Genomic DNA, 56791 nt, shown 5'->3' with positions numbered 1-56791 from the left:
TCGTCACGACCTTCCAGCGGACCATGTAACCCTTCTCACCTGCCACCGTGACCGCCTTCGAGGCGAGCTCGGTGTGCGAGGTGATCGAGCCGTAGCCCTTGCCGTACGACTCGGTCGCGTTCTTGGAGATGTCCTCCTTGGCCGCCGCCTCCGCCGTCGTGGACTTCAGTTTCTGGGCCGCCGCGGGGGCCGAGTAGGCGCCGCCGCGCTGGCAGTCCTTGGAGGTGTCGCCGGGGCATTTGTAGGTGTCCTTGGTGGCCACCGAGGCCGTGCCCGCGCCGCTCCGGCCGGTCCAGCCGTCCGGGACCGGGATGCTGATGCCGTTGTAGAGGTCCGTCGCGAAGCCCGGATCGGTCTCGGGCCGGCCGGACTCGTCCGGCGCCGGATTCTGCCCCCCGGAGCCGCCGGACCCGCCCGAGCCATCGGAGCCTCCGTCACCGTCCGAACCCCCGGAGCCGCCGGGTGCCCCGTTCGGGCCGCCCTCCTGGCCGCCCCCGGGCCCGCCCGGCACGCCCTGGCCGTTCGGGCCGCCGGGGCTCGCCGAGGCCGCGTCGCCGCCGCGCCCGTCGTCCCTGGTCAGCGCGTACACGCCACCGCCGATGCCGGCGAGGACGGCCACGGCCGCCGCGACGGCTATGCCGGTCCGCAGCCCGCGCCGCGGCGCGGAGGGGGCGTACGCGGGATAGGGACCGGCCGCCGCCGGGTACCCCGGGGGACCCCATGCGGCCGCCGACCCGACGGGGCGGACCTGGTCGGTCCATGTCGTACCGTCCCACCAGCGCTCGGTGGCGGGAGCGTCATCTGTCTGCCCGGGGTCGGGGTACCAGCCGGGGGGAGTCACCTGCGTCATGGACCCACCGTATGAGTCGAGGGTGAAAGGCGGATGAGAGGGCTCCCCCTCCGACGATTCTTGACGCGAGCATGCGCAGCCTGGGGACGGCCGGGTCCGGGCGGACACGGAGGCCCACCGGACGGATGAAGAACGCCAGTACCAGGAGTGCGCCGGGCGTGCGCGGCGCACGGCGCGGGCGTCGGCTCGCGGGCGTGAAGCGGCGGAACCCGGCGGGCGCTGGCCGACGCCCCGGCACGCCGGACGCGACCGGCCCGACCGGACCTCCGCGGCACCCGTGCGCCACGTCCCGGAGGAGCGCTCCCGGAGAGGGCGTGCAGGTCACGGTTGCGCGCGGGGGCGCTCGTGCCGGTACTCCCCGCGGTCACCCGCGGTCCGGCCGGGCGCGGTCCGGGGTTGCCTGTGAAGGAGGAAAATTACCTTCATTTTTCTAGCAGTTGACTATCCGTCATTTCCACCTGGGAAGACGGGACATGGACCGGCGTGCGCTCCGCGCGGTCGCCGTCGTCCGTCCCGGCAACTGGTGCCGGGTCCCGCCTCCGCCACGGCTCCCGTGAGGCTAGGCTCATGAGAGTTACGTCGTACGGGCGACCTGGGGAGGTAACGGGATGACGGAGGCACGGCCCGGAGCGGTCGCCTCGGCCTCCCTGTGGGAGCGCGACGGGGAAGTCGCCACCCTCGGAGAGGCGATCACCGCGCTGCGCGCGGACTCGGCCACCTCGGGCACCGTGCTGGTGCTCACCGGAGAGGCCGGACTCGGCAAGACCGCCCTCCTGGCCGAGGCGCGCAGGATCGCGGAGAGCAACGGCTGCGCCGTGTGGTCGGCGCGCGGCGGCGAGACCGTCACGTCCGTCCCCTTCAACGTCGTACGGCAGCTGCTCCAGCCGGCCCTGCTCTCGCTGCTCCCGGAAGAGGCCCGCGAGTACCTGGGGGACTGGTACGACATCGCCGGGCCCGCCCTCGGCATCGCCGAACCGGGCGACCGGCAGCCCGACCCGCAGGGCGTCTGCGACGGTCTGGTCGCCGCGGTGCGCCGGCTCGCGAAGCGCGAATGGCCGCTCGTGCTGCTCATCGACGACGCGCACTGGGCCGACCAGGAGACCCTGCGCTGGCTGGCCTCGTTCGCCGAGCGCCTGGACGACCTGTCCGTCCTCGTCGTGATGGCCCGCAGGCCCGGCGGGGTCGGCGGCGAGAGCGCCCGGCTGCTCGACGCGGTCGCCGCGGTGGCCCGCCCGGTCTCCACGCTGACCGCGCTGACCCCGGCAGCCACCGAGGGACTCACCCGGGCCACGCTCGGCGAGCACGCCGACGCGCCCTTCTGCCGCGAGGTCTGGGCGGTCACCGGCGGCAACCCGTACGAGACCGTCGAGCTGCTCGCCAAGGTCCAGGACAGCGACCTGGAACCGGTCGAGGGCTCGGCCGCCGAGCTGCGCGACCTGAACCGCTCCGCCCGCGGCCGCGGACTCGTCGCCCGCCTCGAAGGACTCGGCATCGACGCCACCCGGTTCGCCTGGGCCGCCGCGATCCTCGGCACCGGGATCTCCCTCGACCTCGCCGCCCAGCTCGCCGGAATGCCGGACGACGACGCCTCCCGCTGCGCCGAACTGCTGGGCGCCGCCCGCATCCTGACCGCCGTCGGATCAGCGGGCGGCCGGTCGGGGTCCGAGGAGCTGGAGTTCGTCCACCCGCTCATCGCCTCGGCGGTCTACCGCTCCATCCCGGACGCCCTGCGCACCGCGATGCACGGCCAGGCGGCCTGGGCGGTCACCGAGTCCGGACGCGGTGCCGCCGCGGCCTCCCGCCATCTGCTCGAAGTCCATCCGGACGACGATCCCGAGCTCGTCGAGCAGATGCGCGAAGCCGCCCGCGAACACCTCGCCGTCGGCGCCCCGGACGCGGCCCGGCGCTGCCTGGAGCGCGCCCTGAAGGAGCCGCCGCTGCCCGAGGTGCACGCACGGGTCCTGTACGAACTGGGCTGCGCCACGCTGCTGACCGCGCCGGCCACGACCATCGGCCACCTCCGGGCCGCGCTGGAACGCCCCGGTCTCGAGGAGACCGAGCGGGTCGACGCCGTCTTCCGGCTCTCCCAGGCACTCCTGCACAACAACCAGCTGGACGAGGCCGTCCGCACGGTCGACGCCGAGGTCGAGCAGCTGGAACCGGGACCCGCGCGGATGCGCCTCCAGGCCGTGCACTACATGTGGGAGGGAATCCACGCCGGCGAGGAGCGCGCCGGACAGTCCAGCGGCCTCGCCGAGCTCGTCACGACCTGCACGGGTCGCGACAACTCCGAGCGCGCGCTGCTGATACTGCGCGGCTTCGACGCCATGCCCCGCGGCGAGAACGCCGAGGTGGTCGTGGAACTCTGCGACCGCGCACTCGTCAACGGCCGCCTGGCACCCGGACTCGCCTGGACCGACACGGAGTGGGGCGTCGAACTCCTGCTGATGCTGGGCAGCGCGTACGCCTACACCGACCGGCTGGACCGCGCCGAGAGCCTGTTCAGCGAGGCCCTGCACGCCTATGTGAAGGCGGGCTGGAGCGGCGGCCACCTCTCGCTGGCCAACGCCTACCTCGGACTGGCCCTGCGCAGGCGGGGCCGTCTGGCCGACGCCGAGCACTACCAGCGCGCGTCGCTGCGGCTCGCGGAGCGGGTCGGTCGCGGACTGCCCTGTACTGGTCGGCGACCTGCGGGCTCATCGACACCCTGCTGGCCCGCGGGCACGTCGGGGAGGCGGCGGAGATCGCCGAGCGCTACGGCTTCGCACCTCCGTACCCCGCCACGATCGTCCTGCCCGACACCCGTTCGGTGCGCGGCCGGCTCCTGCTCGCCACCGGCCGCGCCAAGGAGGGCATCAACGAACTGGAGGCGGCGGAGAAGGCCGCCGCCGCGCGCGGCCACCACAACACGGTGCTCGCGCCCTGGGCCGTCGACCTCGCGCGGGCACTCGCCAACGAGGACCCGGCCCGCGCCGCCTCCCTCGCCGCGGACGCCCGCCGCCAGGCCGAGCGGTTCGGCACCGACACGGCGATCGGCGAGGCCCTGCGGTGCGCCGCCGCCCTCGAGACCGGTCAGCGCGCGGTCCGGCTGGCGGCCCAGGCCGTCACCTATCTGGAAGCCTCGCCCTGCCAGTACGAACACGCGGCGGCCCGCATCGAGTACGGCATCGCGTCCCGCTCGGTGCCGGAACTGAACAAGGGCCTCACCCTGGCCCGCAGTTCAGGCGCCGACGGCCTGGCGGCGAAGGCGGAGGCGGCCCTGGCGGGTCTGTGACGAGCCCCCGGCCGCCTCGCGATCGGGGTCAGTCCGGCGGGCTCGACGGAGAGTCCCCGGCCTCCTCGGTGTCCTCCGCCAGCACCCGTTGTGCCACCGCGAACGCCGAATTGGCGGCCGGGACGCCGCAGTAGACCGCGCTCTGGAGCAGCACCGCGCCGATCTCGTCCTCGGTGAGTCCGTTGCGGCGGGCCGCCCGGACGTGCAGGGCAAGCTCGTCGAGGTGGCCGTGCGCCACCAGCGCGGTCAGTGTGACCAGGCTGCGTTCGCGGCGGCTGAGCGTCGGGTCGGTCCAGATCTCGCCCCAGGCGTAGCGCGAGATGAACTCCTGGTACCGGGCCGTGAAGGGGGTCTGCCGGGCCTGCGCGCGGTCCACGTGCGCGTTGCCGAGGACCTGGCGGCGCACCCGCATACCGGGCCCGGCGTCGCCGGAGAGGTGCGCACGCAGGGCCGTCAGCACGGCCTCGGGACACTGGGCGGGCGCCAGATGCGAGGCGCCGGGGATCTCCACGAGCGCCGCGCCCGGCACGGCGTCCGCGATCTCCCGCAGGTGCGCGGGCGGTGTCGCGGGGTCCTCGCGCCCGGCGATCAGCAGCGTCGGCACGGTGATCGACGCCAGCCGGTCGCGGAGGTCGAACGCGGCCAGGGCGTCGCAGCAGGCGGCGTACGCCTCCGGGTCGGCGTCCCGGTGGTCCTGGACCAGTGCCGGCACGGTGAAGCCGGCGGTGAACCAGCGGGAGTCGGCGGTCGCCGCGACGGGCCCGAGCCCCTCGCGGCGCACCAGTTCGGCCCGTTCCTCCCACGGCTTCGACCCGTTGAAGTGGGCCGAGGAACAGATGGCGGCGAGGGAGGTGAGCCGCTCGGGGTGGTGCACCGCCAGATGCAGGCCCACCGCGCCGCCCAACGAGACACCGGCGTAGGCGAATCGGCCGATGCCGAGGGAGTCGGCCAGCTCCAGCACCAGCGCGGCCAGGTCCGCGACCGTCGCCCCGGGGCCGATCGCCCCGGCCGGCGCACCGCCGTGTCCGGGCAGGTTCCAGCGCACCACCCGGTGACCGGCGGACAGTTCGGGCGCGACCTTGTCCCACAGGGCGTACGACGTCCCGAGCGAGGGCCCGAGGAGCAGCGGGGGAGCGGAGGGGGACCCCTCCGTGTAGTGGGTGAGCAGGTTCGCGGTCAACGTCGCTCCAGAGCGCGGTCGGTGAGGACTCCGGCGGAGCCCGTGTAACGGGTCGGGTCGGTCAGGTCGGCGAGGTCGACCCCGGACAGCCCCTGGAGGGCGGGCTCCTCGCCGAGCAGCTCCGCGAGGGGGCGGCGCTCACCGGCGGCCCGTTCGGCGGCCCGGGTCAGCAGCTCCTTGGCGCGGGCCCGGCCGAGGACGGGGGCGAGTTCGGCGGCCAGCCGCTCGGAGACGATCAGCCCATGGGTGATGCCGAGGTGTTCGCGCATCGCGTCGGCGTCGACCACCAGCCCCTCGGCGAGTTCGGCCGTGTCCCGGGCCGCCCCGCCGACCAGCCGCAGCAGATCGCGCAGGGGTTCCCACTCGGCGTGCCAGGCCCCGGCCGGCCGCTCGTCCTCGGCCGCCATCGCGCCGTACAGCGTCGCCGCCAGCAGGGGCGCGCGCCGGGCGGCGGAGGCGACGAGGGTCGCCCTGACCGGGTTCGCCTTGTGCGGCATCGCGGACGAGCCGCCGCCGGAACCCTCGGCCAGTTCGGCGATCTCCGTGCGCGAGAGGGTGAGCACGTCGACGGCGGTCTTGCCGAGCGCACCGGCCGTGAACGCCAGCACCCCGGCCAGGTCCCCGATCGGGGTGCGCAGGGTGTGCCAGGGCAACACCGGCTCGGCGAGGCCCAGTTCGCGGGCGTACGCGGCGACGAGGGCCCGGGTGTCGTCCGCGCCGAAAGCGGTGAAAGCCGCCAAGGTGCCTGCTGCGCCTGCCAGTTGGGCAGGCAGGGAGACCCGCACGGTGCGCAGCCGGTCCCGGGCGTCGAGCACGAGCGACCGCCACCCCGCCGCCTTCAGTCCGAACGTCGTCGGCACGGCGTGCTGGGTGAGCGTGCGGCCGGGCATGACGGTGTCCCGGTGCTCCGCCGCCAGTCGGGCGAGCCGGGCGTCCGTCCGCTCCAGGTCGGCCAGGACGAGGTCCAGGGTGCGGGCCGCGACGAGCATCGCGGCCGAGTCCAGGACGTCCTGGCTGGTGGCGCCCCGGTGGACGTAGGCGCCGAACTCGGCGGGGACGGCCGCCGTCAGGTCCGTGACCAGGGGGATCACCGGGTTCCCGCCGCCGCGGGCGCGCAGCGCGATCGAGGCGAGGTCGAAGTCGGCGGCCTCGGCGGCGCGGGTCACCGCAGCCGCGGCCTCGGCCGGGGCCAGCCCCAGGGACGCCTGGGCCCGGGTCAGCGCGGCCTCCGCGTCGAGCATGGCTCGCAGATAGGCGCGGTCGCTCGTCGCGGCCGACGCCGGGGAGCCGGCCCGGCCGGGGGCGAGCAGACCGGTGTCGGCCGCGAGGGGGTCGGCAGGTGTCACGGGAACTCCAGGAAGACCGTCTCGCCTTCGCCCTGAAGGCGGATGTCGAAACGGTACGTCCGCGGCGCGCCCTCGGCCGCGATCAGCGTGGCGCGCCGCTCGTCGGACAGCGCGTCGAGCAGCGGGTCCGGGCCGTCGGCCAGATAGGCGCGGGTGAACAGATGGTGCGTCAGCCCCCGGGCGAACACGCACACCGCGATGTACGGCACCCCGGCGTTCCCCGGCGGCAGCGTGCGCAGCGCGTACCGGCCGTCGGCGTCGGTGGGGACCCGGCCGAAGCCGGTGAAGTCGACCCCGTCGCGGCCGAGGAAGCCGCCCGTGGACGGGTCGCGGCGCAGGGAGCCCGGGGCGCCCTTCAGGGAGCCGTCGGGCGCGGCCTGCCAGAAGTCGAGCAGGGCGTCAGGGACCGGCGCGCCCGCCCCGTCGTACACCTGGCCGTGCAGGGTGATCGTGTCGGGGTGGCCCGGGGGCGCGATCTCGCCCCCGCCGGGGAAGGGCAGGGCGTGGCCGTAGAAGGGGCCGATGGTGTGGGCGGGGGTGGGCAGGGGCCGCTCGGTCATGCTCATCGGCCTTCCTCGATCCAGGTGGCGGAGGGGCCGTCGAGGACGATGTCCCAGGCGTAGCCCAGGGAGAACTCGGGCCGCGACAGCTCGTGGTCGTAGGCGGCGACCAGCCGGGCGCGGGCGGCCTCGTCGGTCACCGACCGCAGGATCGGGTCGTAGGGGAAGAGCGGGTCGCCGGGGAAGTACATCTGGGTGACCAGCCGCTGGGTGAACGCGGTGCCGAAGACCGAGAAGTGGATGTGCGCGGGCCGCCAGGCGTTGGTGTGATTGCCCCAGGGATACGGTCCCGGTCTGACCGTGGTGAAGGAGTACCGTCCCTGATCGTCCGTCAGGGTCCGCCCCACGCCGGTGAAGTTGGGGTCCAGCGGGGCGGGGTGCTGCTCGCGCAGATGGGCGTACCGGCCGGCGGCGTTGGCCTGCCAGATCTCGACGAGCTGCCCGCGCACCGGGCGGCCGGCACGGTCGAGCAGCCGGCCCGAGACGGTGATCCGCTCGCCGATCGGCTCGCCCCGGTGCTGCAGGGTGAGGTCGTTGTCGATCTCGGTGATGTCGGTGACCCCGAAGACCGGGCCCGACAGCTCGACCGTCTCCGGGTCGCCGCCGCTCACGGCCACGAGCGGCTGCTTCGGGTGGCGCAGCCGTGAGCTGCGGTACGGGGGGTAGTCGCGCGCGGGGTGGTGCCGTACGGGCGAGCCGCCGGCCACCGCCTTGTCGTACGCGTCCTGGTGGTCCTTGATCTCGGCGTCGATCTCCGCCTGAGTGAGAGCCATGGTCGGGTTCCTAGCGTTCGAGGACGAGGGCGAGGCCCTGGCCCACGCCGATGCAGAGGGTGGCGACGCCGGTTCCGCCTCCCTTGCGGGCGAGTTGGTGGGCGACGGTTCCGGCGAGCCGGGCTCCGGAGGCGCCGAGTGGATGGCCGAGGGCGATGGCGCCGCCCTGCGGGTTGAGGATCGCGGGGTCGAGGTCGGGCCATTCGGCGAGGCAGCCGAGGACCTGGGCGGCGAAGGCCTCGTTCAGCTCCAGCACCGACAGGTCGTCGAATCCCTTGCCCGCCTTGGCCAGGGCGCGGTTGACGGCCTCGACGGGGGCGAGTCCGAAGTACTGCGGATCGATGCCGGAGACGCCGGTCGCGGAGACCCGGGCCAGTGGTTCGCGGCCGGTGGCCGCCAGCCCCTCGGCGTCGGTCAGCAGCAGGGCCGCCGCGCCGTCGTTCAGGGGTGAGGCGTTGCCCGCGGTCACCGTGCCCGCTTCCGCCCGGAAGGACGGCTTCAGGCGGGCCATGGCGTCGAGGGAGGCGTCGGCGCGTACGCATTCGTCGGCGCCGAACCCGACCGGCGGACCCTTGCGCGCGGGCAGGGACAGCGGGGCGATCTCGGGGTCGAAGAGACCCTCGGCCTGGGCCCGGGCCGCCTTCCGATGACTGGTGAGGGCGAACTCGTCCTGCTGTTCCCGGGTGATCTTGTGCTTGTCGGCGATGAGTTCGGCGGACTCGCCGAGCGGGATGGTCCACTGCGGGTCCATCCGGGGGTTGACCATGCGCCAGCCGAGCGTCGTGGAGTACAGCTCGGTGTGCCCGGCGGGGAACGCCCGCTCGCTCTTGGGCAGGACGTAGGGCGCTCGGGTCATGGACTCGACGCCGCCGGCCAGCGCGATCGAGGCGTCGCCGAGCGCGATGGCGCGGGCCGCCTGGATCACGGCTTCGAGTCCGGAGGCGCACAGACGGTTGACGGTCACGCCCGGCACGGAGGTGGGCAGCCCGGCCAGGAGCGCGGCCATGCGGGCCACGTTCCGGTTCTCCTCGCCCGCCCCGTTGGCGTTGCCGAGGTACACGTCGTCGATGCGGGCGGGGTCCAGGTCCGGGGTCCGGGCGAGGAGTTCGCGTACGGCGTGCGCCGCCAGGTCGTCCGGGCGGACGGCGGCCAGCGCGCCGCCGTACCTGCCGACGGGCGTGCGCACGGCGTCGACGATGTAGACGTCCTTCATGATCCGATCCCCTCCGGGACGACGATGTCGGCGGCGGTCCTCGCCGCGATCTCCGCGGCGGTGACGCCCGGCGCGGTCTCCACCAGCACCAGTCCGGCTTCGGTGACGTCGAGGACGCCCAGGTCGGTGATGATCCGGTTCACACAGGCCTTCCCGGTGAGCGGCAGCTCGCACTCGCGCAGGATCTTGGGCGATCCGTCCTTGGCGGTGTGCGTCATGACGACGATGACCGTCCGGGCGCCGTGGACGAGGTCCATCGCGCCGCCGATGCCGGTGATCATCTTGCCGGGGACGGCCCAGTTGGCGAGATCGCCGCCGGCCGACACCTGCATCGCGCCGAGCACGGCGACGTCGATGTGCCCGCCGCGGATCATCCCGAAGGACAGCGCGGAGTCGAAGTACGAGGCACCCGGCAGGACCGTGACGGTCTCCTTGCCCGCGTTGATCAGGTCCGGGTCGACCTGGTCCTCGGCCGGGTAGGGGCCGGTGCCCAGGATGCCGTTCTCGGACTCCAGGATCACCTCGACCCCGGCGGGGAGGTGGTTGGGGATCAGCGTCGGCAGGCCGATGCCGAGGTTCACGTACTGGCCGTCGGTGAGTTCGCGCGCGGCGCGGGCGGCCATCTCTTCCCTGCTCCAGGGCATCACGCGCCCACCGTTCCGTCCGTGGCGGACGCCGAGACCGTCCGCTTCTCGATCATCTTGGAGTCCGCCTGCTCGCGGGTCAGGGCCACGACGCGCTGCACGAAGATGCCGGGCAGGTGCACCGCGTCCGGGTCGATGGCGCCCGGCTCGACGAGCTCCTCGACCTCGGCGATCGTCACCCGGCCTGCCATCGCGGCGAGCGGGTTGAAGTTCCGGGCGGACTTGTTGAAGACGAGGTTGCCGTGCCGGTCGCCCTTCGCGGCCCGCACCAGCGCGAAGTCGGTGCGGATGCCGTGCTCCAGCACGTACGCGGTGCCGTCGAACTCCCGCACCTCCTTGGGCGGGGAGGCCACCGTGACGCCGCCGTGGCCGTCGTAGCGCCAGGGCAGCCCGCCCTCGGCGACCTGGGTGCCGACCCCGGCGGGCGTGTAGAAGGCGGGGATCCCGGCGCCGCCGGCGCGCAGCCGCTCGGCCAGGGTGCCCTGCGGGATCATCTCGACCTCCAGCTCGCCGGCCAGGTACTGCCGGGCGAACTCCTTGTTCGCGCCGATGTACGAGCCGGTGACCCGGGCGATGCGTCCGGCGGCGAGCAGGGTCGCGAGTCCGCGGTCCATGGCCCCGCAATTGTTGGAGACGACCCCGAGCTCGCGTACGCCCCGCTCGTGGAGCGCCCGGATCAGTACGTCGGGCACGCCGCTGAGGCCGAATCCGCCGACCGCCAGGGTCGCGCCGTCCGGTACATCGGCCACCGCCTCCAGGGCCGTGGCGACCACCTTGTCCATCCGTGAAGCCCCATCTCTCCCGAGTGTCCTGCACCTCCAATTAATCAGCACACTGATTAATTTTCGAGGTGCCCGACACGCTGCCATCCGGAGTTCGGCCCGTCAAGACTCCAGATAGGCGACGTTGGGGGAGTGGTCGGCGGGATCGGCGAGGGCGAGACAGTCGTCGGGTGGGCGGGTATCGTTCAGTGCACCAACGAATGGGAACGCACCGGCGCCCACCGGATCCGAGGAGCGCACATGGCCGCGGTGGACCTCTCCACCCACCCCGGGCACCTGGCCCGGCGTCTGCAGCAGGCCCACTACCTGCTGTGGAACACGATGGTCTCCGAGGAGATCACCTCGCCCCAGTTCGCGGTCCTGAACGCGCTCGTCGCCGAGCCCGGTCTCGACCAGCGCACAGTGGGGGAGCGGGTGGGGCTCGACCGGTCCACCATCGCGGAGGTCATCAGCCGGCTCGGGCGCCGCGCCCTGCTGGACAAGGTGCGCGACCCCCAGGACGGACGGCGGTTCCTGCTCCGGCTCACGGACGAGGGGCTGCGCGTCCACCGGAAGCTGACCGTCCGCACGGCGCGCATGAACCAGGTGTTCCTGGCGCCCCTCTCCGCGGCCGAACAGGACCTCTTCTTCGACCTCATCCAACGGGTCTCGGACGCGGCCGAGGGGCTCCGCAACCCGGGGGAGCCCGTCCGGGCACAGCCCTGAGGTCGGTGCCCCGGGTTCAACGTCCCGGTGAAGGCTCGCGGTTCACCCCCGGGCTCACGCCTTGACGAGGACGACCCACACCTGGCCGGGGGCGAAGTTCAGCGGTGCGCCGTCCGCGGTGGTGAACCGGGTGCCGTCGGTCGCCGCGGGGCGTGTCCACCGCGCGTCGAAGACGCGGCCGTCGCGCAGCACCTGGGCCGTGCCCGAGCCCACCGACTCGGTGAACGGCGTGTTGTTGCCGAGGAAGTCGTGGTACTTCGACGAGCGCACCTTCACGTGCTGGACGACCACCGTCGCCGGGGCCACCTTCCTGCCGTCGGTCGTCACCGTCGGGGTGCCGTCCATGGCCACCAGCCAGCGTCCGCGGTCGGCGGACCAGGTGAAGGTGAAGCGGGCCGAGGGGAAGCGGACGGTCAGGGAGTCCTCGGGGGTGCCGCCCGCGGGCGCGGCACCGAAGCGGAAGCCTGTGGTCAGCGCCGCGTCGCCGGGCACGGAGTCCATCAGCCGCCGGGGACGCAGATACAGATTGTGCGGCGCGGCCTTGCCCGAGCCCCGGTACCAGGCGTCGGGCACCTTCCCGGCCGGTTCGGGATCCAGCGGGGCGTCGTCTATCAGCGGCAGCAGTTTGTGCTGGGCCCCGGAGAAGGCGAGCGTCGGGTCGTGGAACTGTCTCAGCAGTTCCAGATCCGACTCCCGGGCGCTGCGCACGGGTCCGACGGAGTCGGGCAGGGTGGTGGCGAAGACCGCCATCAGCCGGCTCAGTCCGCCCTCGACCTGCTCCGCGTAGACCACGTCCGCCGCGTCGAGCCCCGTCTGGGGGCGGGCGTCGGGCGCGTTGTCTATCTTCACGGCGAGCACCGGACCGGCGTTCGCCGTGTCCGTCCCGCTCGGGCTCGGACTCTGGCTCTGACTCGGGGACCGGCTGTCGTGGGCGGCTCCGCCCCCCGAGGTGCAGCCCGACACCAGGGAACCCGCCACCGTGACCGCCAGCAGCGCCGCCGTCCACGCGCCCCGCCGTGCCCGCACCATCTCTCGCATGCCCACCGTGCCACCTGTCCCGTGCCATCGATTGTGCGTTCAACAGTCCATCGATGGCTATACCCGATCGTTTCTGCCTGTGTGGGGCGAGTGAAGTGATCGGCTCGGCGGGGTGATCCGTGCAGGGTCGAACAGGGGGCGCGGACGACATGGTTCCGTGCCCGGTGTGTCAGCTCCGCGGCCCCAGGATCTCCGCCAGGTCGTAGCCGACCGGCTCCTCCAGTTGCGCGTACGTGCAGCTCTCGGCGGTACGGTCGGGACGCCATCGGCGGAAGCGGGCCGTGTGGCGGAACCGTACGCCGTTCTCCATGTGGTCGTACGCCACCTCGGCCACCCGCTCGGGCCGGACCGGGATCCAGGACAGGTCCTTCTTCGCCGACCACCGGCTGGGCGCGCCCGGCAGCCGGGCCGACTCGTGCGCCGACTCCTGCGCCCAGGCCGCCCACGGATGGTCGGCCGCGTCCTCCAGCCGCAGCGGCTCCAGCTCCTCCACCAGCTCCGCCCGCCGCTTCATCGTGAACGCGGCGCTCACGCCCACGTGCTGGAGCGTGCCCCCGTCGTCGTACAGGCCCAGCAGCAGCGAGCCGACGACGGGCCCGCTCTTGTGGAAGCGGTACCCGGCGACGACGACGTCCGCCGTCCGCTCGTGCTTGATCTTGTACATGGCACGCTCGTCCCGCAGATACGGCAGCGTGAGGGGCTTCGCCATGACCCCGTCGAGCCCCGCCCCCTCGTACTGCTCGAACCACCGCTCGGCCACCTCGCGGTCCGTGGTCGCGGGCGCCACATGGACCGGCGCCGTCGCCTCGGACAGCGCCGTCACCAGCAGCGCGCGCCGGTCGCCCAGCGGCGCGTCAAGGAGCGAGGCGTCGGCGAGGGCCAGCAGGTCGAAGGCCACGAAGGAGGCCGGCGTCTTCTCGGCCAGCATCCGCACCCGCGAGTCGGCGGGATGGATCCGCTCCGTGAGCGCGTCGAAGTCGAGCCGCCCCTCCCGGGCGATCACGATCTCCCCGTCCATCACGCACCGCTCCGGCAACCGCTCCCGCAGCGCCTCGACCAACTCCGGAAAATACCTGGTCAGCGGCTTGCCGGTACGACTGCCGATCTCGATCTCGTCCCCGTCCCGGAACACGATCGCCCGGAACCCGTCCCACTTCGCCTCGTAGTGCATGTCCGGCGGAATCTTCGCCACGGCCTTGGCGAGCATCGGCTTGACGGGGGGCATGACCGGCAGATCCATACTTCGATTCTGCGCGGAGGCGCGGGCTTCCGCCCGGTGTGCGGGGTGCGTGAGCTGGGCCTACCGTGGCTCGCATGGGCGATGCGGTGGAACTCGAAGCGGCCGGCCGGAGCGTTCGTCTGTCCAGCCCGGACAAGATCTTCTTCCCGGAGCGCGGCTTCACGAAGCTGGACCTCGCCCAGTACTACATCGCCGTCGGCGACGGCATCCTGCGCGCCCTGCGCAACCGCCCCACCACCCTGGAGCGCTACCCGGACGGGGTGACCGGTGAGTCCTTCTTCCAGAAGCGGGCGCCCAAGAACATGCCCGACTGGATCCCGACCGCCCACATCACCTTCCCCAGCGGCCGCAGCGCCGACGAGATGTGCCCCACCGAGCCCGCCGCCGTCCTGTGGGCCGCCCAGTTCGGCACGCTCACCTTCCATCCGTGGCCGGTCCGCCGCGACGACGTCGACAGCCCCGACGAACTGCGCATCGACCTCGACCCGCAGCCCGGCACGGACTACGCCGACGCGGTGCGCGCCGCCCACGAACTGCGCGAGGTCCTGCACGAGTACGGCGGGCTGCGGGGCTGGCCCAAGACCTCCGGGGGCCGGGGGCTCCATGTCTTCGTGCCGATCCAGCCGCGCTGGACCTTCACCCAGGTGCGCCGGGCCGCCATCGCGGTCGGGCGCGAGCTCGAACGCCGCATGCCCGACCAGGTCACCATCGCGTGGTGGAAGGAGGAGCGAGGCCAGAAGATCTTCGTCGACTACAACCAGACCGCCAGGGACCGCACCATCGCCTCCGCCTACTCCGTACGGCCCCGACCGCACGCCCCGGTCTCCGCGCCGCTGCGCTGGGACGAGGTGGAGGACGCCCGGCCCCGGGACTTCGACCTGGCGACCATGCCGAAGCGCTTCGCCGAACTCGGCGACGTGCACGCCGACATGGACGAGCACGCCTTCTCCCTCGAGGCCCTGCTGGAACTCGCCAGCCGCGACGAGCACGACCACGGTCTCGGCGACCTGCCCTATCCGCCCGAGTATCCGAAGATGCCGGGCGAACCCAAACGGGTGCAGCCGAGCCGCGCGAAGCACGAGGACGCCGGGTCGTCCGGCGGCTGAACCGGCCGGGCCGACGCTCGTCGATGGACCGGCCCGTCGGCGGAGCCGTTCGCGAGCGGCCCGGGCTCAGCCACCCACTGCGGCCACCAGTGCCCGGCGGTCCCGAGCAGTGCCGCGTCCGCGGCCACGTCGTAGCGCACGTTCCCGGTCGAGCCGTCGTTGCCCCCCACTGACAACGGGCCCGGCACGGCCGGGCGTCGGCGCGGGCGGCGGACGGAGACAAGAGGCGATACGGGCCGGATCCGCCCCGGCGGGGCACTGGGGGTCTCGCCGAAATCGCCCTCCGCGTAGATCGGTTCGAGCCGTTTTCGAAGATCGGGGAGCACCCCACCGGAGCGGGCCCTACCGCGGCTATTCTGATCCGCATCCGCCGAGGAGGTGCCCTGAGGTGACCGAGACAGCGTCGCGCCCCACGCTGGAGGCCGTGGCCGCGCGGGCCGGGGTCTCCCGGGCCACCGTGTCGCGCGTCGTGAACGGTGGGGACGGGGTCCGCGAGCCGCTCGCCGAGCGGGTGCGCCGGGCCGTCGAAGAACTCGGGTACGTTCCGAACCAGGCCGCCCGCAGCCTCGTCACCCGACGCCACGACGCCGTGGCCGTCGTGATCGCCGAGCCGGAGACCAGGGTCTTCGCCGACCCCTTCTTCGCCCTCCAGCTCCGCGGCATCAGCAAGGAACTGACCGCCCACGACTCCCAGTTGGTCCTGCTCCTCACGGAGGGCCGTGACGATCACGCCCGGGTCGCCCGCTATCTCGCCGGCGGCCATGTCGACGGCGCGCTCGTCTTCTCGCTGCACCTCGACGACCCGCTGCCGGGCCTGATCCACGGCGCGGGCGTGCCGACCGTCTTCGGCGGGCGGCCCGGCTGGGGCGACGGCGTCCGCGAGGCGGTGTACGTCGACTGCGACAACCGCGGCGGGGCCCGCCAGGCCGTCCGCCATCTGCTCGGTCTCGGGCGCACACGCGTCGCCCACATCACCGGCGCCCTCGACCAGACGTCCGCGGTCGACCGGCTCGACGGCTACCGGGACGTCATGGGCGACGCCGACCCGGCGCTCGTCGCGCAGGGCGACTTCACCCCCTCCGGCGGTGAACGCGCGATGAGAGAACTGCTGGAGCGCCGGCCCGACCTGGACGCGGTGTTCGTGGCGAACGACCTGTCCGCCCTCGGCGTGCTGCGCGTGCTGCGCGAGGCGGGACGGCGGGTGCCCGAGGACGTCGCCGTGATCGGCTTCGACGACATGCTGCCGATAGCCGAGCAGACGGAGCCGCCGCTGACGACGGTCCGTCAGGACATAGAGGACATGGGCCGGTTGATGGCCCGGCTGCTGATCGGCGGGCTTGAGGGCGGGTCCGCCGGCAAGGACCCGGTGCCCGGGCGTTCCGGAGTGGTCCTGCCGACGACGGTGGTGCGCCGGGCCTCCGCGTAGCACCACCGCCACGCGGCGCGAGTCCTCCGGCCGGGTCACCCCGGTGAGCCCGCCGGCCGGGCCTGCGCGTGGCATCACGGTGGAGTGGCGCGAGTTGTTCGGCCGGGGCACCCCTTGTACGTGAGCCGGCCCTTCGGCCGGGGCGCCTCCATACGTGGGCCGGCCCTTCGGCCGGGGCGCCTCCATACGTGGGCCGGCCCTTCGGCCGGGGCGCCCCCATGCGTGGACCAGCCCTCCGGCCGGATCGCCCCCGTACGTGACCGAGTCCCTCGGCCGGCTCACCCCCGTACCGAGTGAACCCGTCGGCCAAGACCCCCGGACCGGCGCAAGCCCACCCGCCGGGTACCTCAGCCCTGCTGGGGCGCGCTCTTGATCACCGCGAAGCGGGCCCCGTAGGGATCCGTGAACCTGGCCATCCGGCCCACGCCCTCCAGGTCGGTGGCGGGCATGCGGACCGTGCCGCCGAGCTCCTGGACCTTGGCCACCACGGCGTCCGTGTCCGGGACCTCGATGTACGGCACCCAGGTGGCGCCGGTCCTCGCCTCGACCGGGTCGTCCGCGAGCGGCATCAGGCCGCCGAACATGCCCTCGTCCTCGGTCCCCGCCGGGTTGACGCAGGTGTAGATCCCGCCCGGGAACGAGACCGCCGAGGTGTTCCAGCCGAAGACCGCGTTGTAGAACGCGGCGGCCGACGCGATGTCCGGGGTGACGAGCTCGACCCAGCACAGGGAACCCGGGTCGCCCGCCATGCCGAGGCCCTCGGTCCGTCCGGGCTGCCAGACGCCGAACGTCACGCCCGCCCTGTCGGCGAGCATGGCCACGTGCCCCTCGCCCATCACGTCCACGGGCGCCATGAGCACCGTGCCCTTGGCCTGCTCGACCGCCTTGGCCGTGGCGTCGGCGTCCCCGGTCCTGAAGTACACGTTCCAGGACGGCGGGCCCTGCTCGGCGGAGATCTGCATAGCGCCGGCCACGGTCTTCCCGTCGACCTGGAAGAAGCCGTAGCCGCCGGCGTCCGGCCCCGCCGACTTGAACCGCCAGCCGAAGACGCCCTCGTAGAAGGCGATGGCGCCCGCGATGTCGGACGTGCCGACGTCCAGCCAGTTCGGGGAGCCGTTGACGAAGTCGGTGGTGAGCATGATCGCCCTCCTTTGGGGGTCCCGTTCCCTTTGGGCCCACTCTTCCACCGCCCACCGACAATCGCCGTGGGGCGCGTATACCGCCCGGATCGGCGGCGTCGTCACTCAAGGTGTCCGTCCCGGTTCTCGCCGTCGCCGTTTTCCTCCGCGCGCCGCCGTGCCCGGGGGCCGGTCCAGGGTCCATCATCGAGGCCGCCGGAAGCGTCGGAACGCGGCGTTGATCCCGCGTTGATCGAACGTTTTTCGGGTCGGGGCACGATCGTCCGCATGTACTCGCAAACCATCACCCCGACCGACCTCGCCTGGCAGGAGCAGGCGTTGTGCGCGCAGACGGGGGCGGACTTCTTCTTTCCCGAGCCGGGCAGCTCGGTGCGCGACGCCAAGCGCATCTGCGGGATGTGCGTGATGCGGTCGGCGTGCCTCGACTACGCGCTGAGCAACGACGAACGTTTCGGCGTGTGGGGCGGACTCTCCGAGAAGGAGCGTCTGGGCCTGCGACGCGCCCTGGAGTGACGCACCCCCGGCCGTCTGGCGCCGGTCACGTGCCTCGTCGGAGTGAGCGGCTTGGCATATGCGTATGGACCGTGCCAAATCTGCGTATGACGTCCTCTGATCGTTGTCACCGACACCGAAAGGGATGTCATGGCCGACAGCAAGGCCGGCAAAGCCAGGAAGGCCGCAGGATCGATCGGGCTCGTCGCCCCGATGGGGAAGCCCGCACCCGCGGAGGCTCCCCGGGCCGACGAGGAATGGCAGCTACCCGGGGGCAGCGCCCGCGTGTACTACGGGCAGGGCCGGCAGGGCGTGGTCCGGCCAGTGGTCCTGGCCGACGGGTTCAACCTCGGGCCGACCGATTTCGACTGGCTGTGGGACGGGCTGGAGAACGGCCGGTACCCGTTCGTCAGCGAACTGCGGCGGCGGGGACGCACGCTGATCCTCGTCGGGTTCGACGAGCGCAGCGAGTCCATCCTGCGCAACGCGGAGACGATGACCGCCGCGATCATGCGGACCATCGCGGAGCAGCTCGAAGACACCCGGCTGCTCGTCGGCGGGTTCAGCATGGGCGGCATCGTCGCCCGCTACGCGCTGGCCAAGATGGAGATGCAGCGCATGGACCACCGGGTCGGGGTCTACGCGTCGTTCGACAGCCCGCACCGGGGAGCGTGGGTGCCGATCGGACTCCAGGCGTTCGCGCACTACCTCGCCGACGCCGGCGACGACACGTACCTGCGCCAGATCGGCAGCCCCGCCTCGCAGCAGATGCTCTGGCGCCACCTGGACGCCGTCGACGGCACGCCGAAGGAGAGCCCGCTGCGCAAGGAGTTCAAGGAGCAGCTGGAGCGGGTGGGCGGCTGGCCGCGCATCCCGCGTCTGATCGGGGTGTCCAGCGGGCGCGGCGACGGAGTGGGCAACGGCGTGCGCGCCGGGGCGAAGGCACTGACCTGCGCGGGGCCGCTCTTCGACGGTACGTACTTCCTCGCCCAGCCCAAGGGCGAGGCCGTCGAGGTGGCCGTGCTCGACGGTGTCCTCGGGGGACCGCACACGATCACCACGAGCGGGTTCCCCGAGCTCGACGGCGCGCCCGGCGGGACGCTGGAGTCGTTCGGCATCGTGGGGGACACGCTCAGGGCGTTCGGCGAGAACGTCGACATGGTCCACCGGTCGGTGTGCTTCGTCCCGTCCGTCAGCGCGGTCGCCATCCGTGACCTGGACCGGCAGGAGAACCTGTACGCGAACATCGACCAGCTGCCCCCGGAGGAGTCGGATCTCGACGACTTCCTGCTCTCGGCGGACAACGACCCGCACGCGATCATGACGCCGGAGATCGGGGAGTGGGTCCTGGACCGGCTTCCCGACTAGACCCCGGCCGGGAGCGGATCGCTCTGGACTCCGGCCCGGGACCGGATCGGTCGGGGACCGTCCAGCCCCGGACCGGGTGCGGCCCGCAGGGCCACCACAGGCGCGGGACGCCATCCGGGCCTTGCGGGCGGCGAGCTTCTCGTCGAACTTCGAGGCTTCGGCGTTCAGCCCGCCCATGAAGAAGCCGAGCTCCTCCTGGGCCTTCAGGCCCTCGGGGCCGAGGCCGTCGATCTCCAGGACCTTGAGGTGGCGCAGCACCGGCTGGAGCACGTCGTCGTGGTGGATGCGCAGGTTGTAGACCTCGCCGATGGCCATCTGCGCGGCCATGCGCTCGAAGCCGGGCATGCCGTGACCGGGCATGCGGAAGTTGACGACGACGTCACGGACGGCCTGCATGGTCAGGTCGGGGGCGAGCTCGAACGACGCCTTCAGCAGGTTGCGGTAGAACACCATGTGCAGGTTCTCGTCGGTCGCGATGCGCGCCAGCATGCGGTCGCAGACCGGGTCGCCCGACTGATGACCGGTGTTGCGGTGCGAGATGCGGGTCGCGAGCTCCTGGAAGGCGACGTACGCGACCGAGTGCAGCATCGAGTGTCGGTTGTCCGACTCGAAGCCCTCGCTCATGTGCTGCATGCGGAAGGCCTCGAGCTTGTCCGGGTCCACCGCGCGCGAGGCGAGCAGGTAGTCGCGCATGACGATGCCGTGCCGGCCCTCCTCCGCGGTCCAGCGGTGCACCCAGGTGCCCCAGGCGCCGTCCCGGCCGAACAGGGACGCGATCTCGTGGTGGTAGCTCGGGAGGTTGTCCTCGGTGAGCAGGTTGACGACGAGCGCGATCCGGCCGATCTCGGTGACCTTGGACTGCTCCTTGTCCCAGGCCTCGCCGTCCTCGAAGATCCCGGGGAAGTTGCGGGCGTCGCTGAAGGGCACATACTCGTGCGGCATCCAGTCCTTGGCCACCTTCAGGTGGCGGTTGAGCTCCGTCTCGACGACTTCCTCCAGCGCGTACAGCAGGCGAGCGTCGGTCCAGGCGGAAGCCGGGCTGCCGAGGTCGGGAGAAGTGATCGTCACGGGTGCTCCAGGGGGACGGGACAACGAGCCAAGAACTAACCTACGGCATCGTAGGCTACGTCTCCGTAGGTTACGACTCCGTAGGTTAAGAAGCCCGTAAAGGGCTCTGATCAGCGGCGTTACCGGCCGGGAGTCGGGCATTTCCGGGCCATGACGGAGGGACCCGGGGCGCGCGGGGCCCAGGGCCGACTGGGTGACCCGCTCACTCGTTCAGACGTACAGCTCCCGGAGTCTCACCGAGAGACATGTCACACAGCCCTCGAGCTTCTCGAACTCGCCGATGTCCACCAGGACCGGCTCGTGGCCGAGGCCGGCGAGCAGCTCCGCCGTCTTCGGGGCGGACGCCGCCATCAGCAGCCGGTTGCCGCCCAGGAGCACGACGTGCGCCCCGGACTCCTCCGGCACCGCCAGGAAGCGGGGGAAGAGGGAGGGGGTGTCCACCAGCGGTTCGTGGCCGATCACCGTGCCGTCGGGCAGCGCGGTGACCGCCGACTTCAGGTGCAGCACCTTGCTCACCGGTACGGCGACGACCCGGGCCCCGAGCGGCTCGAAGACCGCGCGCAGCTGCTGGACCCCGGCGGCGTTCGTCCGTCCGCCGCGGCCCACGTAGATCGTGTCGCCCACCTTGAGGACGTCACCGCCGTCGAGGGTGCCCGGATCCCAGATCCAGTTCACCGAGCAGCCGAGCCGCGCCACCGCCTCCTCCACGCCCGCGGTCTCCGCGCGGCGGGACTCGGCGCCCGGGCGGGTGATCAGGGCGACGTTGCGGAAGACGACGACCGCGTCCTCGACGAACACCGCGTCCGGGCAGTCCTCGGCCGGGTCCACCTCGACGGTCTCCCAGCCGTGCGTTCGCAGCGCCTCGACGTACGCCTCCCACTGCTCGACGGCGAGGCCGACGTCCACCGCCTGGCGTTCCACATGCGTCACCAGCCCCTCGGCGAGGCGGGGGCCGGGCCTGCGGACGAGTGCTTTCTGACTGGGCACGGGCGGGTCTCCGAATCGGTGGGGGTGTCGGCGCAACATCATGCAGCGCCCTTCGCGCACGCAAAAGACCCCCGGCCTGGCGTCGGGGCACCGCCCACCCCCGACGCTAGGCCGCCTCCGCTTCCGGGACTATGAGGAATACCCGACAGTTTCCGGAGCGATTTCTTTCAGTTCTCCTCCTTCCAGCAGCAGCCGTCGCGTGATGCCGATCGACTCCAGGAACGGCATGTCGTGGCTGGCCACGATCAGCGCCCCCTCGTACGACTCCAGGGCCGCGGTGAGCTGGCGGACGCTCGCCATGTCCAGGTTGTTCGTCGGCTCGTCGAGCATCAGCAACTGCGGGGCCGGTTCGGCCAGCATCAGTGCCGCCAGCGCCGCGCGGAAGCGCTCGCCGCCGGAGAGCGTCTCCGCCGGCTGGTCGGCCTTGGCCCCCTTGAACAGGAAGCGGGCGAGCCGGGCCCGGATCCGGTTGTCGGTGGCCGCGGGCGCGTACCGGGCCACGTTCGCGGCGACGCTCAGCGCGTCGTCCAGGACGTCGAGCCGCTGCGGCAAGAAGCGCAGGGGCACATGAGCGTGCGCCTCGCCGGACACGGGGGCCAGCTCCCCGGCGATCGTGCGCAGCAGGGTCGTCTTCCCGGCTCCGTTCCGCCCGATGAGCGCGACGCGTTCCGGTCCCCGGAGATCGAAGATCCCGTTCACCCGTGATCCGTGCTGGAGTTCCAGCCGGTCGAGGGTCAGGACGTTGCGCCCCGGCGGCACGGCCGTGTACGGCAGGTCGATCCGGATCAGATCGTCGTCGCGTACGGCCTCCACCGCCTCGTCGAGACGCTCCTTCGCCTCGCTGAGCCGGCCCTCGTGCATGAGGCGGTGCTTGCCCGCGGACTCCTGCGCCGCCCGCTTGCGCGCACCCATCACGATCTTGGGCTCTCGCTTCTGCTCGTACATCTTCTGCCCGTATCGCTTGCGCCGGGCCAACTTGACCTGGGCGTCGATCAGTTCGCGTTTCTGCTTCTTCAGATCGGACTCGGCGACGCGCACCATGCGCTCCGCCGCCTCCTGTTCGGCGGCGAGCGCCTCCTCGTAGGCGGAGAAGTTGCCGCCGTACCAGGTGACCTCGCCGGAGTGCAGATCGGCGATCTGGTCGGCCAGGTCCAGGAGTTCACGGTCGTGGCTGACCACGATCATCACCCCGGACCAGGCCTCCACGGCCGCGTACAGCCGCCGCCGCGCGTACAGGTCGAGATTGTTGGTGGGTTCGTCGAGCAGCAGGACGTCGGGCCGGCGCAGCAGGAGCGCGGCCAGCCGCAGCAGCACCGACTCGCCTCCGGACACCTCCCCGATCGTGCGGTCCAGGTCGATGTGCCCGAGGCCGAGTTCGCCGAGGGTGGCCAGGGCCCGCTCCTCGACGTCCCAGTCGTCGCCGACGACGTCGAAGTGCTCCTCGGCCACGTCGCCCGCCTCGATGGCGTGCAGGGCGGCACGGACCGCGCGGATGCCGAGGGCCTCGTCGACCCGCAGCCCGGTGTCGAGGGTGACGTTCTGCGGCAGATGGCCGACCTCGCCGGCCACCTTGACGGTGCCGTCGGCCGGGGTGAGGCGGCCGGCGATCAGCTTCAACAGGGTCGATTTTCCTGAGCCGTTGATGCCGACGAGTCCGGTGATGCCCGGTCCGAAGGCGATCTGGAGACCGTCGAAGACCTCGGTGCCGTCAGGCCAGGAGAAGGACAGGGAGGTGCAGGCGACGGAGGTGGGGGACGTTGACATGAGAGCCTCGCGAATGCTGGATGCGGTCGGGGGTACGCGTAGGGGACACCGCGAGGCGACGACGATCCGGTTCGGAGGACGGAGAAGAAGGCTCCGCACCCAAGGACGGCTCGATACGCCGAGGTCGCACGCTGCGCACACAGGGGTCCGACGGGACCAGCCAGGTGTGACGCGGTGTCTCCGACCTCAGACGAGCAACGTCCTTCTCCATTCGACGGCAACAGAACCGCTCAACACCGTAGGGGCGGCCCCGAGGGCTGTCAAAGGATTAACGCGCCCCACCGACGAACCGAGGAGACCCCCGTGCCGAACGGCCCGCTCTCGTTGCCCGCCCGGCTCTACCTCCTGGCGTGGGACACCACGAAGGGAAGGATCACCGGGTCCACCCACCTGCACCACCTCGTGCGGGCCGGTGCTCTGACCGAGCTCGCGCAGCGCGGGCTGCTCGTCGACGACGAGGGCATCGTCACACCCGTCGACCCCGACTCCCGGACCGGGGACGTCGTCCTCGACGGGCTCCTGGAACTCGTGTCGGAGTCCCGGCCCCGGCGGTGGAAGACGTGGGTCACCTCGCGGGCCCGGTTCACCCTGGACGCCGTGCGCGCCCAGCTCGCCGCCGACGGGTATCTGCGGGCCGAGCGCAAGCGGGTCCTCGGGATCTTCCCGTCCGTCGAGTACGAGCTGGACCGGGTGGCCGCGGTGGAGGACCTGCGCGCGCGGGCGCGGGAGGTGCTGGAGGGGCCGGTGCCCGTCGCAGAGGTCGGCGACCGTGACGCGGCCCTCGTCGCGCTGGCCACGGCGGCCGAGCTGCGCACCTTCGCCTCGGCCAGGGAGCGCAGGGAGCACCGGGCCCGCATCGACGAACTCGCCGAGCGCGGCGGGGCGGCGGCTCCCGCCCTGCGGACGGTGCTCCAGGACGTCCGCGCGGCCGTGGTCGTCGCGGCCACGACGGCCTCCGCCACGGCGGCGACGACGAGCACACCGAGCTGACCGGCCGCGGCGATCTGTTCCGCCGCGGCCCGCGGTCAGGTGACGCGGCCTCACGTACATGTCGGTTTCCTGCCAGCCGTGCGTGCCGGGCCGTGTTTGGGTGGGCGTCATGACCGACACCGAACGCCTCCGCGCCTCCGCACTCGCCCTCCGCGCCCTGCACGTCCCCGGCCGTCCCCTCGTCCTGGCGAACGCCTGGGACGCGGTGACCGCCCGGATCGTCGAAGACGCCGGCGCACCGGCCGTGGCGACGACCAGCGCCGGCCTCGCCTGGGCCCAGGGCGTGGCGGACGGGGACCGGCTGGAGCGGGACGACGCCCTCGCGGCCGTCGCGCGGATCACCGCCGTGGTCCGGGTGCCGGTCAGCGCGGACATCGAGAACGGGTACGCGTCCGACGCCGCGGGCGTGGGAGACACCGTTCGCGCGGTGCTCGCGGCGGGAGCGGTGGGTGTGAACCTCGAGGACGCCCTCTACGGGGAGGGGGTCGGGCCGCTGCGCCCGGTGGCGGAGCAGGCGGAGCGCGTCGCGGGGGCCCGGGCCGCGGCCGACGCGGCCGGAGTGCCGCTGTTCGTCAACGCGCGCATCGACACCTTCCTGCGCGGCGCGGGCGGGGTGGAGGAGACCCTGGAGCGGGCCGCCGCGTTCCTGGCGGCGGGCGCGGACGGCGTGTTCGTCCCCGGAGTGACCGATCCCACGACCGTGAAGGCGCTCGTCGAAGGCATCGACGGTCCCCTCAACGTCCTGGTGGGCCCCGGAGCGCCGTCCGTCGGTGAACTGGCCGCGCTCGGCGTCGCCCGGATCAGCGCCGGTTCGAGCATCGCGGCGGCCGCTCACGGCCTGGTCCGGCGTGCCGCGCGGGAGCTGCTGGACACGGGGACCTACGAGACCCTGACCGGCGGGTTCGACTACGCCGGACTGAACGCCCTGATGGGGCGCGCCGGCTGACCGGAATCCGTCGTGTCAGCAGGTGCCCCGCATGAGCTCCGCCAGATCGTGGTCCAGGTCCACCTGGAGGTGCTCCAGACCGAGGGGAACCAGATCGATGGTCTGCCCGAGGAAGTTCCGCACCTCGCCCGAGCGCACGTGGACCACGGCGGTGCCCTCGGGGGCGTGGAACTCCAGCACGGTGCGGTCGAACCCGTAGGGCCGCACCCGCACGTCACCCTGGCCCACCGGGTCCTCGAGGCCCGACACGAGCAGTTCGCGGGCGAAGGTCCAGCAGACCTCGACGCCCTCGAGCGTGGCGGGTGCGGGGAAGGTCATGCGGACGGCGAACGGGTCGGTCCGGTCGTAGTGGAGCGTGGCCGGAATGCTCGGCATCCGCGGCGCGGCGGCGACGAGGCGGGCCTCAACGGGCTGCTCGATGACGGTGGACAACGCCTTGCTCCCTTGTGACGGCTGGACGAACTCCGGGCGGATGAAGCCGGTCAATTGAAGAGACGGAAGAAAGACCCGGCGCGTGCACCTCTGAGCCGAGTGACCTCTGTCACCGAGGCCATGCACCGGTAGATCAACTTTCTCCGGTCCTGGTGATCCTTTTCCGTTCCGCACTCGCCCGACACCGATGAGGACATCCGGGCGGCCCCCGAGGTTCCCGCCGACCGTCATATGGACACCAACGGGGGACGACGGCCATCCGGACGCCGTGGAGCACGGAGGCCGTCCGGACACGGCGGCCGGGGAGGCCGGCCGGACCCGGTGGGGCACGGAGGCCATCTGGACGCCGTGGGGGCGGTGCACTAGCTTCCCCCGCCATGAGGGCCTTGGGGAAGACGAGACGCACGGGCCGGACGATCGGCGTGGGACCGGCGGCGGCCGCACTCGCGGCGGCACTCGTGGTGGCCGCGCCCGCGGTGGCGGCGCCGGCACAGGACACGGCACGGACCCCGCACTGGGCGCTGAAGGACAGCGGCACGGACGCGCGCTTCCGGGGACTGTCGGCGGTCAGCCGGGACACCGCCTGGGTGGCCGGTTCGAAGGGCACCGTGCTGCGCACCGTCGACGGCGGCGCGCACTGGCGGAACGTGTCGCCGCCCGGCGCCGGAGATCTGGAGTTCCGTGACGTCGAGGCGTTCGACGCGCGGCGCGCGGTGGTCCTGGCCATCGGCGAGGGCGAGGCGTCCCGCGTCTACCGGACCGAGGACGGCGGCAGCACCTGGACCGAGTCGTTCCGCAACACCGACGCCCGGGCCTTCTACGACTGCCTGACCTTCCTCGACCGTCGGCACGGCCTGGCGGTGAGCGACCCGGTGGACGGCAGGTTCCGCATCCTGTCGACGAGCGACGGCGGCCGATCCTGGAAGGTGCTGCCCGCCGACGGGATGCCCGCCGCCCAGGACGGCGAGGCGGGCTTCGCCGCGAGCGGCCAGTGCCTGGTCGGCGCGGGACCCCGTGACGTGTGGCTGGCCACGGGAGGGGGCGCGACCGCGCGCGTGCTGCACTCCGCCGACCGGGGTCTGACCTGGACCGCCGCAGACACACCGGTCCCCGCCGGCGACCCGGCCCGCGGTGTCTTCGCCCTCGCCTTCCGCGACCGGGCCCATGGACTCGCCGTGGGCGGCGACTACCGCGCCGACCAGGCGTCACCGCAGGCGGCGGCGACCACCCCCGACGGCGGACGCACCTGGACCGCCGCGGACCGGCCCCCGCCCGCCTACCGTTCCGGTGTCACCTGGCTGCCCCACAGCCGCGGCTCCGCCCTCGCGGTCGGCCCGACCGGCACCGATCTGACGACCGACGGCGGCCGCACCTGGCGCGGCTTGGACACCGGCTCGTTCGACACCGTGGACTGCACCCCGGACCTGGGCTGCTGGGCCGCCGGCGAGAAGGGGCGGATCGCCCGGCTGGAGCGCTGAGCCGGACCGGGTCCCCCGGCGTCGGCCCGGGGCCGCGTGGGCTCGGGCCGCGTCGGCTCGAGGCCGTGCCGACCCGGGGCCCTGGAGCGGCGAACGGAGTCAGCCGAGGGTCTCGCGGTAGCGGTCGAGATCCGGTGCCGTCTTCGTCGCCACGAACTCGGTGACGCGGTAAGCGCACACGCCCGCCGTGACGAACGGATCGCCCGCGGCGATCTCCTCGATCGTCGCCCGGTCCCGGGCGACGGCGAGGATCACACCGCCGTCGCGGGGGTTCTTACGGCCCGAGGCGAGGAAGGTCCCGGCCGCGTACTGCTCGTCCAGCCAGGCGACATGGGCCTCCAGAACGGCGTCGACGGCTTCGAGCGGCGCGGTGTAGGACAGCTCCAGTACGAACATGATCACGAGCTTACCCGGGCCGGCCCGTACCCCACGGGCCCGGCCCGGCGGCCGCGGTGCCGCAAGTGCCTTGCTCCGAGGGTCGGTTGGGTCGGTTGGGCGTGAACTCCGGGGACCGCCCCGGAGGCAGGCCGGCACGAGTCCGCCGTGCCTTGCCGGTGCGGGACGCGTCGTGCGGCCCGGTGCGAGGCGCCCGCCGTGGTCCGCGCGAGGCGGCCCCCGGCCCGTACGAGGCGCCCCTACGGCCCGTGCGGACCGCCCCACGCGGCTCCGGCCGAGGCGTCGCCCGTAGGCTCGTTCCCATCATGACGACCGTGAGGATCCCCGCGGGCTGGCCCGCCACCGAGGAACAAGCCCTTTCCGTGCAGGACGAGTTGCGCGAGCGGGTGGTGCTCGACGAGCCGGGTCCGCCGCCCGGCACCGGCCGGGTGACGGGTGTCGACGTCGCCTACGACGACGAGCGCGACGTCGTCGTCGCGGCGGCCGTCGTCCTCGACGCGGCGACCAACGAGGTCGTGGCGGAGGCCACCGCCGTCGGCCGCGTCTCCTTCCCGTACGTTCCCGGGCTGCTCGCCTTCCGCGAGATCCCGACCGTCATGGCCGCGCTCGACGCCCTGCCCTGCCCGCCCGGACTGGTCGTCTGCGACGGCTACGGGCTCGCCCACCCGCGCCGGTTCGGCCTCGCCAGCCACCTCGGCGTCCTCACCGGCCTCCCCACGATCGGGGTCGCCAAGAGCCCCTTCACCTTCTCCTACGAGGAGCCGGGCGCCCGGCGCGGCAGCGCGTCACCGCTGCTCGCGGGCACGGACGAGGTGGGCCGCGCGCTGCGCACGCAGGACGGGATCAAGCCCGTGTTCGTGTCCGTCGGACACCGCGTGGACCTCGACAACGCCTGCGCCCACACCCTCGCGCTCACCCCGAAGTACCGCCTGCCGGAATCCACCCGCCGGGCGGACGCCCTGTGCAGAGAGGCGCTCCGCCGGGCGACGGCCTGATCCCGGCGGCGGCCGGCCCTCGTCCTCCTGGCAGCGCTGCCGCGCGTACATGAGTACGGACTCTGAGTACGCGTACGGATGTACGGCCGGGGCGGCGGCGGCAGGCTGGCCGCATGACGACGTACCGGGCCCCGGAGCCCTCCGCCGAACCCGCCCGGTCCGCAGGGCGCGCGGTGACGACCGCCCTGGTCCTCGCGTTCTCGGCCGGTCTCGCCTGGACCGGTGGGATGATCTACACGGTGATCACCTGGGCGTCGTAAGGACGGCCTGCGCCGCCTGACCCGCCCGACGAAGCCGGACCCGCCCGATCGGCGGCCCGACGCCCACGGGCACACCGGGCCGCCGGGGCCGCCCACACTCACCGGGCCGCCGCGTCGACCGGGCCGCCGGGGTCACCCGCGCTGACCGGGCCGCCGGGGTCGCCAAGTTCGCCCCGGGGCACATTAGGCCGACGAGGTCGCCTCAGGCACACCCGACCGCCAAGTTCGCCCCAGGCACACCCGGCCGCCGAGGTCGCCCACGCCTGACCGGGCCGCCAAGGTATCCGAGGTCGCCCAAGGGCACACCAGGCTGCCGAGATGGCCCAAGGGCACTCCAGGCCGCCGAGATCGTCCAAGAGCACACCCGGCCGCCGAGGTCGCCCGCGGCCACACTCGGCGGCGGGCGTTCCCACGTCCAACTTCCTTGATCCGGACGGCAGTCCCGGCCCGGACGCCGGTCCCGGCGCCCCGCAGGCCGCGAACCGGACGGCAGTCCTACCGCACGGCCGCCACCCGGAACGTGATCCCCGCCGCGCGGAGCCGTTCCAGCAGCGCGTCGCCCATCGCCACCGCGGGCGTGACCTGGCCGGACGTCTTCGGCAGGTCGTCCAGGGCCAGGGACAGCGCGGACTCCGCGAGCATCTTCGCCGTCTCGCCGTAGCCGGGGTCGCCGCCCGAGACCTCGGTGTAGACGCGCCGGCCGCCGCCCTCGCCCACGAAGCGCACCGAGAACCAGCTCTTCGCCCGGCGCTCCGCGCTCGGTCCCTCGCCCGGCTTGATCCGGTCCGACAGCCAGCGCCGCGCGGGCGGCAGCTGGGCGGCGGCGAACAGCGCGCTCACCCCGGCGACTCCGCCCAGGGCGACGGGCAGCGTCTCGACGGCCGCGTAGTGGCGGTAGCGGAAGTCCGGCCCGTACCGCGCCAGGGCGCGCGCCGAGCGCTGCACCACCTGGGCGTCGATCGTGGGCAGCGGCAGGGCCCAGGCCCCGACCTCCTTGGCGAACCGGGGCGCCCCCAGCGGGGCCTCGACCCGCCGCCCCATCAGGCGCGGCTCGTGGTACCGGCGCTCGCGTGCCGCGGCCAGCATGTGCCGGCCGCGCGCGAACTGGTTCAGCGCCGAGGCGAACGTCCCGCCCGAGAACATCGCCTGGGAGCGGACGAACCCCTCGACCCGCAGCGGCACGTCCTCCGGGAGCTGCTGCACGGTGAAGTAGGCGCCCAGGTCGTGCGGGACGGAGTCGAAGCCGCAGGCGTGCACGAGCCGCGCGCCGGTCTCCCGCGCGCGTGCGTCGTGCCGCACGTACATCAGGTCCACGAACTCGGGCTCGCCCGTCAGGTCCAGATAGTCGGTACCGGCGTCCGCGCAGGCGGCCACCAGGTCCTCCCCGTACGTGATGTACGGCCCCACGGTCGAGGCCACCACGCGCGCCTGGAGCGCGAGCTCGCGCACCGAGTCCGGGTCTTTCACGTCGGCCCGCAGCACACCGGGCGCGCCGCCGAGCCGCTCGCGCAGCCGCTCCAGTCTCTCGGCGCTGCGTCCGGCGATCGCCCACCGCAGTCCCTCGGGCGCGTGAGCCGCCAGATATTCCGCGGTGAGCTCCCCGACGAACCCCGTGGCCCCGAAGAGCACGACGTCGTACGGGCGGTCCGGCTCGTTAAGCCTGCTCATGACACCCTCCACCCCTGTGTGGGCTGCGCTCGAACGTGCGGTCCGCGCCACGTCGTGCGCGAAGCGCCGTTGTCGGTGGCTGAGGCTAGCGTGAGGTACGAACAGTCGGACGACGAGGTCGCACGAACAGGCCGGAGGCAGCCGTGGCCGTGTCGCAAAACGCGCTGAAAAAGTGGCAGAAGGTGCGCGGCTTCGCGCTCGGGCTGCCAGGCGCCGCCGAGGAGTTCCCCTGGGGCGAGACCGTCGCGAAGGTCAACGGCAAGGTCTTCGTGTTCCTCGGCCTCGACGACGGCAGCCACCCGATGGGCGTCACCGTGAAGCTCAAGGACGAGGCCCTCCACGCCCACGCGCTGACCTCGCCCGGCGCGGAGCCCGCCGGGTACGGCCTGGGCAGGGCCGGATGGGTGCGGGTGCCCCTGGAGGAGCGGGGAGCCCCGGCGGCCGGGCTGCTGTGCGACTGGGTCGAGGAGAGCTATCGCGTGATAGCCCCCAAAAGGCTGATAGCGGAGCTGGACGGCCGCTGACCGCGCCACGGGTCCCGGCCTGAGCGCGACCCTTCCGCAACGTGAGTTCGAGCCGCCCCGGAACTCCCTCGGACCGGCCCCGAGCGGTCCCCAAGGCCGGAATTTAACTAAGCGCTTGCTCGTCAGGGGCTTGCCCCGAGTGGAACACGTTCTTAACATCACTGATGTCACATCAGTGGTGTCACAGTGCTGGGGGCTTGATGACAGCGGCAGGAACGCGAGTGCACGGTCCCCTCGCCGGGGTGCGCGTGGTCGAGCTGGCGGGCATCGGTCCCGGCCCGTTCGCCGCCATGCTGCTGGCCGATCTCGGAGCCGACGTCGTGCGGGTGGACCGGCCCGGCGGCCCCGGGCTCGGCGTCGACCCGGCCCACGACGTCACCAACCGGAACAAGCGGTCGGTGATCATCGACCTCAAGGCCGAGGACGGCGCCTCCCGCGTGCTCGACCTGGCCGAACGGGCGGACATCCTGATCGAGGGGTACCGCCCCGGCGTCGCCGAGCGGCTCGGCGTGGGGCCCGAGGACTGCCACGGGCGCAACCCCGCGCTCGTCTACGGCCGGATGACCGGCTGGGGCCAGGAAGGCCCGCTCGCCCAGCGCGCCGGGCACGACGTCGCGTACATCGCGATCACCGGCACCCTGGGGATGATCGGCGAGCCGGGCCGGCCGCCGGCGGTCCCCGCGAACCTCCTCGGCGACTACGCGGGCGGTTCGCTCTATCTGGTCGTCGGCGTCCTCGCCGCCCTGCACCACGCGCGCGCCACCGGCGCCGGACAGGTCGTGGACGCCGCCATCGTGGACGGCACTGCGCACCTCTCGACGATGATCCACGGCATGATCGCCGCGGGCGGCTGGCAGGACCGGCGCGCCGCCAACCTCCTCGACGGCGGCTGCCCGTACTACGGGACCTACGAGACCGCCGACGGCCGGTACATGGCCGTGGGCCCGCTCGAGCAGCGGTTCTACGACGAGTTCGTCGGCCTGCTCGGCATCCCCGGGCTCGCCCCCGCCCACAAGGACCCGGCGCGCTGGGCGGAACTGCGCGCGGCGGTCGCCGACCGCTTCCGTACCCGTACCCGCGGCGAGTGGACCGCCGTCTTCGAGGGCACCGACGCCTGTGTGGCGCCGGTCCTGTCCCTGAACGAGGCGCCGGCGCACCCGCACCTCGCCGCCCGGGGCACCTTCGTCGACCACGGCGGCATCACGCAGCCCGCCCCCGCGCCGCGCTTCTCCGCCACCCCCACCGCGGTCCGGAGCGGTCCCGCGCTCCCGGGCGCCGACACCGAGGACGTGGCCCGCGACTGGGACGTGCCCCGGCTGACGAAGGACGGCGGCTGATGTCCCCCGACCGGACCCGCCCCAGCCCGTGCCAAGCCCTCGCCGAGGGCCTCCGTACCCCCTCCAGGAAGGCGTTCCCCGCATGAAGCGGCAGATCTTCACCGCCGAGCACGACGCGTTCCGCGAGACCGTGCGCACGTTCCTCGCCAAGGAGGTGCTGCCCCACTACGAGCAGTGGGAGAGGGACGGCATCGTCTCCCGCGACGCCTGGCGGGCGGCCGGCAAGCAGGGCCTGCTCGGCCTCGCCGTGCCCGAGGAGTACGGAGGCGGCGGGAACACCGACTTCCGCTACAGCGCCGTACTCGCCGAGGAGTTCACGCGTGCCGGGGCGGCGGGCCTGGCCCTCGGACTGCACAACGACATCATCGGCCCGTATCTGACGGACCTCGCCACCGAGGAGCAGAAGCGGCGCTGGCTGCCCGGCTTCTGCGACGGCTCGATCGTCACGGCGATCGCCATGACCGAACCCGGCGCCGGATCCGACCTCCAGGGCATCAAGACGCACGCCGAGGACAAGGGCGACCACTTCCTGCTCAACGGCTCGAAGACCTTCATCTCCAACGGCATCCTCGCCGACCTGGTGATCGTCGTCGCCAAGACCACGCCCGAGGGCGGCGCGCACGGGCTGTCGCTGCTCGTCGTGGAGCGGGGCATGGAGGGCTTCGAGCGCGGCCGCAACCTCGACAAGATCGGCCAGAAGTCGCAGGACACCGCCGAGTTGTTCTTCAACGACGTCCGCGTCCCCAAGGAGAACCTGCTCGGCGACCTGGACGGCGCGTTCGTCCATCTGATGACCAACCTCGCCCAGGAGCGCATGGGCATCGCCGTCGCCGCGATCGCCGGGGCGGAGTACCTGCTGGAGATCACCACGCAGTACGTGAAGGAGCGCGAGGCGTTCGGACGGCCGCTGGCCAAGCTCCAGCACATCCGCTTCGAGATAGCCGAGATGGCCACCGAGTGCGCCGTCACCCGCACCTTCCTCGACCGCTGCATCGTCGACCACTCGGACGGCGAACTCGACGCCGTGCACGCCTCGATGGCCAAGTGGTGGGCGACCGAGCTCCAGAAGCGGGTCGCCGACCGCTGCCTCCAACTCCACGGAGGCTACGGCTACATGACGGAGTACCGGGTCGCGCGGGCGTTCACCGACGGACGCATCCAGACCATCTACGGCGGGACGACCGAGATCATGAAAGAGATCATCGGCCGCTCCCTGCTCGGCTAAACCCTCCTCGAAAGGCTTACCAGTGAGCACCGAAGCGTATGTGTACGACGCGATCCGCACCCCGCGCGGTCGCGGCAAGCAGAACGGCTCCCTGCACGGAACGAAGCCCATCGACCTGGTCGTCGGGCTCATCCACGAGGTGCAGCGGCGCTTCCCCGACCTGGACCCGGCGGCCGTCGACGACATCGTGCTCGGCGTCGTCGGCCCGGTCGGCGACCAGGGCTCCGACATCGCCCGGATCGCGGCCATCGCCGCCGGTCTGCCCGACACGGTGGCCGGCGTCCAGGAGAACCGCTTCTGCGCCTCCGGTCTCGAAGCGGTCAACATGGCCGCGATGAAGGTCCGTTCGGGCTGGGAGGACCTCGTCCTCGCGGGTGGCGTCGAGTCGATGTCGCGCGTGCCCATGGCCTCGGACGGCGGCGCCTGGTTCGCCGACCCGATGACCAACCTGGCCACCAACTTCGTGCCGCAGGGCATCGGCGCCGACCTGATCGCCACCATCGAGGGCTTCTCGCGCCGTGACGTGGACGAGTACGCGGCCCTGTCCCAGGAGCGCGCGGCCAACGCCGTCAAGGACGGCCGCTTCGACCGTTCCGTGGTCCCGGTCAAGGACCGCAGCGGTCTGACGGTCCTCGACCACGACGAGTTCCTGCGCCCCGGCACCACCGCCGACTCCCTGGCCAAGCTGAAGCCGTCGTTCGCGGACATCGGCGAGCTCGGCGGCTTCGACGCGGTCGCGCTGCAGAAGTACCACTGGGTCGAGAAGATCGACCACGTCCACCACGCGGGCAACTCCTCCGGCATCGTCGACGGCGCCTCGCTGGTCGCCATCGGCTCCAAGGAGGTCGGCGAGCGCTACGGCCTGACCCCGCGCGCCCGGATCGTCGCCGCCGCCGTCTCCGGCTCCGAGCCGACCATCATGCTCACCGGTCCCGCGCCCGCCGCCCGCAAGGCGCTCGCCAAGGCCGGCCTGACCATCGACGACATCGACCTCGTCGAGATCAACGAGGCGTTCGCGGCCGTCGTGCTGCGCTTCGTGAAGGACATGGGCCTGTCGCTGGACAAGGTCAACGTCAACGGCGGCGCGATCGCGCTCGGCCACCCCCTCGGCGCCACCGGCGCGATGATCCTCGGCACCCTCGTCGACGAGCTGGAGCGCCAGGACAAGCGGTACGGCCTCGCCACCCTGTGCGTGGGCGGCGGCATGGGCATCGCCACGATCGTCGAGCGTGTCTGACCTTCCCAACGGATCAAGGATCTACGGAGCATTCCCTGATGAGCACTGAGCCCACCACCATCCGCTGGGAACAGGACGAGACCGGCGTCGTCACCCTCGTCCTCGACGACCCCAACCAGTCCGCCAACACCATGAACGCGGCGTTCCGCGCCTCCCTCGCCGCGGTCACCGACCGGCTCGAGGCCGAGAAGGACTCGATCCGGGGCGTCATCCTCACCTCCGCCAAGAAGACCTTCTTCGCGGGCGGCGACCTGCGCGACCTCATCCGCGTCACCCCCGAGACCGCCCAGGACCTCTTCGACGGCGGCCTCGCGATCAAGCGGAACCTGCGCCGCATCGAGACCCTGGGCAAGCCGGTCGTCGCCGCGATCAACGGCGCGGCCCTGGGCGGCGGCTTCGAGCTCGCCCTCGCCTGCCACCACCGCGTCGCCCTCGACACCTCCGGCACCAAGATCGGCTGCCCCGAGGTCACCCTCGGCCTGCTGCCCGGCGGCGGCGGGGTCGTCCGCACCGTGCGCCTGCTCGGCATCGCCGACGCGCTGCTGAAGGTCCTCCTCCAGGGCACGCAGTACAACGCGACGCGCGCCCGGGACAACGGCCTCGTCCACGACGTGGCCGCCACCCCCGAGGAACTCCTCGCCAAGGCCCGCGCGTTCATCGACGCCAACCCCGAGTCGCAGCAGCCCTGGGACAAGCCCGGCTACCGCATCCCCGGCGGCACCCCGTCGAACCCGAAGTTCGCGGCCAACCTGCCCGCCTTCCCGGCCAGCCTGCGCAAGCAGACGAACGGCGCGCCCTACCCGGCGCCGCGCAACATCCTCGCGGCGGCCGTGGAGGGCTCCCAGGTCGACTTCGAGACGGCCCAGGTCATCGAGGCCCGCTACTTCGTGGAGCTGGCCGCGGGCCAGACCTCGAAGAACATGATCCAGGCGTTCTTCTTCGACCTCCAGGCCGTCAACTCCGGCGCCAACCGGCCCCGGGGCATCGAGCCGCGCCCGGTCACCAAGGTCGCCGTCCTCGGCGCCGGCATGATGGGCGCGGGCATCGCCTACTCCTGCGCCCTCGCGGGCATCGAGGTCGTCCTCAAGGACGTCTCGGCCGACGCGGCGGCCAAGGGCAAGGCCTACTCCGAGAAGCTCTGCGCCAAGGCGGTCTCCCGGGGCCGTACGACCCAGGAGAAGGCCGACGCGCTCCTCGCGCGCATCACGCCCACCGCCGACCCGAACGACCTCGCGGGCTGCGACGCGGTCATCGAGGCGGTGTTCGAGGACACCTCCCTCAAGCACAAGGTGTTCCAGGAGATCCAGAACATCGTCGAGCCCGACGCGCTGCTCTGCTCCAACACCTCCACCCTGCCGATCACCGCGCTCGCCGAAGGCGTCGAGCGGCAGGAGGGCTTCATCGGGCTGCACTTCTTCTCGCCCGTCGACAAGATGCCGCTGGTGGAGATCATCAAGGGCGAGCGCACCGACGACGAGACGCTCGCGCGCGCCTTCGACCTGGTCCGCCAGATCAGGAAGACCCCGATCGTCGTCAACGACTCGCGCGGCTTCTTCACCTCCCGGGTCATCGGCCACTTCATCAACGAGGGCGTGGCGATGGTCGGCGAGGGCATCGAGCCCGCCTCCGTCGAGCAGGCCGCCGCCCAGGCCGGCTACCCGGCGAAGGTCCTCTCGCTCATGGACGAGCTGACCCTCACCCTGCCGCGCAAGATCCGCAAGGAGTCGAAGCAGGCGGTCGAGGAGGCGGGCGGCACCTGGCAGACGCACCCGGCCGAGGCCGTCATCGACCGCATGGTCGACGAGTTCGAGCGCCCCGGACGCAGCGGGGGAGCGGGCTTCTACGAGTACGGCGAGGACGGCAAGCGGGGTCTCCTGTGGCCCGGTCTGCGCGAGCACTTCACCAAGCCGGGGCACGAGATCCCGTTCGAGGACATGAAGGAGCGCATGCTCTTCTCCGAGGCGCTGGACACCGTCCGGCTCCTGGAGGAAGGCGTCCTGACCTCGGTGGCCGACGCCAACATCGGCTCCATCCTCGGCATCGGCTTCCCGGGCTGGACCGGCGGTGTCCTGCAGTACGTCAACGGCTACGACGGCGGCCTCACCGGCTTCGTCGCCCGCGCCCGGGAACTCGCCGAGCGCTACGGCGACCGGTTCCTGCCGCCGGCGCTGCTGGTGGCGAAGGCGGAGGCCGGCGAGCGGTTCACCGACGCGACCTGACCCGGACCGTCCGCGCCGGGGCACATCGGTGCCCCGGCGCACCCGCGCTCCGGCGGAGCCGTGCCTCGCGTGTACGTGCCCCGGCGTTCGTGCACCGCTCACCCGTGCGCCCGCGCGTTCGTGCCGCGTGCACCTGGGCCGCGCGCACCCGTAGCTCGGCGGCATCCGTGCCGCGCGCACCCGTCCTTGCCCGCACCGGGGCGCCCCTTCAGCCGGGGCGTCCCGGTGTCAGGACTCCTTGAGCCACTCGCGCAGTTCGTCCTTCAGCGAGCGCTGGAACGCGGTCAGCAGGGCCTGGACCACCAGCGGGTGCATGTGCGCCGACAGCGACTTCACGGCCGCCACGGACTCCTGCTCGCCCACGGCGTCGCGCAGCAGCCGGGACAGTTCGCGGGCCGCCGCGCGCGCGTGCTCCAGCAGGACCTCGCGCGCGGCGAGGAGCGCCTCGTCCGCGATCGGGACGTCCAGGAGCTCCATGCCGAGCCGCAGCAGCCCCGGATCGAGCCGCACGGGGTCCCCCGTGCCCTCGATGACGCTCATCGCGGCGAGCCGTTCCACGTCCGCGTCCGTGAGGGGCCGCCCGGCGCGCCGCGCCAGTTCCTCCCGGCTCACCTCCTCCGGCGCGTCGGGCGCCCAGGAGGCCACCACCGCACGGTGGACGGCGAGATCGCGGGCGCTCAGACCGGGCGGCAGCTGCATCAGGTGCCGCTCGATCGCGGCCAGCGTCATGCCCTGGTGCTGCAACTCCTCGATGAGCGCGAGCCGGGCCAGATGCTCCTGGCTGTAGCGGCCCACCCGGCGGGGGCCGATCACCGGCGGCGGCAACAGGCCCCGGGCGCTGTAGAAGCGGACGGTGCGGACCGTGACGCCCGCCCGCGCGGCCAGTTCGTCGACCGTGAGCGTCGGCTCCTCGGTGTCCGTCGTCATCGCAGGTCCTCGCCTCTCGCGTCGTGCGGCGCGCGCCCGGGAGAGGGAGACGACGCAATGCAACAGTATTGCTGTCTCACCAGTGTTGTGAAAGCACCGGTGCGACGGTGCCAGGGCCGGCGCCGTTGTCAGTGGCGGCCCCTACGGTGGGGGGCATGCCGGAGATCAGCTACGTACGCGGTGACGCCACGACTCCCTCGGTCAAGGGGGTCAAGGTGATCGCCCACGTGTGCAATGACATCGGGGGCTGGGGCAAGGGCTTCGTGCTGGCCCTCTCCCGCCGCTGGCCGGAGCCGGAGGCCGCGTACCGCGCCTGGCACCGCGGCCGCGCGGGCAACGACTTCGGCCTGGGCGCGGCCCAGTTCGTCCAGGTCGAGCCGTACGTGTGGGTGGCGAACCTGGTGGGCCAGCGGGGGATACGCACCGGCAGCAAGGGCGTGCCCGTCCGCTACGAGGCCATCGACGCCGCACTCGCCCTGCTGGCGGACAGGGCCGTCGAGCTCGGCGCCTCCGTGCACATGCCACGCATCGGCTGCGGTCTGGCCGGCGGCAGCTGGTCGCGGGTGGAACCCCTGGTCACCGAGCGGCTCGTGCGCCGCGGCCTGTCGGTGACCGTGTACGACCACGGCGACTGACCGGCGCGAGGAGGTTCCGGGACGAGGGCCGACTGTTTTTGCGCAAGTTTCTGCAACCCCTTGCCGTGATCGTCGGGGGCCTGGTTGACTCGCTGCCCGCGTCCGAGAGGGAGAGCCATGAGCCGCGACATCGATGTCCTCGTTCTGGGCGGTGCGGGAGTGGACACCATCGTCCACGTCCCCGAACTGCCGCTGCCCTACGCCGACAGCTACATGATCCGCCCGGGCATCGAGACCCGCGCCGGCCAGACCGGCGACTTCGTCGCGCTCGGCCTGCACGCCCTCGGTCTGCGCACCCACCACCTCGACCTGCTCGGCGACGACCCCGAGGGCGACCTCGTGCGGGCCCTGCACCGCGACCGGGGCATCCCGCTCACCGAGGTGCCCCAGCCCGCGGGCACCAAGCGCGCGGTCAACCTCGTCGGCCCCGACGGACGCCGGCTGTCCCTGTACGACGACACCCGGGCGCGCGAGACGGACCGGCTGCCCGAACAGCTGGTGCGGGACCTGGCCGCGGCGAGCCGGCACGCCCATGTGTCCATCACCTACCCGTGCGCCTTCGCGCTGCCCGTCCTGCGGGAGGCCGGGGTGACCATCTCGACCGACCTGCACGACTGGGACGGCGAGAACCCCTACCACGAGCCGTTCGCGTACACCGCCGACATCGTGTTCGTCTCCGCCACGGCCCTCGCCGACCCCGAGCGCACCATGCGGCGGATCGTGGAACGGGGCCGGGCCGAGGTGGTCGTCGCCACCGCCGGGGCCGAGGGCGCCTACCTGCTGTCCGACGGCGAGGTCACCCATGTCCCCGTGGTGGAGCCCCCCACCCCGGTGGTCGACTCGAACGGCGCCGGGGACTCCTTCGCCGCGGGCTTCCTCTACGGCCGGCTGACCGGCGAGACGCCCGGGCGCTCCGCCCTGTACGGCGCGGTGGCCGGTGCCCACGCCTGCACCGTCCCCGCGACGCGGGCCGACGCCATCGGCCGCGCGGACCTCCTCGCCCGGGCCGGCGAGCCGCGGACGGAGGCCGCCGTCCGCTGATCGGCCGGTTCACCGACAGGGCCGCCCGCCCCGGCCGGGACGGGCGGCCCCGTGTCCGCTCAGCCCGAGTGGACCGCGTTCGTCGCGGCGATCCTCTTCCACGACTTCGGGCGGGCGACGGCCGCCTTCGTGGCGGCGGGGGCGAGTCCCGCGGCCTCGGCGGCGGTGGCGGCCGGCTTCGTCGGCTGGAACAGCCAGGTGTCGAAGAGCGCCGAGAGCGAGGTGCCGGACACCCGCTCGGCGTACGTCCGGAAGTCGTCGACCGACGCGTTGCCGTACGCGTGCTCCTTCGGCCACCCCTTCAGGATGGCGAAGAAGGCGTCGTCCCCGACCTTGTCGCGCAGCGCCTGCACCGCCAGCGCTCCCCGGTCGTACACCGCGATGTCGAACTGGTTGTCCGGACCCGGGTCGCCCGGCGCGACCGTCCAGAACGCGTCGTCCGCCGGATGCGAGGCGTACACGTAGTCCGCGAGCTCCCGCGTCGTGCCCTCGCCCTCGTGCTCCGACCAGAGCCACTGCGCGTAGCGCGCGAAGCCCTCGTTGATCCAGATGTCCTTCCAGCCCTTGAGCGACACGTCGTCGCCGAACCACTGGTGCGCCAGCTCGTGCACGACCACGGAGGTGTTGGAGCCGTTCGCGAACTGCCGCGGGCTGTAGTAGATCCGGGTCTGGGTCTCCAGCGCGTATCCGGTGGTGGTGTTGGGGACGTAGCCGCCGGCGGAGCTGAAGGGATACGGCCCGAAGTAGCCGCTCAGCCAGTCGACCAGCTCCCCCGTGCGCTCCACGCTCGCGCGCGCGGCCCCGTCGTTGTCGCCGAGGTCCTTGCTGTAGGCGTTGACGACCGGGACGCCGCCGTCGGACGTTCCGGTGGTGATGTCGAACTTCCCCACGGCGAGCGTCGTCAGATACGTGGCCTGCGGCTTGTTGGACCGCCAGTTCCAGCGGGTCCATCCGAGCCGTGAACTCGTCGACTGGAGAGTGCCGTTGGAGATGGCCTGGGTGCCGTCGGGGACGGCCACCGACACGTCGTAGGTCGCCTTGTCGAGCGGGTGGTCGTTGCTCGGGTACCACCACCACGCCGACTCGGGCTCGTCCGCCGCGACCGCCCCGTCCGGGGTGCGGTGCCAGGTCGAGAAGCCGTACGCGCTCTTCGTCGACGGCACTCCGCTGTAGCGCACGACGACGGTGGCCTGCGTGCCCTTGGCGAGCGGCTTGGCCGGAGTGATCTCCAGCTCGTGCTGGCCCGAGGTGGCGAACGACGCCTTCGCGCCGTTGACCCGGACCTCGCTCACGTCCAGCAGAAAGTCCAGATCGAACCGGGACAGGTCCTGTGTGGCGGTCGCCAGGATCGTCGCCGTGCCGTCCAGTTGGTCCGTCCGCGGCTGGTAGGTGAGCCGCAGGTCGTAGTGCGAGACGTCGTAGCCGCCGTTGCCGTAGGCCGGGTAGTAGGGGTCGCCGATGCCCGGTGCTCCCGGGGTGTAGCTCGCCGCCGATGCCGGGATCGCCAGCAGCAGGGAGGCGGCCAGAGCGCCCGGGGCGATGAGTCTGCGGTGCACGTCAAGCTCCAAGTCGTCGGGGCGTGAAGTCGGTCCGGAGCCTATTCAGTCCCTCTGGTCCCGGTCATGTCCACGGCCACCCCTGTCACACGATCGCCATTCGGCCGACATGAGCCCTCCCGTCCCGAGGGCCCGTCAGAGACCCCCTGTCGCAGGTGAGTTGAGCGGGGTACGGTCCGCGCATGCCGAAATCAGTGAGCCGCACGCGCTTCATGATCTGGAGATCGCTCGCGACGGCGGCCGTCGCCGCCCTGATGGCCGCGTTCCTCGTCCCGGCCGCCGCACACGGCGCCCCGAGGGAGAGCGCCCCGGTCTACTCGTACGCGAACGCGATCCGTGAGTCCGTCTGGGTCGACACCGGACTCGACGGTGACGGCGACGGACACCGCGACCGCGTCGCCGTCGACATCGTCCGGCCCCGCGAACCCGCCCAGCGGGGCCGCAGGATCCCGGTGATCATGGACGCCAGCCCGTACTACTCCTGCTGCGGGCGCGGCAACGAGAGCCAGAAGAAGACGTACGACGCGGACGGCCATGTCGTAGGGATGCCGCTGTTCTACGACAACTACTTCGTGCCGCGCGGCTACGCCTTCGTCGGCGTCGACCTCGCCGGCACCAACCGCTCCGACGGCTGCGTCGACGTGGGCGGCCGCTCCGACATCCGCTCGGCCAAGGCGGTCATCGACTGGCTGAACGGCCGCGCCCGGGGATACACCAGCCGCACCGGCACCACCGCCGCCCGGGCCACCGGGTGGACGAACGGCAGGACCGGGATGATCGGCAAGAGCTGGGACGGCACCATCGCCAACGGGGTCGCCGCGACCGGCGTCGAGGGCCTGAAGACCATCGTGCCGATCAGCGCCATCTCCTCCTGGTACGACTACTACTTCGCCCAGGGCGCCCCGCTCTACGACTCCGGCCCCGACTGGCTCTCCGGCTACGTCGACAGCCCCGACGCCCGCGCCCGGTGCGCGGCGGTGCAGCGGAAGCTGGTCGACGGCGCGCCGCGCACCGGCGACTGGACGCCGCTGTGGACCGAGCGCGACTACGTCAAGGACGCCTCCAAGGTGAGGGCCAGCGTCTTCCTCGTACACGGCATGCAGGACCTCAACGTGCGCACCAAGAACTTCGGCCAGTGGTGGGACGCCCTCGCCCGGAACGGGGTCGAGCGCAAGATCTGGCTCTCCGAGACCGGCCACGTCGACCCCTTCGACTTCCGCCGCGCCGCCTGGGTCGAGGCGCTGCACCGCTGGTTCGACCACGAACTCCTCGGCTACGACAACGGCATCGACCGCGAGCCGATGGCCGACGTCGAACGCCACCCCGACCGGTGGACCACCTCCGCCGTCTGGCCGCCCCGCACCACCGCCACCACCACCCTGCGCCCCGCCAAGGGCGCGGGGCCCGGTGTCGGCACCCTCGGGCTCGGCCACCGGTCCGGAACCGAGACCTTCACCGACGACCCGGCCCGAGGCGAGACCGACTGGGCCGCGGACATCGACCGGTCCACTCCGGACAAGGCCGGCTTCACCACCGGGGCGCTCACCCAAGACCTGCGACTGTCCGGCTCCTCCACGGTGACGGTCACCGCGACGCCGACCACCGCCGCCGCTCATCTGTCCGCGGTGCTCGTCGACCTCGGCCCGGACACCGTCCGCGACTACGCGGGACCGGGCGAGGGCATCGGCACCCTCACCGACCGCACCTGCTGGGGCGCGAGCACGGCCGGCGACAGCTCCTGCTACAAGGTGACCGAGGCGGCCACGACCGACGTCGGCGCCACCGTCGTCAGCCGTGGCTGGGCCGACCTCGGCCACTACGGCTGGGGCAAGGGGGGCAAGGGCGTCGCGCTCACCCCGGGGAAGGCGTACACGATCACCCTGGACCTGGCGGCCACGGACCACGTGGTCCCGAAGGGGCACCGGCTCGCGCTGATCGTCGCGGGCACCGACAAGGACCTCATCGATCCTCCGGCCGGCACCCCGGCCCTGACCCTCGACCTGTCCCGCACCTCGGCCAGGGTGCCCCTGGTGGGCGGCGCGAAGGCGTTCGAGCGGGCGACCAGGGGCGCCACGGCGGCCCCGGCCGCTTCGCCCTCCGAACTCGAAGGCGCCCGGGCCCCGCGCACCCCGCTCCGGGTCCCCGGAGAGGATCGCTGATCCGCTGATCCGCTGACCGCGACCCGCCGACCCGATCTCCGGTCATCCGCCCTCCCCGCGGACGGAGTTCAGACCGAGGCGGCCGGATCCACCAGTCCGGCCGCCTCGCGCGCGCATCCCCACGCCACGGTGACCCCGGCGCCCCCGTGCCCGTAGTTGTGCACCAGCACCCCGCCGTCCGGCCGCATCTCGCGTTCCAGCCGGACCGTCTCGCGCACCGGCCGCAGCCCCACGAGATGCCCCAGCACCCGTGCCCCGGCGACCTCGGGACGCAGTGCCGCGCACCGCTCGACGATCCGCTTCGCCGCCTCCGGCTCGGGAACGCGCGACCAGTCGTCGTCGTCCGTCGTGCCGCCGAGGACCACCCGGTCCGGGTGTGGGAAGACGTACGTCGTCGTCCCGGCCGCCGGGTCCGTCGAGACGATCCACTCGTGGACCCCGGGGTTCTCGACGATCACGAGCTGCCCGCGCACGGGCCGTACGGCCGGGTCCGGGACGAGATCGCGGGCGCCCAGGCCCGCGCAGTTCACCACGACCGGCGCGTCCGCCTCCGCGAGATCGCGCACCGCGCGTTCCTCGACCGTCCCGCCCGCCCGCAGGAACCGCTCCCGCAGATGGCGCAGATGCATGGGCATGTCGATCAACGGCAGGCACGCCCGCAACGCGGTCCCCGGGTACTCCCCGGCCGCCGCCGCGCGCAGTCCGGGCACCCGCGCCGCCCACGGACCGAGTTCGTCCAGCCGCGTCTCGCCCATGACCCCCTCGACCAGGCGTACGCCACTGTCCTCGGGCCGGGCCGCCAGCTCCTCGTACACACCGAGCGAATCGAGGGCCCACGCGCGGGCCGACTCCTTCGGCGCGATGCGGTACGGCCACCACAGCGCGCCCGCAACGGCCGAGGTGGTCCGCTCGGCGGGCTCCCGTGTCCACATCCGCACCCGCCGGCCGGCCTCGGCGAGCACCACGGCCGTCGTCAGGCCGATCACCCCGCCGCCGACCACGATCACATCCGTGCTTCCGGGCTTCTCCATGCCCGGACGGTAGCCGAACACGCGACGGCGGCGTCCGGTCGCTCCCCGTGCGGGGATACTCGCGGCATGTCCTCCGAGTACGCCACGTTCGGCCTGACACCGGCGATGCGTGCCGGTGGGGTCCTCGCGAACGGTGACTACCAAGTGCACCCGGACTTCGTCGACTTCGCCGTCGACGGGCGTCCGCTGCTGTTCCTGCTCTCCGACCTCGACGCGGTCTCCCCGCTCGCCTCCGACGTGCCGCCCGCCATCTTCGTCGCGCAGGTGCGCGCCCTCCTGCTGGAGGGCGGGGCTCCGCCGGAAGGCGGCCGGCACGTCATCTACGGCTGCCCCGAGTGCGAGAGCGTCGAATGCGGCGTCGTCACCGCGCTCGTCGAACGGGACGGGGACGACTACGTCTGGCGGGACTTCGTCTGGCAGACCGGTGAACAGCCCGACCCGGAGCGCAACGGCTACCACGGCGTGGGGCCGTTCCGCTTCCGCGGCCCCGAGTACCGCGGCGCGCTGCACGCCCTGCTCGACGGTGCCGTGGGCAGGCGCCGCCGGGTCCTGCTGATCGGCGCCCGGGGCGTCCCCCCGGCCCGCACACCCAAAAGCGCCCCGGCGGAACCGACGGCCCACCGGGGGGCCGCCGACCGCGCCGATCGGCGGTGAGGGCGTGCAGGTGGGCGGTGCGGGCGTGCCGAACGGCGGTGCGAGCGAGCCGACGGGTGGTGCGAGTGTGCCGAACGACGGTGAGGGCGTGCGGACGGGCGGTACGGGCGTGCCGGTCGGCGGTGAGCGGGGCTCCGGCGGGCCGTTAAAATCGGCCCCCTGATGACTGCCACCCTCGTCGCCAAGAACCTCACCGCCGGACACGGCGACCGCGCGCTGTTCGCCGGACTCGACCTCGTCGTCGCGCCCGGCGATGTGATCGGGCTCGTCGGCGCCAACGGCGCGGGCAAGTCCACGCTGCTGCGGCTGCTCGCCGGCCTGCTCGCCCCGGAACAGGGCGAACTGCGGCTCTCCCCGCCCTCCGCGACCGTCGGGCACCTGCCCCAGGAACCGGAGCGCCGGGAGGGCGAGACCGTCCGCGAGTTCCTCGCGCGCCGCACGGGCGTCGACGAGGCCCAGCGGGTCATGGACGCGGCGACCCAGGCCCTCGTCGACGGAGCGCCCGGCGCCGACGACGCCTACGCGACGAGCCTGGAGCGCTGGCTCGACCTCGGCGGCGCCGACCTGGACGAGCGCGCCGAGGAAATCGCCGACTCCCTGGGGCTCGGGGTCGGCCTCGACCAGCAGATGACCTCCCTGTCCGGCGGCCAGGCGGCCCGGGCCGGACTCGCCTCGCTGCTGCTCTCCCGCTACGACGTCTTCCTCCTCGACGAGCCCACCAACGACCTCGACCTGGACGGTCTGGAGCGGCTCGAACGCTTCGTCTCCGGGCTGCGCGCCGGTACCGTCGTCGTCAGCCACGACCGCGAGTTCCTCACCCGCACGGTCACCAAAGTCCTCGAACTCGACCTGGCACAGCAGCAGATCACGCTGTACGGCGGCGGCTACGAGGCCTATCTGGAGGAGCGCGACACCGCCCGCCGGCACGCGCGCGAGGACTACGAGGAGTACTCCGACAAGCGCTCCGCCCTCGAAGGCCGCGCCCAGATGCAGCGGGGCTGGATGGACAAGGGCGTCAAGAACGCGCGGCGCAAGGCGGGCAACGACAACGACAAGATCGGCCGCAAGTTCCGCAGCGAGGCCAGCGAGAAGCAGGCCGCCAAGGCCCGGCAGACGCAGCGCATGATCGAGCGCCTCGACGTCGTCGAGGAGCCCCGCAAGGAGTGGGAGCTGCGCATGGAGATCGCGGCGGCCCCGCGGTCGGGCGCGGTGGTCGCGACGCTGCGCGACGCGGAGGTGCGGCGCGGGGACTTCACCTTCGGTCCGGCGACCCTCCAGATCGACTGGGCGGACCGGGTCGCGGTCACCGGCGCGAACGGCGCCGGCAAGTCGACCCTGCTGGGCGCGCTGCTCGGCCGGGTGCCGCTGTCGGCCGGGCACGCCACGCTCGGCTCCGGTGTGGTCGTCGGCGAGGTGGACCAGGCCCGCAAGCTCTTCCACGGCTCCGAGTCCCTGCTGGAGGCGTTCGGCGCGGCCGTCCCGGACTTGGAGCCCGCGGACGTCCGTACGCTGCTGGCCAAGTTCGGGCTGAAGGCGGACCACGTCCTGCGCTCGGCGGCGACCCTCTCCCCGGGCGAGCGGACCCGCTCCGCGCTGGCCCTGCTGCAGGGCCGCGGAGTCAACCTGCTGGTGCTCGACGAGCCGACGAACCATCTCGACCTGCCGGCGATCGAGCAGCTGGAGTCGGCCCTGGACTCCTACGAGGGCACGCTCCTGCTGGTCACCCACGACCGCCGCATGCTGGACGCGGTCCGCACGACCCGCCGCCTGGAGGTGGCGGACGGCAAGGTCACGGAGCACTGACCTTCCCGGCCGTACGAGTGGACCGAGCCCCCGGGCCGGAACGGAAAGGGGCGGCCACCGAATCGGTGGCCGCCCCTTTTGGCTACGTCACTTCCGTCCCCGCTCGGGGCCGGTCAGACCCGCCCGCCTGAGGGCGTCGGCCATCGCGCTGTTCGCCGGCGCCGGAGCCTGCCGGGAGCCGCCCCCGCCGCCTCCGCCGTTCCCAGCACCGCCGTTCCCCGCACCGCCGCGGCCCTGCCGCTGCTGGCCGCGCTGCTGGGGTGGCCGTCCGCCCCGCTGCCGGTCACGACCGCCGCCGCCCTCGGCCGCCGGGGCCGCCGCCTCGTCGTCCAGGCGCAGCGTCAGCGAGATCCGCTTGCGCGGGATGTCGATGTCCAGCACCTTCACCTTGACGATGTCACCGGGCTTCACGACGTCCCGCGGGTCCTTGACGAAGGTCCGGGACATCGCCGAGACGTGCACGAGCCCGTCCTGGTGGACGCCGATGTCCACGAACGCGCCGAACGCGGCCACGTTCGTGACGACCCCCTCCAGGACCATCCCGGCCGCCACGTCGGAGATCTTCTCGACGCCCTCCTTGAAGGTGGCCGTCTTGAAGGCGGGCCGCGGGTCGCGCCCCGGCTTCTCCAGTTCCCTGAGGATGTCGGTGACGGTCGGCAGACCGAAGGTCTCGTCGACGAAGTCGGCCGGCCGCAGCGAGCGCAGCACACTCGTGTTGCCGATCAGCGAGGCCACCTCGTTGCCCGCCGTCTTCACCATCCGCCGCACCACGGGGTACGCCTCGGGGTGCACGCTGGACGCGTCCAGCGGGTCGCTGCCGCCCCGGATCCGCAGGAAGCCCGCGCACTGCTCGTAGGCCTTGGGGCCGAGCCGGGCCACCTTCTTGAGCGACGTACGGGAGGTGAAGGGCCCGTTGGCGTCGCGGTGCGCCACGATGTTCTCGGCGAGGCCGGAGGTGATGCCGGAGACCCGGGCCAGCAGCGGGGCCGAGGCGGTGTTCACGTCCACGCCCACGCCGTTCACACAGTCCTCGACGACCGCGTCGAGCGAACGGGACAGCTTCACCTCGGACAGGTCGTGCTGGTACTGGCCGACACCGATGGACTTCGGGTCGATCTTCACCAGCTCGGCCAGCGGGTCCTGGAGCCGGCGCGCGATGGAGACGGCGCCGCGCAGCGACACGTCCATGTCGGGCAGCTCCTGCGAGGCGAACGCGGACGCCGAGTACACCGACGCGCCCGCCTCGGACACCATCACCTTGGTGAGCTTCAGCTCCGGGTGCTTCGTGATCAGCTCACCGGCGAGCTTGTCGGTCTCGCGGGAGGCCGTGCCGTTGCCGATCGCGACCAGCTCGACCGCGTGCTCCTTCGCGAGCCGGGCGAGCTTCGCGATGGCCTCGTCCCACCGGTTGGCCGGGACGTGCGGGTGGATGACGTCCGTGGCGACGACCTTGCCGGTCGCGTCGACGACGGCGACCTTCACCCCGGTACGGAAACCGGGGTCCAGGCCCAGCGTCGCGCGCGTGCCCGCCGGGGCGGCGAGCAGCAGGTCCCGCAGGTTCGCCGCGAAGACGTTCACCGCCTCGTCCTCGGCGGCGGTGCGCAGCCGCAGCCGCACGTCGATGCCGAGGTGCACCAGGATGCGCGTGCGCCAGGCCCAGCGGGCGGTGTCCGTCAGCCACTTGTCGCCGGGACGGCCGCGGTCGGCGATCCCGAAGCGGTGGGCGACGATCCCCTCGTACGAGGACGGTCCCTCGGTGGGCTCCTCGGGCTCCAGGACGAGATCGAGGACCTCCTCCTTCTCGCCGCGCAGCATGGCGAGGATCCGGTGCGAGGGCAGCGCCTTGAAGGGCTCGGCGAAGTCGAAGTAGTCGGAGAACTTGGCGCCGGCCTCCTCCTTGCCGTCGCGTACCTTGGCGGCGAGGCGTCCGCGCACCCACATGCGCTCGCGCAGCTCGCCGATCAGGTCGGCGTCCTCGGAGAACCGCTCGGTGAGGATCGCCCGGGCGCCGTCCAGGGCGGCCTGCGGGTCGGCGACGCCCTTGTCGGCGTCGACGAAGGCCGCCGCCGCGGCGACGGGGTCCACGGACGGGTCGCCGAGCAGGCCCTCGGCCAGCGGTTCGAGGCCGGCCTCGCGCGCGATCTGCGCCTTGGTGCGCCGCTTGGGCTTGAACGGCAGATAGATGTCCTCGAGACGCGCCTTCGTCTCGGCGCCCCTGAGCTGCGCCTCCAGCTCCGCGGTGAGCTTGCCCTGCTCGCGCACCGAGTCGAGGATGGCGGTGCGCCGGTCCTCCAGCTCCCGCAGATAGCGCAGCCGCTCCTCGAGGGTGCGCAGCTGCGCATCGTCGAGCATCTCGGTCGCTTCCTTGCGGTAGCGGGCGATGAAGGGCACCGTCGAACCGCCGTCGAGCAAGTCGACGGCCGCCTTGACCTGCCGTTCCCGCACGCCGAGTTCCTCGGCGATCCTGCCTTCGATGGACCCTACGAGGGGTGTCGTCACGATCCCGTACCGCCTTCTCCACTGAGGTTGCGCGGCAATTGTGGCAGGTGACGCCGACAACGGGGGCTCAGGGCGGCACTCCGGGGGCCGCGCGCCGCGCCCCGGCCCGGTCGGGCGGGTGGGGCCCGCGGGGTGCGCGGCCGGGTGGCACGGGGGGTGCTCGGCCCGGTGGCGCCGGGTGCGGCCGGGGCGCTCAGCCCTTGCCGAGCATGCCCTCGGGGAACGCCCCGGCGGCGAACGCCCTCATCAGCAGGCCCTTCGCGATCTCGGTGAGCCGTTCGACCCCGGCGGCGCCCAGGTGCTCGTAAGGGGCACGGTCGAGACGGTCCGTGCGGTCCTCGATGTCCCGGCGCAGCTCCGTGCCGGCCACGGTCAGCTCGCCGTCCGCGTCGAGCAGTCCGCGCTCGCGCAGCCGCCCGGACGCCGCCTCCCAGTCGGCCCGGGACCAGCCGCGGGTGCCGAGGACCCACTGGGGCACCATCCCCTTGCCGGTCGCGGTGTGGCTCACCAGGGCCTCCACGGGGTCGAGTCCGGCGTCGAGGAGGACCGCGAGGTGGCCGTCGCCCCGGTGCTCGCGCAGCAGCGTGGCCGCGTGCCAGAGCGCCAGGTGCGGGGCCTCGGGGACGGGAAGGTCCGCGTGGGCGGCGTACAGGGGACGGGCGGCGCGGGAGCAGGCCTCGGCCGCGCGCAGGGCGAGCTTCGCGGCCTCGGCCACCTCCCCGGAGGCGAGGACGTCCTCGCCGAGCAGCCGCCCGAGCGTCGCGTCCACGGCACGCAGCCGTGCCGCGAGCACCGTCTCCGGCGACGCGGTTTGCCACACCGCGGGCACGTGCCCCGCGACGAGCTCGTGCCGGAAGTTGAAGAACGCGGCCGTGACCGTGCCGGCGCCGACCGCGCCCAGCGCGGCGGCCCGTACCGCGAAGTACGCGGTCCGCTCGTTCCCGACCCCGACCGCGGCCATTTCACGGCCCAGGTCGGGCGAGAAGTAGTGCGTCGAGTGCAGCGGATTGAGCACGTTGTGGCAGCGGCGGCCGGCGTGCTCCGGCAGGGGGAGGGTCATGGCCGGCACCTTACCGACTGGTCGGTACGGCGGGAACCGCAGGACCCCGGATGGCAGGAAAGGTGGGGATCCCGTCATTGCGGCCATCCGCGCGCCGGCCGAGAATCGAGGCATGCGAACGGTCCTGATCGTCCTCTTCGACGGCGTGCAGAGCCTCGACGTCACCGGCCCCCTCGAAGTGTTCGCGGGCGCGGAAACCTACCGCGGCGGTTCGTACGAGATCCGTACGGCCTCCCTGGACGGTGGCCGGGTCCGGTCCTCCAGCGGCCTGGTCCTCGTCCCGGACGGAGCCCTGGCCGACGCTCCGGAAGCGCACACCCTGCTCGTCCCCGGCGGCAGCGGGACACGGCGCCCGGATCCCGGCCTGATCGCTTGGCTGCGGGACCGGGGCCCGCGCGCCGAGCGCCTGGTCTCGGTGTGCACCGGCGCGGGTCTGCTCGCGGCGGCGGGACTGCTCGACGGCCGGCGCGCGACGACCCACTGGGCCCACTGCGAACGGCTCGCCCGCGACCACCCGGCGGTCACGGTCGACCCCGACCCGATCTACGTCCGCGACGGGAACGTGTCCACCTCGGCGGGCGTCACCTCCGGGATCGATCTGGCGCTGGCCCTCGTCGAGGAGGACCTGGGCCGTGACGCCGCCCTCACCATCGCCCGCCATCTCGTCGTCTTCCTCCGACGGCCGGGCAACCAGGCCCAGTTCAGCGCCCAGCTCGCCGCCCAGACCGCGCGGCGCGAACCGCTGCGCGAGGTCCAGCGGTGGATCTCGGAGCACCCCGGCGACGATCTGAGCGTCGAGTCCCTCGCGGTCCGCGCCGCTCTCTCGCCGCGCCACTTCGCCCGTGCCTTCCGGACGGAGACGGGCATGACGCCCGGCCGGTACGTCGAACGGGTACGGCTCGAACACGCCCGTCGCCTTCTGGAGGACACCGCCGACGGCATCGAGGAGGTCTCCCGGGCCAGCGGCTACGGCACCCCCGAGGCCATGCGCCGCGCCTTCGTGAAACTCCTCGGCTCGGCACCGGCGGAGTACCGGCGCCGCTTCCGGCCCGCCGCCACCGCCTGAGCCCCTTCCCGCGAAGACCCGGGGCCCATGCGCTCGGGCGGACTCTCCCTCCGGCCGGCGACTGCTCCAGGCCGACGCGCCCTCCGACGGACGCGCCCTCCGACCGGCGGCTGCTCCAGGCCGACGCGCCCTCCGACCGATGCTCCCTCCGGCAGGCGACCGCCCCGGCCGGCGATCCCGCCCCTCCCTCGCTTCCCGTCCCCCTCCAGCCCACCTTCAGCGAAAGGCCCCCGATGCAGATCGCCATCCTCCTCTTCGACCGCTTCACCGCCCTGGACGCCGTGGGCCCGTACGAGACGCTCGGCCGGCTGCCGGACGCGGACACCGTCTTCGTCGCCGAGCGCACCGGACCGGTCCGCTCCGACACCGGGCGGCTGGCCCTGACGGCGGACCGGAGCCTCGCCGAGGTCCCGGGCCCGGACATCCTGGTCGTACCCGGAGGGCCGGGCCAGAGCGACCAGATGGACAACCGGGTGCTGCTCGACTGGCTGCGGGCCGCCGACGCCACCAGCCTCTGGACGACCTCGGTGTGCACCGGTTCCCTGCTGCTCGCCGCCGCAGGGCTCCTGGACGGGCGTCGGGCGACCTCCCACTGGCTGGCCCTCGACCAGCTCGGGAGGTTCGGCGCGAAGGCCACCGGGGAGCGGGTCGTGACCGACGGCAAGTACGTCACCGCGGCCGGTGTCTCCTCCGGCATCGACATGGGGCTCACGCTGCTCGGCCGGATCGCCGGGGACGAACACGCCCAGGCGGTCCAGCTGTTGACCGAGTACGACCCCCAGCCGCCCTACGACGCCGGGTCCCCGCGGAAGGCGCCGGCGCACCTCGTCGAGGAGTTCCGGAGCAAGAGCCGCTTCCTGCTGACGTAACCGCGGACTCCGGGCACCGGCCACCGGGCGGGGAACGCCCGGTGAGCGCTCAGGGGGCCCAGGTGAACTGAGGCTGCCGGCGCTCCAGGAAGGCGGCGACGCCCTCGGCGGTGTCGCCGCCCGCGCGGGCCTGCTCGGTCCAGTGCGCGTCGCGGTCGGTGCGCCCGTTCACGAACTCCTTCGCCGCCGCCTGCGTCAGCAGCGAGCGCGCCGCCAGGACGCGGGTGAACTCCGCGACCCGCTTGTCGAGTTCGCCCTCGGGCAGCACCTCGTCCACGAGACCTGTCCGCAAGGCCCGCTCGGTGTCGATCAACTCGCCCGAGAACAGCAGGTACTTGGCAGCCGACGGACCCACCAGGGCCGCCAGCCTCCGGGTGGAGGAGGCCGGGTAGACGATGCCGAGCTTCGCGGGGGTCACCCCGAACAGCGCGCCCTCCTGGGCGAAGCGCAGATCGCAGGCGGCGGCGAGCTGGGACCCGCCGCCCACGCAGTAGCCACGGATCGCGGCGAGCGTCGGCTTGGGGAACGCGGCGAGGGCCTCCTCGGCGAGCACCGCGAGGCCCTGCGCCTCGTCCGGGGACTCCCGCAGCGTCGAGATGTCCGCCCCGGCGCAGAACGTGCCGCCCTCGCCGGTCAGGACGAGCGCGTGCACGTCGGCGCGCGCCCCCAGGACGTCCAGCAGCGGCGGCAGCGCCCGCCACATCGGCGTCGTCATGGCGTTCCGCTTCGCGGGGTGATGGATGACGACGGTGGCGACTCCGTCGCCGACGTGGTGCAACAGCTGCGGCTCCATACGCCGGATGCTATCCGCACCGGCCGGCCGCACTCCGATCATGGTCGCGCACCGTCCCGGACCGCTCCGCGGGGCGCCGGAGCGGCGGTGAACGGACGGTGTCGGCGAAGGGGCAAACCCGTACAACCCGAAGAGTTTCGGAAGCCGACATGAATGCGACAAGAGCGGTCGTAGAGCTGTCTTTTTCTTTCATCAGCGATCAGAAATCGGCGATAATTGCTGACTTCTGTTCAGTCAACCGGTACGGACCGGCGCATTACCAACACTCGACGTGTGGTGACAATCGAGCGCAAGGGCGGCGACCGGACGATGGAGAACCTCGGGCGGGGGTCCGACCCGAGCCCCGAAGGCGGAGTGGCGACTCCCGACGTCAGATCGCCGGAACCGCTGCCGTACGAGGGGGTGTGGCGGTTCACCGCCGCCGCCGTCGACGCCTCCGTGCCGCAGGCGCGGCACGCCGTCCGTGATCTGCTGGTCTGCCAGGCGGTGCCGGTCTCGGACGATGTCGTTCAGGGACTGTTGTTGATCGTCTCCGAACTGGTCACGAACGCCGTCAAGCACGCGGCACTTCTGTCGCCGATGCTCGCCGTCGAGGTCGCGGTCGGCGCCGACTGGGTCCGGGTGTCCGTCGAGGACGACCACCCCTACCGGCCGACCGCGCTGGAGGCCGACCACGGGCAGACCGGAGGCCGGGGCCTGCTGCTCGTGCGCGAGGTGACCAGGGAGTTCGGCGGCGGGTGCGACGTCGAGTACACCGCGGGCGGCGGCAAGGTGATCTGGGCCGCCCTGCCGCTCGCCCCGGGCCTCTGAGCGTCCGGCGGCGCCGCTACCAGCCCGCGGACGGCCCCGTCAGCTCCCGCATCGCCGGACGGGCCGCGTCCAGCACCGTCATGAACCACGCCGAGAAGGGGTCCTTCGCGTGCCGCTCCGCCAGCTCGGCGGCGGTCACGAAGGCCGTCGAGCCGACCTCCTCGGGGTCGGGCCGCAGCGCCGACTGCACCATCCCGACGAAGAGGTGGTTGTACTCCTGCTCCACCAGGCCCGAGTCCGGGTCCGGGTGGTTGTAACGGACCGTGCCCGCCTCGGCGAGCAGCGTCGGGGAGACCCCGAGCTCCTCGTACGTGCGCCGGGCCGCCGCCGCGAAGGGCGCCTCGCCCGGGTAGGGGTGGCCGCAGCAGGTGTTCGACCAGACGCCGGGGGAGTGGTACTTGCCGAGCGCGCGCTGCTGCAGCAGCAGCCGGCCGTGTTCGTCGAAGAGGAACACCGAGAACGCCCTGTGCAGCTGGCCCGGGGCCTGATGGGCCGCGAGCTTCTCCGCCGTGCCGATCGTGTTGCCGTCCTCGTCGACCAGTTCCAGCAAGATCGCGTCCGCGGTGCCGTTCGACGAACTGTGCGTCGCGGTGGCAGGTGTGATCGGCATACCCATCCTTCGCATCGGTTTTCCAGCCCCAAGTCTGCCGTACGAAACCGGCACTCCCGGCACTTCGTCTCTCCGCATGTCCCGCCCCGGTGCTCCGGGGCGGGACACGCGGCGCGCGTGGGTCAGACGCCGAACGCGGCCGGATACCTGAGCGTGCCCGGCGTCACCGGCACGGAATCGTCCAGGACGAGGGCCATCAGATGTTCGGACGGCACGTCGAAACCGGCCCGGATTCCGTGTTCCGCGGCGGGTCCGAAGGCGGCGGCGGTCATCGCGTACACCTCCGCGGTGTCGGCGCCGGGGTTGCCCCGGGGGCAGAGGCTCAATGGCAGAGCTTCGCCTCGTGCTCGGCGTGGCCGCTGGGCTCCAGCTGGAACGTGCAGTGCTCGACGTCGAAGTGGACACCCAGGCAGCCCTGGAGCTCGTGCAGGATCTTCTCGTGGCCGATCGCGTTCAGGACGTCGGAGCTCACGACCACGTGCGCGGACAGCACCGGCATACCGGAGGTGATCGTCCAGGCGTGCAGGTCGTGGACGTCCTCGACGCCGTCCAGGGCGAGGATGTGAGCCCGCACCTCCGCCATGTCGACTCCCTTGGGCGCCGCCTCGAGGAGCACGTCGAGCGTCTCCTGGAGCAGCTTCCAGGCGCGCGGGACGATCATCAGGGCGATGGCGATCGAGGCGATCGGGTCCGCCGCCTGCCAGCCGGTGGTCATGATGATCACAGCGGCGATGATGACCGCGACCGAGCCCAGCGCGTCCGCGGCGACCTCCAGGAACGCGCCGCGCACGTTCAGGCTTTCCTTCTGCCCGCGCATCAGCAGCATCAGCGAGACGGAGTTGGCGACCAGGCCGAACACACCGAAGGCGATCGTCAGCCCGCCGTGGGTGTCCGCCGGGGTGATGAAGCGCTGGACCGCCTCGATCAGCACGTAGCCGCCGACGACGAACAGCAGCAGACAGTTGGCGAGCGCGGCCAGGATCTCGGCCCGCGCGTAGCCGAAGGTGCGCTTCTCGCTCGGCGGGCGCGCGGCGAAGTGGATCGCGAGCAGGGCCATCCCCAGACCGAGGGCGTCCGTCGCCATGTGCGCCGCGTCCGCGACCAGCGCGAGGGAGTCGGCGACGAGACCGCCGAAGATCTCCACGACCATGACGGTGAGCGTGATCGCCAGCGCGACGCGCAGCCTCCCGCGGTACGCGGCGGTCGCCGTTCCGGCCGGGGGCGCGCCGTGCGCGTGCCCGTGGTCGTGCCCAGCCCCCATGAAAGCCGCCTCCTGTTTTCCGCTCGGTCGTGCCAGTCAACTACGGCCGGGGGGTATCGGGCAACGCGGCACTGAACACCGTTGTCATATGCTCTGACCTGCGGAAACGATCCGCAGGTCAGAGCGTCGGCGGCATCAGGCGCCGGCGGCGCCGGGGTGGCGCAGCAGCCAGCCCCGCCAGGCCGACTCCACCATCTCGCGCACGTCGCGCCGGGCGCTCCAGCCCAGCTCCCGCTCGGCCAGGGCGGCCGAGGCGACCGCGCGCGGGGCGTCGCCGGGGCGGCGCGCCTCGACGAGGGCCGGGGTGCGGTTTCCGGTGACCTCGGCGATGAGCGTCACGAGCTCCCGCACCGAGACGCCCTCGCTGCGGCCGATGTTCACGGTCAGGTCGCCGCTCGCCCCGTCCGTCAGCCGCCGGGCCGCCGCGAGGTGCGCCTCGGCGAGGTCGGCGACGTGGATGTAGTCGCGTACGCAGGTGCCGTCCGGGGTCGGGTAGTCGTCGCCGAAGATCCGCGGGGCCTCGCCGCGGGTGAGCCGGTCGAAGACCATCGGGACGATGTTGAAGATCCCGGTGTCGGCCAGTTCCGGCGCGGAGGCGCCCGCCACGTTGAAGTAGCGCAGGCACACCGTGGAGATCCCGTGCGCCCGCCCGGCCGCCCGCACCAGCCACTCGCCGGTGAGCTTCGTCTCGCCGTAGGGGCTCATCGGGGCACAGGGGGTGTCCTCCGCGATGAGGTCCACGTCGGGATTGCCGTAGACGGCCGCAGAGGAGGAGAAGACGAACCGGCGGACGCCCGCCTCCGCCACCGCCTCCAGCAGCGTCGCGAGACCGCCCACGTTCTCCTGGTAGTAGCGCGTCGGCTGGGCCACGGACTCGCCGACCTGCTTGCGGGCGGCGAGGTGCACCACACCGGTGATCGCGTGCTCGGCCATGACCCGCTTGAGCAGATCGCCGTCGAGCGACGACCCCCGTACGAGGGGGATGCCCTCCGGAAGCCGGTCCTGGATCCCGGACGACAGGTCGTCGAGGGCGACGACGCGCTCCCCGGCCTCCGCCATCGCCCGCGCCACGTGTGCCCCGATGTATCCGGCTCCGCCTGTGATCAGCCATGTCATGGTCGGACACCCTATGCGGGTCCGCGGCCGTGTCCGGTGTGCCCCGTTCCCGGGGAAGGTGAGATGTCGCACGCGGTGCCGGGAATGTTCCGGTCCGTGCGACCGCGTTTGTGACGGGGGCCCGGGATCCCCGATGATGATCGCGGCGCGCGCCGGACAAAATCGGTTGATCGGGCCGTGAACAGGCGGTGAACGCCCGCTTCCGTTCATCCGATAGCCTCTGCCGACATGCCGCCGGG

General features: G+C 72.7%; 48 protein-coding genes and 3 pseudogenes (1 of these 51 running past the window's edge). 24 read left to right on the top strand and 27 right to left on the bottom strand.

Going from position 1 to position 56791, the window contains the following annotated elements:
• On the bottom strand, positions 1-850 hold the 5' portion of the coding sequence (locus IO36_RS09650) for a DUF2510 domain-containing protein (RefSeq protein ID WP_037618113.1). 185 nt of this gene lie to the left of the window's left edge; only the first 850 of its 1035 coding nucleotides appear in the window; its start codon is at positions 848-850; the stop codon falls past the left edge of the window.
• A gap of 608 nt (positions 851-1458) precedes the next feature.
• Between IO36_RS09650 and IO36_RS09645 the strand changes: the two are divergent.
• A pseudogene (locus IO36_RS09645) lies at positions 1459-4124 on the top strand (ATP-binding protein).
• 28 nt (positions 4125-4152) lie between these two features.
• Here the strand turns inward: IO36_RS09645 and pcaD are convergent.
• From pcaD to IO36_RS09610, 7 genes are read right to left on the bottom strand one after another with little or no spacing between them, the layout of a single operon-like run.
• On the bottom strand, positions 4153-5304 hold the full coding sequence (pcaD, locus tag IO36_RS09640; protein WP_037618112.1) for a bifunctional 3-oxoadipate enol-lactonase/4-carboxymuconolactone decarboxylase PcaDC: 1152 nt from the start codon (positions 5302-5304) through the stop codon (positions 4153-4155).
• A complete protein-coding gene (gene pcaB, locus IO36_RS09635) occupies positions 5301-6650 on the bottom strand; it encodes a 3-carboxy-cis,cis-muconate cycloisomerase (protein ID WP_037618111.1) in 1350 nt (449 codons plus the stop codon). Before pcaB ends, pcaD begins: the two co-directional genes overlap by 4 nt.
• Positions 6647-7210: a protocatechuate 3,4-dioxygenase subunit alpha gene (gene pcaG / locus IO36_RS09630; RefSeq protein WP_425535518.1), complete on the bottom strand. Its 564-nt coding sequence runs from the start codon at positions 7208-7210 to the stop codon at positions 6647-6649. Before pcaG ends, pcaB begins: the two co-directional genes overlap by 4 nt.
• Before the next feature lie 2 nt (positions 7211-7212).
• Entirely contained in the window at positions 7213-7983 is a 771-nt protein-coding gene (gene pcaH, locus IO36_RS09625) for a protocatechuate 3,4-dioxygenase subunit beta (protein WP_037618107.1), read from the bottom strand.
• 10 nt (positions 7984-7993) lie between these two features.
• Entirely contained in the window at positions 7994-9196 is a 1203-nt protein-coding gene (locus tag IO36_RS09620; RefSeq protein WP_037618105.1) for a thiolase family protein, read from the bottom strand.
• Positions 9193-9840 (bottom strand): 3-oxoacid CoA-transferase subunit B, encoded by a 648-nt coding sequence (locus IO36_RS09615; RefSeq protein ID WP_037618103.1) that lies wholly within the window; start codon positions 9838-9840, stop codon positions 9193-9195. Before IO36_RS09615 ends, IO36_RS09620 begins: the two co-directional genes overlap by 4 nt.
• Positions 9840-10622 (bottom strand): CoA transferase subunit A, encoded by a 783-nt coding sequence (locus IO36_RS09610; RefSeq protein WP_037618102.1) that lies wholly within the window; start codon positions 10620-10622, stop codon positions 9840-9842. The genes IO36_RS09615 and IO36_RS09610 overlap by 1 nt, the downstream gene beginning before the upstream one ends.
• A 240-nt stretch (positions 10623-10862) precedes the next feature.
• Here IO36_RS09610 and IO36_RS09605 point away from each other — a divergent pair, with 240 nt between their 5' ends.
• Positions 10863-11327, top strand: coding sequence for a MarR family winged helix-turn-helix transcriptional regulator (locus IO36_RS09605; protein ID WP_037618615.1), 465 nt, complete (start codon positions 10863-10865; stop codon positions 11325-11327).
• A gap of 54 nt (positions 11328-11381) precedes the next feature.
• Here IO36_RS09605 and IO36_RS09600 read toward each other — a convergent pair whose 3' ends face one another.
• Complete coding sequence (locus IO36_RS09600; protein ID WP_037618099.1) at positions 11382-12365, bottom strand: DUF3048 domain-containing protein; 984 nt, start codon at positions 12363-12365, stop codon at positions 11382-11384.
• Between the two features lie 169 nt (positions 12366-12534).
• The gene (locus IO36_RS09595; protein WP_037618098.1) at positions 12535-13605 is read right to left on the bottom strand and encodes an ATP-dependent DNA ligase; all 1071 of its coding nucleotides are present in this window, start codon (positions 13603-13605) and stop codon (positions 12535-12537) included.
• Between the two features lie 74 nt (positions 13606-13679).
• On the opposite strand from IO36_RS09595, the gene ligD reads away from it, so the two are divergent.
• Complete coding sequence (ligD, locus tag IO36_RS09590) at positions 13680-14711, top strand: non-homologous end-joining DNA ligase (RefSeq protein ID WP_037618095.1); 1032 nt, start codon at positions 13680-13682, stop codon at positions 14709-14711.
• 388 nt (positions 14712-15099) lie between these two features.
• Complete coding sequence (locus IO36_RS09585; RefSeq protein ID WP_037618093.1) at positions 15100-16137, top strand: LacI family DNA-binding transcriptional regulator; 1038 nt, start codon at positions 15100-15102, stop codon at positions 16135-16137.
• Positions 16138-16484: 347 nt separating this feature from the next.
• On the opposite strand, the gene IO36_RS09580 is transcribed toward IO36_RS09585, so the two are convergent.
• On the bottom strand, positions 16485-17276 hold the full coding sequence (locus IO36_RS09580; protein WP_037618091.1) for a VOC family protein: 792 nt from the start codon (positions 17274-17276) through the stop codon (positions 16485-16487).
• A gap of 267 nt (positions 17277-17543) precedes the next feature.
• Here IO36_RS09580 and IO36_RS09575 point away from each other — a divergent pair, with 267 nt between their 5' ends.
• Both IO36_RS09575 and IO36_RS09570 read left to right on the top strand, forming a co-directional pair.
• Positions 17544-17789 carry a WhiB family transcriptional regulator gene (locus IO36_RS09575; RefSeq protein ID WP_051900194.1) on the top strand — a complete coding sequence of 82 codons (246 nt, stop codon included), beginning with the start codon at positions 17544-17546 and terminating at the stop codon, positions 17787-17789.
• A gap of 129 nt (positions 17790-17918) precedes the next feature.
• Entirely contained in the window at positions 17919-19136 is a 1218-nt protein-coding gene (locus tag IO36_RS09570; protein WP_037618085.1) for an esterase/lipase family protein, read from the top strand.
• A gap of 93 nt (positions 19137-19229) precedes the next feature.
• Here IO36_RS09570 and IO36_RS44300 read toward each other — a convergent pair.
• From IO36_RS44300 to IO36_RS09555, 3 genes and pseudogenes are all read right to left on the bottom strand, one after another.
• A pseudogene (locus IO36_RS44300) lies at positions 19230-20204 on the bottom strand (acyl-ACP desaturase); the annotation flags it as partial.
• 210 nt (positions 20205-20414) lie between these two features.
• Entirely contained in the window at positions 20415-21191 is a 777-nt protein-coding gene (gene ddaH / locus IO36_RS09560; protein ID WP_037618080.1) for a dimethylargininase, read from the bottom strand.
• A gap of 129 nt (positions 21192-21320) precedes the next feature.
• The gene (locus IO36_RS09555; protein WP_037618078.1) at positions 21321-22955 is read right to left on the bottom strand and encodes an ABC-F family ATP-binding cassette domain-containing protein; all 1635 of its coding nucleotides are present in this window, start codon (positions 22953-22955) and stop codon (positions 21321-21323) included.
• 303 nt (positions 22956-23258) lie between these two features.
• Here IO36_RS09555 and IO36_RS09550 point away from each other — a divergent pair, with 303 nt between their 5' ends.
• Together IO36_RS09550 and IO36_RS09545 are read left to right on the top strand one after the other, a co-directional pair.
• Positions 23259-23945 (top strand): GOLPH3/VPS74 family protein, encoded by a 687-nt coding sequence (locus IO36_RS09550; protein ID WP_037618076.1) that lies wholly within the window; start codon positions 23259-23261, stop codon positions 23943-23945.
• A gap of 109 nt (positions 23946-24054) precedes the next feature.
• On the top strand, positions 24055-24891 hold the full coding sequence (locus tag IO36_RS09545) for an isocitrate lyase/PEP mutase family protein (RefSeq protein WP_037618074.1): 837 nt from the start codon (positions 24055-24057) through the stop codon (positions 24889-24891).
• A 15-nt stretch (positions 24892-24906) separates the two neighbouring features.
• On the opposite strand, the gene IO36_RS09540 is transcribed toward IO36_RS09545, so the two are convergent.
• A complete protein-coding gene (locus tag IO36_RS09540) occupies positions 24907-25323 on the bottom strand; it encodes a spore wall synthesis regulator SsgD (RefSeq protein ID WP_037618071.1) in 417 nt (138 codons plus the stop codon).
• Positions 25324-25700: 377 nt separating this feature from the next.
• Between IO36_RS09540 and IO36_RS09535 the strand changes: the two genes are divergently transcribed.
• Positions 25701-26801: a WD40/YVTN/BNR-like repeat-containing protein gene (locus IO36_RS09535; protein ID WP_051900192.1), complete on the top strand. Its 1101-nt coding sequence runs from the start codon at positions 25701-25703 to the stop codon at positions 26799-26801.
• Between the two features lie 99 nt (positions 26802-26900).
• Here IO36_RS09535 and IO36_RS09530 read toward each other — a convergent pair whose 3' ends face one another.
• On the bottom strand, positions 26901-27197 hold the full coding sequence (locus IO36_RS09530) for a YciI family protein (protein WP_037618609.1): 297 nt from the start codon (positions 27195-27197) through the stop codon (positions 26901-26903).
• A 305-nt stretch (positions 27198-27502) separates the two neighbouring features.
• Between IO36_RS09530 and IO36_RS09525 the strand changes: the two genes are divergently transcribed.
• A complete protein-coding gene (locus tag IO36_RS09525) occupies positions 27503-28192 on the top strand; it encodes an endonuclease V (protein WP_037618069.1) in 690 nt (229 codons plus the stop codon).
• Positions 28193-28305: 113 nt separating this feature from the next.
• Positions 28306-28452: a morphogenic membrane protein MmpA gene (mmpA, locus tag IO36_RS47340; RefSeq protein WP_167347386.1), complete on the top strand. Its 147-nt coding sequence runs from the start codon at positions 28306-28308 to the stop codon at positions 28450-28452.
• Positions 28453-28947: 495 nt separating this feature from the next.
• On the opposite strand, the gene IO36_RS09520 is transcribed toward mmpA, so the two are convergent.
• Entirely contained in the window at positions 28948-30120 is a 1173-nt protein-coding gene (locus IO36_RS09520) for a saccharopine dehydrogenase family protein (RefSeq protein ID WP_037618067.1), read from the bottom strand.
• Between the two features lie 143 nt (positions 30121-30263).
• On the opposite strand from IO36_RS09520, the gene IO36_RS09515 reads away from it, so the two are divergent.
• The 5 genes from IO36_RS09515 (at position 30264) to IO36_RS09495 (ending at position 36662) form a co-directional block, all read left to right on the top strand.
• Complete coding sequence (locus IO36_RS09515; protein ID WP_037618065.1) at positions 30264-30644, top strand: MmcQ/YjbR family DNA-binding protein; 381 nt, start codon at positions 30264-30266, stop codon at positions 30642-30644.
• A gap of 200 nt (positions 30645-30844) precedes the next feature.
• On the top strand, positions 30845-31981 hold the full coding sequence (locus tag IO36_RS09510; RefSeq protein WP_037618064.1) for a CaiB/BaiF CoA transferase family protein: 1137 nt from the start codon (positions 30845-30847) through the stop codon (positions 31979-31981).
• An 82-nt stretch (positions 31982-32063) separates the two neighbouring features.
• Positions 32064-33206 (top strand): acyl-CoA dehydrogenase family protein, encoded by a 1143-nt coding sequence (locus IO36_RS09505; protein ID WP_037618062.1) that lies wholly within the window; start codon positions 32064-32066, stop codon positions 33204-33206.
• A gap of 22 nt (positions 33207-33228) precedes the next feature.
• On the top strand, positions 33229-34443 hold the full coding sequence (locus IO36_RS09500; protein WP_037618060.1) for an acetyl-CoA C-acetyltransferase: 1215 nt from the start codon (positions 33229-33231) through the stop codon (positions 34441-34443).
• Between the two features lie 38 nt (positions 34444-34481).
• Positions 34482-36662, top strand: a complete 2181-nt coding sequence (locus IO36_RS09495; protein ID WP_037618058.1) for a 3-hydroxyacyl-CoA dehydrogenase NAD-binding domain-containing protein — start codon at positions 34482-34484, stop codon at positions 36660-36662.
• A gap of 228 nt (positions 36663-36890) precedes the next feature.
• On the opposite strand, the gene IO36_RS09490 is transcribed toward IO36_RS09495, so the two are convergent.
• Positions 36891-37589: a MerR family transcriptional regulator gene (locus tag IO36_RS09490; RefSeq protein WP_037618055.1), complete on the bottom strand. Its 699-nt coding sequence runs from the start codon at positions 37587-37589 to the stop codon at positions 36891-36893.
• Positions 37590-37744: 155 nt separating this feature from the next.
• Between IO36_RS09490 and IO36_RS09485 the strand changes: the two genes are divergently transcribed.
• Together IO36_RS09485 and IO36_RS09480 are read left to right on the top strand one after the other, a co-directional pair.
• Positions 37745-38224, top strand: a complete 480-nt coding sequence (locus IO36_RS09485) for a macro domain-containing protein (protein ID WP_037618053.1) — start codon at positions 37745-37747, stop codon at positions 38222-38224.
• A 117-nt stretch (positions 38225-38341) separates the two neighbouring features.
• Complete coding sequence (locus IO36_RS09480) at positions 38342-39265, top strand: adenosine kinase (protein WP_037618051.1); 924 nt, start codon at positions 38342-38344, stop codon at positions 39263-39265.
• Between the two features lie 59 nt (positions 39266-39324).
• On the opposite strand, the gene IO36_RS09475 is transcribed toward IO36_RS09480, so the two are convergent.
• Positions 39325-40821: a M1 family metallopeptidase gene (locus IO36_RS09475; protein WP_037618049.1), complete on the bottom strand. Its 1497-nt coding sequence runs from the start codon at positions 40819-40821 to the stop codon at positions 39325-39327.
• Positions 40822-41003: 182 nt separating this feature from the next.
• On the opposite strand from IO36_RS09475, the gene IO36_RS09470 reads away from it, so the two are divergent.
• Positions 41004-42980 (top strand): Xaa-Pro dipeptidyl-peptidase, encoded by a 1977-nt coding sequence (locus IO36_RS09470; protein ID WP_037618047.1) that lies wholly within the window; start codon positions 41004-41006, stop codon positions 42978-42980.
• 68 nt (positions 42981-43048) lie between these two features.
• Here the strand turns inward: IO36_RS09470 and IO36_RS09465 are convergent, their stop codons facing one another.
• Positions 43049-44011, bottom strand: a complete 963-nt coding sequence (locus tag IO36_RS09465; RefSeq protein ID WP_037618607.1) for an FAD-dependent oxidoreductase — start codon at positions 44009-44011, stop codon at positions 43049-43051.
• 66 nt (positions 44012-44077) lie between these two features.
• Here IO36_RS09465 and IO36_RS09460 point away from each other — a divergent pair.
• Both IO36_RS09460 and IO36_RS09455 read left to right on the top strand, forming a co-directional pair.
• Positions 44078-44578, top strand: a pseudogene (locus IO36_RS09460) (oxidoreductase); the annotation flags it as partial.
• A gap of 249 nt (positions 44579-44827) precedes the next feature.
• Positions 44828-46468 (top strand): ABC-F family ATP-binding cassette domain-containing protein, encoded by a 1641-nt coding sequence (locus tag IO36_RS09455; protein WP_037618045.1) that lies wholly within the window; start codon positions 44828-44830, stop codon positions 46466-46468.
• Positions 46469-46555: 87 nt separating this feature from the next.
• On the opposite strand, the gene IO36_RS09450 is transcribed toward IO36_RS09455, so the two are convergent.
• On the bottom strand, positions 46556-48967 hold the full coding sequence (locus tag IO36_RS09450; RefSeq protein WP_037618044.1) for a Tex family protein: 2412 nt from the start codon (positions 48965-48967) through the stop codon (positions 46556-46558).
• A gap of 193 nt (positions 48968-49160) precedes the next feature.
• Positions 49161-50027, bottom strand: coding sequence for an SCO6745 family protein (locus tag IO36_RS09445; RefSeq protein WP_037618042.1), 867 nt, complete (start codon positions 50025-50027; stop codon positions 49161-49163).
• Between the two features lie 112 nt (positions 50028-50139).
• Between IO36_RS09445 and IO36_RS09440 the strand changes: the two genes are divergently transcribed.
• Together IO36_RS09440 and IO36_RS09435 are read left to right on the top strand one after the other, a co-directional pair.
• On the top strand, positions 50140-51093 hold the full coding sequence (locus tag IO36_RS09440; RefSeq protein WP_037618040.1) for a GlxA family transcriptional regulator: 954 nt from the start codon (positions 50140-50142) through the stop codon (positions 51091-51093).
• Positions 51094-51326: 233 nt separating this feature from the next.
• Complete coding sequence (locus tag IO36_RS09435) at positions 51327-51962, top strand: DJ-1/PfpI family protein (RefSeq protein WP_037618038.1); 636 nt, start codon at positions 51327-51329, stop codon at positions 51960-51962.
• 49 nt (positions 51963-52011) lie between these two features.
• Here IO36_RS09435 and IO36_RS09430 read toward each other — a convergent pair whose 3' ends face one another.
• Entirely contained in the window at positions 52012-52755 is a 744-nt protein-coding gene (locus IO36_RS09430; protein WP_037618035.1) for an enoyl-CoA hydratase/isomerase family protein, read from the bottom strand.
• Between the two features lie 309 nt (positions 52756-53064).
• Here IO36_RS09430 and IO36_RS09425 point away from each other — a divergent pair, with 309 nt between their 5' ends.
• On the top strand, positions 53065-53565 hold the full coding sequence (locus tag IO36_RS09425; RefSeq protein WP_051900264.1) for an ATP-binding protein: 501 nt from the start codon (positions 53065-53067) through the stop codon (positions 53563-53565).
• A 16-nt stretch (positions 53566-53581) separates the two neighbouring features.
• Here the strand turns inward: IO36_RS09425 and idi are convergent, their stop codons facing one another.
• The 4 genes from idi to galE form a co-directional block, all read right to left on the bottom strand.
• Positions 53582-54175 carry an isopentenyl-diphosphate Delta-isomerase gene (gene idi / locus IO36_RS09420; RefSeq protein WP_037618030.1) on the bottom strand — a complete coding sequence of 198 codons (594 nt, stop codon included), beginning with the start codon at positions 54173-54175 and terminating at the stop codon, positions 53582-53584.
• Between the two features lie 122 nt (positions 54176-54297).
• Positions 54298-54501 carry a hypothetical protein gene (locus IO36_RS09415; protein ID WP_051900191.1) on the bottom strand — a complete coding sequence of 68 codons (204 nt, stop codon included), beginning with the start codon at positions 54499-54501 and terminating at the stop codon, positions 54298-54300.
• Positions 54498-55436 carry a cation diffusion facilitator family transporter gene (locus IO36_RS09410; protein WP_037618029.1) on the bottom strand — a complete coding sequence of 313 codons (939 nt, stop codon included), beginning with the start codon at positions 55434-55436 and terminating at the stop codon, positions 54498-54500. Before IO36_RS09410 ends, IO36_RS09415 begins: the two co-directional genes overlap by 4 nt.
• A 135-nt stretch (positions 55437-55571) precedes the next feature.
• Complete coding sequence (galE, locus tag IO36_RS09405) at positions 55572-56552, bottom strand: UDP-glucose 4-epimerase GalE (protein WP_037618027.1); 981 nt, start codon at positions 56550-56552, stop codon at positions 55572-55574.
• Positions 56553-56791 lie beyond the last annotated feature (239 nt).

This window comes from Streptomyces aureus (genome assembly GCF_000725495.1).
Taxonomy (GTDB): Bacteria; Actinomycetota; Actinomycetes; order Streptomycetales; family Streptomycetaceae; genus Streptomyces; species Streptomyces aureus_B.
The sequence above is the reverse complement of the archived record's forward strand: the minus strand, read 5'-3'. Positions and strand labels throughout refer to the sequence as shown.

Excerpts from the sequence above, each read along its gene's own strand:
- IO36_RS09570 (WP_037618085.1), top strand. The coding sequence starts at position 17,919 with ATGGCCGACAGCAAGGCCGGCAAAGCCAGGAAGGCCGCAGGATCGATC.
- IO36_RS09440 (WP_037618040.1), top strand. The coding sequence starts at position 50,140 with ATGCGAACGGTCCTGATCGTCCTCTTCGACGGCGTGCAGAGCCTCGAC.
- IO36_RS09580 (WP_037618091.1), bottom strand. The coding sequence starts at position 17,276 with ATGCTCACCACCGACTTCGTCAACGGCTCCCCGAACTGGCTGGACGTC.
- IO36_RS09595 (WP_037618098.1), bottom strand. The coding sequence starts at position 13,605 with ATGGATCTGCCGGTCATGCCCCCCGTCAAGCCGATGCTCGCCAAGGCC.
- IO36_RS09605 (WP_037618615.1), top strand. The coding sequence starts at position 10,863 with ATGGCCGCGGTGGACCTCTCCACCCACCCCGGGCACCTGGCCCGGCGT.
- pcaH (WP_037618107.1), bottom strand. The coding sequence starts at position 7,983 with ATGGCTCTCACTCAGGCGGAGATCGACGCCGAGATCAAGGACCACCAG.
- IO36_RS09530 (WP_037618609.1), bottom strand. The coding sequence starts at position 27,197 with ATGTTCGTACTGGAGCTGTCCTACACCGCGCCGCTCGAAGCCGTCGAC.
- IO36_RS09610 (WP_037618102.1), bottom strand. The coding sequence starts at position 10,622 with ATGGACAAGGTGGTCGCCACGGCCCTGGAGGCGGTGGCCGATGTACCG.
- IO36_RS09535 (WP_051900192.1), top strand. The coding sequence starts at position 25,701 with ATGAGGGCCTTGGGGAAGACGAGACGCACGGGCCGGACGATCGGCGTG.
- IO36_RS09485 (WP_037618053.1), top strand. The coding sequence starts at position 37,745 with ATGCCGGAGATCAGCTACGTACGCGGTGACGCCACGACTCCCTCGGTC.
- IO36_RS09480 (WP_037618051.1), top strand. The coding sequence starts at position 38,342 with ATGAGCCGCGACATCGATGTCCTCGTTCTGGGCGGTGCGGGAGTGGAC.
- IO36_RS09455 (WP_037618045.1), top strand. The coding sequence starts at position 44,828 with ATGACTGCCACCCTCGTCGCCAAGAACCTCACCGCCGGACACGGCGAC.
- IO36_RS09555 (WP_037618078.1), bottom strand. The coding sequence starts at position 22,955 with ATGTCAACGTCCCCCACCTCCGTCGCCTGCACCTCCCTGTCCTTCTCC.
- IO36_RS09620 (WP_037618105.1), bottom strand. The coding sequence starts at position 9,196 with ATGAAGGACGTCTACATCGTCGACGCCGTGCGCACGCCCGTCGGCAGG.
- IO36_RS09490 (WP_037618055.1), bottom strand. The coding sequence starts at position 37,589 with ATGACGACGGACACCGAGGAGCCGACGCTCACGGTCGACGAACTGGCC.
- IO36_RS09470 (WP_037618047.1), top strand. The coding sequence starts at position 41,004 with ATGCCGAAATCAGTGAGCCGCACGCGCTTCATGATCTGGAGATCGCTC.
- IO36_RS09430 (WP_037618035.1), bottom strand. The coding sequence starts at position 52,755 with ATGGAGCCGCAGCTGTTGCACCACGTCGGCGACGGAGTCGCCACCGTC.
- IO36_RS09545 (WP_037618074.1), top strand. The coding sequence starts at position 24,055 with ATGACCGACACCGAACGCCTCCGCGCCTCCGCACTCGCCCTCCGCGCC.
- IO36_RS09520 (WP_037618067.1), bottom strand. The coding sequence starts at position 30,120 with ATGAGCAGGCTTAACGAGCCGGACCGCCCGTACGACGTCGTGCTCTTC.
- IO36_RS09495 (WP_037618058.1), top strand. The coding sequence starts at position 34,482 with ATGAGCACTGAGCCCACCACCATCCGCTGGGAACAGGACGAGACCGGC.
- IO36_RS09425 (WP_051900264.1), top strand. The coding sequence starts at position 53,065 with ATGGAGAACCTCGGGCGGGGGTCCGACCCGAGCCCCGAAGGCGGAGTG.
- IO36_RS09525 (WP_037618069.1), top strand. The coding sequence starts at position 27,503 with ATGACGACCGTGAGGATCCCCGCGGGCTGGCCCGCCACCGAGGAACAA.
- IO36_RS09505 (WP_037618062.1), top strand. The coding sequence starts at position 32,064 with ATGAAGCGGCAGATCTTCACCGCCGAGCACGACGCGTTCCGCGAGACC.
- IO36_RS09575 (WP_051900194.1), top strand. The coding sequence starts at position 17,544 with ATGTACTCGCAAACCATCACCCCGACCGACCTCGCCTGGCAGGAGCAG.
- idi (WP_037618030.1), bottom strand. The coding sequence starts at position 54,175 with ATGCCGATCACACCTGCCACCGCGACGCACAGTTCGTCGAACGGCACC.
- IO36_RS09510 (WP_037618064.1), top strand. The coding sequence starts at position 30,845 with ATGACAGCGGCAGGAACGCGAGTGCACGGTCCCCTCGCCGGGGTGCGC.
- IO36_RS09410 (WP_037618029.1), bottom strand. The coding sequence starts at position 55,436 with ATGGGGGCTGGGCACGACCACGGGCACGCGCACGGCGCGCCCCCGGCC.
- IO36_RS09465 (WP_037618607.1), bottom strand. The coding sequence starts at position 44,011 with ATGGAGAAGCCCGGAAGCACGGATGTGATCGTGGTCGGCGGCGGGGTG.
- IO36_RS09445 (WP_037618042.1), bottom strand. The coding sequence starts at position 50,027 with ATGACCCTCCCCCTGCCGGAGCACGCCGGCCGCCGCTGCCACAACGTG.
- galE (WP_037618027.1), bottom strand. The coding sequence starts at position 56,552 with ATGACATGGCTGATCACAGGCGGAGCCGGATACATCGGGGCACACGTG.
- IO36_RS09435 (WP_037618038.1), top strand. The coding sequence starts at position 51,327 with ATGCAGATCGCCATCCTCCTCTTCGACCGCTTCACCGCCCTGGACGCC.
- IO36_RS09615 (WP_037618103.1), bottom strand. The coding sequence starts at position 9,840 with ATGCCCTGGAGCAGGGAAGAGATGGCCGCCCGCGCCGCGCGCGAACTC.
- IO36_RS09600 (WP_037618099.1), bottom strand. The coding sequence starts at position 12,365 with ATGCGAGAGATGGTGCGGGCACGGCGGGGCGCGTGGACGGCGGCGCTG.
- mmpA (WP_167347386.1), top strand. The coding sequence starts at position 28,306 with ATGACGACGTACCGGGCCCCGGAGCCCTCCGCCGAACCCGCCCGGTCC.
- pcaG (WP_425535518.1), bottom strand. The coding sequence starts at position 7,210 with ATGACCGAGCGGCCCCTGCCCACCCCCGCCCACACCATCGGCCCCTTC.
- ligD (WP_037618095.1), top strand. The coding sequence starts at position 13,680 with ATGGGCGATGCGGTGGAACTCGAAGCGGCCGGCCGGAGCGTTCGTCTG.